The sequence below is a fragment of the Pseudomonas sp. GW704-F2 genome (assembly GCF_059423025.1).
In genome coordinates, this window is record NZ_JBWKXO010000001.1 from 284,993 (window position 1) to 339,041 (window position 54,049).

Consider the following 54,049-nt stretch of genomic DNA (forward strand, 5'->3'; position numbering starts at 1 on the left):
GCTCTGGCTTTCACTCAGGCGCGTTTCGGTGCCTTGCAGCGCTTGGCGCGTGTTATCCAAATCGCTCTGGGCATGATTAAGCCGCTCTTTGCAGAAGGTGTAATCCTGCTGGGTATGCTCGAGTTGCTGGCGGGTGCTTAACAGGTCGCGCTGGGTCTGGTTGACCAGGGCGCCAATGTCGTCCCCCAGCGCGGCAACGTCTTCGCAGAAGCTGACATAACGCGTACTGAGTTCGTCAATAAGCGCGTCGCTTTTCTCCGAGAACACCGCCTGGATATCACTGACGGTGGCCTGGTTTCTTTTGATCAGCGCCTGGCGTTTCTTTTCTTCAAACAGAATGCGCAGGCTTTCAATGATCGTGCTTTTCCCAGCGTTTGTTTCGCCGAAGAAGGCGATGGTGAAGTTGTCCCACTCGGCATGTTTCTCGAGATAGGTAATCTCGGAGTCGAACCGCAACTTCATTTCGCCGAGTTTTTCTTTAACGCTGGCGAGGTGGGCATTGCCCTTGTCGTTACTGACATCAAGCCTGGAAACGTCTTCCAGTGCAGTGGCGATATCACTCGCCACACGCGCATACAGCTTGGAGAAATCCTGAGCCTTACTCATATCGTCCCTTAATAATGTATCCAGGTGTACTACGCTTCAGGTGGACAAGTTGCATTTTGCCATCATCGGTGTCAAGTTGATCGGCAGTACACTGCAAGATCCAATTAGCGGCGGTCCGGCTAAGACGTTCCCAGGCTACTCTTCCTGCGCAATCACCCCCTGCAAAATCCCCACCTTCGTCTGCAACTGCTTGATATGCGCCTTCTCAGCGCGCAGCGCAGAACGCAACTCCCGGTTCTCAGCCTCATAGATCCGCCCCCAGCGCGCGTTCCGGCGGCAGGTAAGCGCCATTTTCCAGAGTTCACGCAGCCTCAAGTATTGCAGCAGGAGCACCAGCAGGATGCTCCCCAACACTACCAATGCCCCTGTCGACACTGCTTCTGCCATAGTCATGCGTACTTCCTTGCGTATACCCAATTTGTTTAAACGACAGCCACACGATATGTAGCAATAGACGACAGGTCTAGAATGTAGACTTATACAGGTAAAGTATTCGCACACGTCACGAGGGGATGGAACGCATGCATTGCATTGAACAGGTTTGCTGAGACCTGGCACTTCGCCACTGCTTGATCGAGATTGTCGCCCGGCAGGAGGGCCGGCAGACCACGGGGCACTTGATCCAGAGCGTTGGTAGCAAAAGCCGGCAGGCCGCCAACGACATCAATATGCACATCACCGAACATGCGCCTCAAAACCTTACACATGACAAAAAAATAACCGGCTACGTGCCAAGCAAAACGTTCCAGCCGCTGTTCATCGGTGACGAATCTCAAGCACTTGAGACCGGGGGTTTATGAGTAACGGGGCAAAACGTGGGGCAAGCCGCATCGTGCTATTGCCCTTGACTCTCCCCTATACGGCAGCCCCTACCCTGCAACCCCGTTTCAGGACTCATCCCCATGGCTCAGCGCATTCTGGTCATCCTCGGCCATCCCTCCAGCACCAGTTTCTGTTCGGCACTGGCGGACACCTACATCCAATCGGCCAAAAACGCCGACCATGAAGTACGCGTCCTACGGCTGGGCACGCTGGCTTTCGACCCGGTGCTGCATCACGGTTACACCGACATTCAAGCCCTGGAAGCCGATTTGCTCGGTGCCCAGGCAGATATCCTGTGGGCCACCCATTTGGCGTTTGTCTTGCCGATTTGGTGGGGTGGTATTCCGGCGTTGATGAAGGGCTTTATCGATAGAGTTTTCCTACCCGGCTTCGCCTTCAAGTACCGTGCAGGCAAGGCATTTCCTGACAAACTGCTGCATGGCCGAACCGCGCACTTGCTGGTGACGCTCGATACGCCGCCATGGTATTACCGCTGGTTCTACCGCATGCCGGGTATTCATCAGATGCGCAAGACGACGCTGGCGTTTTGCGGCATAACGGTGACCAAGACCTTGTTGCTCGGGCCGGTGCTGGGTTCCACGCCCGCGCAACGCGCTCGTTGGCTGACGCGGGCCGGCGGATTATTTGGAAAAGGGCGTTTTCATGTTCATCGGCAAAGCGGCGCAACTGTCGGGCACGACCATCAGGGCGATTCGTCACTATGAAGCGATCGGCCTGCTTCCCAGCCCGCAGAGAGCGGGGCGGTATCGGGTCTATTCGGCGCAGAGTGTCGAGCTGCTGATGTTGATCAAGTGTGCTCAGCAACTGGGTTTCAAGCTCAAGGAGTTACAGGCCATTTTGCACGGGCACCAGGGCGACGCGCTGCCCTGGGCGCGCGCGAGCCAGGCGATTGCCCGCAAGCAGGAGGAGCTGGCGCTGCAGATGGCGGCACTGCAGAAGATGCAGGCCGGGCTGGTCGAGTTTGACGCGATGCTTAAACACTCAAACCAGAATTGCACTATAAGTACAAATTAGACAATAAATACAAAACAGGTTAGTGTCGCGCTTTCGTCCCGTTGATATTCAGGAGCGCGCCATGACCACACTCTCGGACTTCAAGCTTAAAACCTGCGTTCCCCTGCAGGAGCGTGCGTGATGAGCGCGGTGCCACTGGCGGTTTACGAACTCAGTGCATTGCGCGCCACGCTGTCGCGCCAAGACATGCTGCACGCGGTGGAACAGGCATTGATCAGTCACGCCGACGGCCGCATCGTGGCCCCGCCGCCGGGGGTGTTGTTGTTTGAAAACCCGCCGGGGGACTGTCATATCAAGTCCGGCTACGCGAAAGACGGTTCGGTGTTTGTGGTCAAGCTGGCCATGGGCTTTTATGAGAATCCTTCCCGCGGCCTGGAGACCAATAATGGCCTGGTGCTGGTGTTCGATTCTCACACCGGCAAGACCCGCGCCATCCTCAACGACGAAGGCTGGCTGACCAGTTGCCGCACTGCCGCCGCCGGTGCCTTGGCCGCACGGGCCGGGGCGCCCGCACGGGTGAGCGCGTTAGGCATTCTCGGCAGCGGGCATCAGGCGCAACTGCAGGCGCGCTGGGCCTGCGAACTGCTCGGAATCGAGCGTGTGGTGATCTGGGGACGCGCTCCCGAGCGGGCACAACACCTCGCCAACGCGCTGCAGCAAGCTGGGTTGAAAGCCCAAGCAGCCGACAGCGTTGAGGCTGTTTTCGCACAGTGCAATCTGGTGATTACCTGCACGCCGTCGACCCAGGCAATCGTACCGGCCGACGTGGTGCGTAAAGGCACTCATATTGTCGCCCTGGGCGCAGACAGCCCAGGCAAACAGGAACTGGACCCGTTGCTGCTGCAGAGGGCACGGGTGCTCATGACCGATGACCGGGCCCAATGCCTGGACCATGGCGAAATGAGCCACGCAGTACGGGCCCATTTGATCAGCGACCAGGCCGACGTTTCCCTCGGCCATGTGCTGGCCGGTAAGGCACGCGGGCGTTTCCGCGACGATGACCTGACCATCGCCGACCTGACCGGCCTGGCCGCTCAGGACATCGCACTGGCGACCCTCGCGGTGCAGCGCATGCAGGCCGTGGACTGACAACTGTTCGGACGCCTGCGTACAATCACCGTTCCTTTTTCCAGTGCCCGGTTAACCCATGGTCGATATCGCATTCATCAAGGCAACCGCCGACGGCATCGCCGCCCTGCTCTATCCGGACCTGGAAGCCGTGGTACACGACCTGCACACCGGGCGTATTGCCCACATCGCCAATGGCTTTTCCCGACGTCAGGTCGGGGATGAATCGCTGATCACTGACCTGGCTGAGTTGGCTGCCGGACCCGACACCGTCGGGCCGTATGAAAAGACCGGGATCAACAGCCGTCAGTTGCGTTCGATCTCCCTCGTCGCCCGTGCCGCCAACGGTGAACCCTGCGCCTTGCTGTGCCTGAACTTCGATGTGACCGCCCTGGCCCAAGTGCAGAAACTGATCAGCGGCTTTGCCGTAGGCCAGCAGTCCCAGGGGCGCCCAGAATCGCTGTTCAGCGGCGATTGGCGGGAAAAACTCAATGAGATCATCGAAACCCTCGCCGCCGAAAATCATTTGAAACCCGCCGATTTCGGCCGTAGCGAAATCATCCAGGTGCTGGTGCAGGCGCGGGAACACGGCTTGCTGGATGTGCGTAACTTTGTCGACTACGTCGGCGACTACTTCAAGATTTCCCGGGCCAGTGTGTATAACTATTTGCGCGCCGCGGCGGCGCAGTAACAGGCGACCGCGCAATCGGCTCAGTCGCCCCGTTCATTTGCCCCCATCCCCCATGTCTGCTAGTGTCGCGCCGGTTTACCGTCTACCGGAATAGCCGCCATGGCCCGCAAAAAAGTTGCACTCGATTTCGAACAATCCCTCGCCGACCTGCAAACCCTGGTCGAGCGTCTGGAGAACGGCGAGTTGTCGCTGGAAGACTCGCTGACGGCGTTTGAACAAGGCATCGGCCTGACCCGCGACTGCCAGAGCGCGTTGGCGCAGGCGGAGCAGAAGGTCCAGGTGTTGCTCGAACGCGACGGGGAGTTGGCCGAAGAACCTTTCGATGCGGAACAGCCCGAATGATCGACGCGTATCAGGCCAGTAGCCAAGCCCGGGTCAATGCGGCGCTGGAGCCCTTGTTTGTTGCGCCAAGCCCGGAAATGAAACGGCTCTACGAGGCCATGCGCTACAGCGTGATGAATGGCGGCAAGCGGGTGCGCCCGTTGCTGGCCTATGCGGCATGCGAAGCCCTCGGCGCGCCTGCCGAACAGGCCAACGGCGCGGCCTGCGCGGTGGAGTTGATTCACGCCTATTCCCTGGTGCATGACGATTTGCCGGCGATGGACGACGATGACCTGCGTCGCGGCCAGCCGACCACCCATAAAGCCTTTGACGAAGCCTGCGCGATCCTCGCCGGCGATGGCCTGCAAAGCCTGGCGTTCAGCGCATTGCTCGACCCGAGTTTGAGCAGCGTGAATGCCGAGATCCGCTTGCGCATGGTCACCACCCTGGCGGTCGCCGCAGGCCCCGCCGGGATGGTCGGTGGCCAGGCCATCGATCTCGGCTCGGTGGGCCAGAAGCTCGATCAACAGGCCCTCGAACACATGCATCGGCACAAGACCGGCGCCCTGATCGAAGCCGCCGTCCACCTGGGCGCACTGGCCAGTGGGCGTGCCGAAGCCGCGCAATTGGCGGCTTTGCAGGTTTACTCCGGGGCCATCGGCCTGGCGTTCCAGGTGCAGGACGACATTCTCGACGTAGAAAGTGACACCGCCACCCTGGGCAAACGTCAGGGCGCCGATATCGCACGGGACAAACCGACTTATCCTGCGCTGCTCGGGCTGGATGCCGCCAAGGCCTATGCCCTGGAACTGCGCGACCAGGCCCTGGCCGCCCTGCGACCTTTCGACGCAGCAGCCGAGCCCCTGCGAGACCTGGCGCGGTACATCGTCGAACGTCGTCACTGATAACCGCGGCCATTACAGCCACATATCGGTCAAGTTCGGTGCTCTGCGTGGGCAGTTTGCGATGCTTGAGGTAAACTGCCGCCTCTTCTATACCTATAACGATTCGCCTGATGCCCACGACGTTTCAAGAGATTCCCCGCAAACGCCCGTCCACGCCTCTGCTCGACCGTGCTGTCACGCCGGACGGCCTGCGTCGTCTGGGTGAAGCCGAGCTGGTAACCCTGGCCGATGAATTGCGCCTGGAATTGCTCTACACGGTCGGCCAGACCGGTGGGCATTTCGGTGCCGGCCTGGGCGTCATCGAGCTGACCATCGCGCTGCATTACGTGTTCGACACCCCGGACGACCGGCTGGTGTGGGACGTGGGCCATCAGGCGTATCCGCATAAAATCCTCACCGGCCGTCGCGAGCGCATGAGCACCCTGCGCCAGAAGGACGGCATCGCCGCCTTCCCGCGTCGCTCGGAGAGCGAGTACGACACCTTTGGCGTCGGCCACTCCAGCACCTCGATCAGTGCCGCGCTGGGCATGGCGATTGCCTCGCGCCTGCAAGGCAGCGATCGCAAGGCGATTGCGGTGATCGGTGACGGCGCGCTGACCGCCGGCATGGCTTTCGAAGCGCTGAACCATGCGCCGGAAGTGGACGCCAACATGCTGGTGATCCTCAACGACAACGACATGTCGATCTCGCGCAATGTCGGCGGCCTGTCCAACTACCTGGCGAAGATCCTTTCCAGCCGGACCTACGCCAGCATGCGCGAAGGCAGTAAGAAAGTGCTGTCGCGCTTGCCCGGCGCGTGGGAAATCGCCCGCCGCACCGAAGAATATGCCAAAGGCATGCTGGTGCCCGGCACGCTGTTCGAAGAGCTGGGCTGGAACTACATCGGCCCCATCGACGGCCACGACCTGCCGACCCTGATCGCCACGCTGCGCAACATGCGTGACCTCAAAGGCCCGCAGTTCCTGCACATCGTCACCAAGAAAGGCAAAGGCTTCGCCCCGGCGGAAGTCGACCCGATCGGTTACCACGCGATCACCAAGCTCGACCCCCTGGACGCCCCCGCCGCCGCGCCGAAAAAAGCCAGCGGGCCAAAGTATTCCGGTGTGTTCGGCGAATGGCTGTGCGACATGGCCGCCGCCGACCCGCGCCTGGTGGGAATTACCCCGGCGATGAAGGAAGGTTCCGACCTGGTGGCGTTCAGCGAGCGTTTCCCGCTGCGCTACTTCGACGTCGCCATCGCTGAGCAGCACGCGGTGACATTCGCCGCAGGCATGGCCTGCGAAGGCGCCAAGCCGGTGGTGGCGATCTACTCCACCTTCTTGCAGCGCGCTTATGACCAGTTGGTGCACGACGTCGCGGTGCAGCACCTCGACGTGCTGTTCGCCATCGACCGCGCCGGCCTGGTCGGCGAAGACGGCCCGACCCACGCCGGCAGCTTCGACCTGTCCTACCTGCGTTGCATCCCCGGCATGCTGGTGATGACGCCGAGCGACGAAAACGAACTGCGCAAGATGCTCAGCACCGGCCACCTCTACAACGGCCCGGCCGCCGTGCGCTACCCGCGCGGCACCGGCCCGAACGCGGTGATCGAAAAAGACCTGGCGCCGATCGAAATCGGCAAGGGCGTTGTGCGACGTCAAGGCAGCAAGACCGCGTTCCTGGTGTTCGGCGTGCAACTGGCCGAAGCCCTGAAAGTCGCCGAGAAGATCGACGCCACCGTGGTCGACATGCGTTTCGTCAAACCGCTGGATGAAGCGCTGGTGCGCGAGATCGCCGCCGGCCACGAACTGCTGGTGACGGTCGAAGAAAACGCCATCATGGGCGGTGCCGGTGCGGCGGTCAGCGAGTTCCTGGCGCGCGAGAACATCCTCAAGTCGGTGCTGCACCTGGGCTTGCCGGATGTGTACGTCGAACACGCCAAGCCGGCGCAGATGCTCGCCGAGTGCGGGCTCGACGAGGCGGGTATCGAGGCGTCGGTCCGCGAACGCATGACACTCCTGGGTTTATAACCCCCCGAGACTTCTGTAGGAGCGAGCTTGCTCGCGAAAAACGTCAACGATGACGCATGTACTCTGTATGCACGCGGCGTCCTCAGGTTTTTCGCGAGCAAGCTCGCTCCTACAAAAAGCTATGGACCGCTCTATGAATCACCTGCGCCTTGCCCTGCCCTTGCTGCTTCTGCCAGCCCACGACCTGCTCGCCGACACCCGCGACGCCGCGCTGAAACTCCCCGACGTGGTCATCAGCGCCAACCGCCAGGTCCAGGCGCGCAACGACAGCAGTGCCGCCAACACCGTCTTCACCCGCGACGACATCGACCGCCTGCAACCCACCAGCCTGACCGACCTGCTCAGCCGCGTGCCCGGCGTGCAAGTGGCGCCCACCGGCGGCCGTGGCAGTTTGCCGGGCATCTACCTGCGCGGCACCAAGTCCGCGCAAAGCCTGGTGCTGGTGGACGGCCAGCGCATCGCCAACGCCACCTCCGGCGACAGCGGCCTGCAATACCTGAATGTGGACCAGATCGAGCGCGTCGAAGTGCTGCGCGGCTCGCGCTCGGTGATCTACGGCAGCGATGCGATTGGCGGGGTGATCCAGGTGTTTACCCGGCGCAACGCCGAACAGGGCCTGCAACCGCGCCTGCGGCTGGGCTTCGGCAGCCACCAGAGCTGGGAGCGCAGCTTCGGGCTGTCCGGCGGCGACGAACACACGCGCTTCAACCTGGGCGCGAGCCTGGATGAAAGCGCCGGCATCAACTCGACACACACCTCGTTTCCCAGCGATGGCGACCATGATGCCTACCGCAACCAGTCCGTCAGCCTGAACCTCAGCCACAGTTTCAGTGACGCGTTGGAAGCCGGTTTCAACCTGTTGGATAGCCGCGGCAAGTCGGAGTACGACAACAGCTTCGGCCGCTACGACGTCGCCACCGGGCAGAGCGTCGGCCAGAAACCCTACACCGACTACGCCGTGAGCAGCGCCAGCGGCTATGCCGACGCCCGCCTCAGCGAACGCTGGCAATCGCGCCTGGAACTGGGCCACAGCGAGAACCGCGACACCAAGCGCGACACCCTCAGCGATGACTTCAGCGTGTTCAACACCTACCGCGACTCTGTCAACTGGCAGAACGACCTGACCCTGAATGAGCGCAACAGCTTGATCCTCGGCGGCGACTGGTACGAAGACCGCTTCCACGGCTCCACCACGTTTACCGAAAACAGCCGCTGGAACCGTGCCGCCTTTGTCCAGCATCGTTTCCGTAGCGAGTGGTTTTCCACCGAACTGGGCCTGCGCCATGACCAGAACCAACAGTTTGGCAGCCAGAACAGCTGGAGCGGCACCCTCACCGTGCCGATCAACCCCGACAACGATGTGCTGCTCAGCTACAGCGAAGGCTTCCGTGCGCCGACCTTCAATGACCTCTATTACCCGGACACGCAGTACAGCAACCCGAATCTTCAGCCCGAGACCTCCAAGAGTTACGAGCTGCAATGGCGCAGCCAGCTCGGCGACCACACGCGCCTGGAAACCTCGCTGTACCGCACCGACTTGAGCGACGCGATCATTCTCGACGGCGGCAAACCGCAGAACGTCGCCTCGGCGCGGATCAATGGTTTTGAAGCCGCGCTCAAGCACGAGCTGTTCGGCTGGCAGGGCAACCTGGGCGTTTCGCTGATCGACCCGCGCGACCGCGACAGCGGCCACACCCTCGCCCGCCGTGCGCGGCGCACCCTGAACCTGGACCTGGATCGGCAATTCGATCAACTCGGCGTCGGTGCGAGCTGGCAGGCGATCAGCAGCAGCTACGACGACGAAGCCAATCGCAATCGCCTGAGCGGTTATGCCTTGCTCGGGCTGCGCAGCAGTTGGGCGCTCAGCCGGGAAGTGGCGTTGTCGCTGAAAGTCGATAACGTGCTGGACAAGACTTACGCTCGGGCACGTTACAGCTATGACGATCCGGCGTTCCTGAACAATCAGGACTATCGGGAAGAAGGTCGGGTGTGGAGGGTTGGCGTGACTTGGACGCCGACGCTCTGATAGAAACGTCGGCGTGCCTGCGATTGCGTCAGCGGTTCGGCGCAATCACCTGACACAACCGCGCCAAGGCTTCCAACATCTGCCCGCTCGGCCGTTCCAGGCCTTTGTCCGGCACCAACAGCAAACGCCCCTGCGCCACCGCCGCCAGCTGCGGCCAGGCTTTCCAGGCATCCAACTGCGGTTGATCCGCCGCCAGAATCACCTCGGGGTTGCGCTGCAGCACCGCCTCGACGCTGACCTGCGGCGCGGGCAGCGTGAGGTCGTCGAACACATTGCGCGCGCCGCACACACTCAGCGCATCGCTGATGATCTGCCCACCGCCCACGGTGTACAAAGGCGGGCTCCACACTTGGTAAAACACCCGCAAGGGTTCGGCACGCTGATAGCGCTGGCGCAACCCGGCCAGGCGCTGGCGCAACTGCGCAGACAATTGCCGGCCGGCGTCGGCGCGCCCCAGTTGCTCGGCGATGGCCTGGACCTGCTGGGTCAGTTGTTCGAGGTTATGGGGTTCGGCGACGTAGACCGGGATATTCAGGCGCTGCAACTGTTCACGCTGGGCCGGGCCGATGCTGCCGGGCCAGAGCAGGATCAGGTCGGGCTTGAGGCTGAGCAAGCGCTCGATGTTCAATTGCCCATAGCGCCCGACTGACGCGACCTTCGCCAGCGCCGCTGGCCGTTCGCCGCCGTCGAGCACGCCCACCAACAGGTCGGCAGCGCCCAGTTCAACCACGATTTCCGACAGCGACGGCGCCAGGCTGACCACCCGCTCGACCGCCAGGGCCTGGGCAGCGAACGCCAGCAGCAGGAGCGCCAGCCAGCGAGGCTTCATCCCAATTGACGCGGGATGCGGTAGAGGTAAAACAACACCAGGGTCGACAACGCCAGCAGGAACAACGGCACCGCTTCCAGGCCGACGAATACCGCCAGCGCACCGATCCAGGCGGGCACGGAGGCAATCAGCAACGCCGTGCGCCGACGGGCGGCGAGGGTGATCCAGGCCGCCGGCTCTTCTGCGGTGTCGAGGGCTTTAGAGGTGGCGATCAACGCATGTTTATAGCCATGAAAATAGCGCAGGCTGAGAAACATCGAGGCCACGCCGGCAATGAAGAACGGCATGGCCAGCACCGGCAACAGGGGTTCGGCCTGAGCGAACACCAGGTTGATCACGAACAATGGCAGCAACGCCAGCGCCAGGTACTGCCACCAATTGAAGGACAGTCGCCGTTTCACCTGGCCTCGAGTCACGCGCGGTCGACCTCGCCCTGGTGTTCGTTGCCCATCATGTGGTCGAGCTTGCTGGCTTTGGTCGCCAGGTAGAGCTTGTTGTGCGGGTTGTGCCCGGTGTGCAGCGGCACGCGCTCGGCGACGGTGATGCCCATCTCGGTCAAGGCTTTGACCTTGCGCGGGTTGTTGGTCATCAGGCGCAGGGATTTCACGCCCAGGTGCTCCAGCATCGGCAGGCAGATGCCGTAATCACGCTGGTCGGCGGCAAAGCCCAGGCGCTCGTTGGCTTCAACGGTGTCGGCGCCGCCGTCCTGCAACTCGTAGGCGCGGATTTTATTCAGCAGGCCAATGCCACGACCTTCCTGGCGCAAGTACAGCAAGATGCCGCGGCCTTCATGGGCAATGGCGCGCATCGCCGCTTCCAGTTGCGAACCACAGTCGCAGCGCTGGCTGAACAGCGCGTCGCCGGTCAGGCACTCGGAGTGGATGCGGCCCAGTACCGGCGCGCCATCGGCGATATCGCCCAGGCTGAGCACGACGTGCTCGCGCCCGTTGGCTTCTTCGAGGAAGCCATGCATGGTGAACATGGCAAAAGGGGTAGGCAGCTTGGAAGCAGCGACGAAAACGACGGGCACCGTGTGCTCCTGATTTCAGATTTCACAGAGGCGGGCATTGTAACAGCACGTTCCTACAGACGCTTAAGCTGAATTATCGTTGATAAAGATCAATCGGCTCGATTGGCCTTCGTCTCGGTTCTATGCAGGTCTGAATGCTGACTCAGGGCGTCTCGCGAAAATGTTGATAACCGCGAACGGCCGGGGTGATGTCGCGCCCGTTCGCGTCGAGCAGCGTCACCCCCTGCCCCGCCTCGACCCGGCCGATCACATGCACCGGCCAGCCGCCCGCCAGCAACGGTGCCAGCGCGGCCGGTGGCAGGGTGAACACCAACACATAGTCGTCGCCGCCACTCAAGGCCGCCACCCGCGCCGCGTCATCGCCGACAAATGCGAGCAAGGCTTTGGATAACGGCAGTCGCTGGCGCTCGACCAGCAGGCTGACAGCCGATGCCTTGGCGATATGCCCACAATCGGCCAGGAGCCCGTCGGAAATATCCATTGCAGACGTCGCCTTGCCCCGAAGGGCAACGCCCAGGGCCAACTGCGGTTGCGGCGACCAGTAATGCGCCAGCAGCGGGTCGGCGATGCTGGCCTCGGCGCTGCGCTGGCCCAGCACCAACGGCAGCGCTCCCGCCGCGTTGCCCAATTCCCCGCCCACACACAGCAAGTCACCCGGCCGCGCACCGCTGCGGGTCAACGCTTGCCCGGCCGGCACACGGCCGAACACGGTCATGGTCAGGCTCAGCGGCCCGCGCGTGGTGTCGCCGCCGACCAGGCCCACGCGGCAGCTCTGCGCCATGGCGTTCAAACCCTGGGCATAGCGTTGCAGCCAATCGGCATCGACGGTGGGGGTTGTGAGGGCCAGGGTAAACGCTATAGGGTCGGCGCCCATGGCGGCCAGATCGCTCACCGCCACGGCCAGCGAGCGCTGGCCGAGCAGGAACGGATCACAGGGGTCGGCGAAATGCACGCCGGCCACCAAGGTATCGGTGGAGATTGCCAACTGCTCCCCGGCGGGGAGCGCCAGCAAGGCGCAGTCATCGCCGATCCCCAGGGCAATGCCCTCGCCGCCCTGCGCACAAGGCGCGGCGGCGAAGTATTTGCGGATCAGCTCAAACTCGCCCATCGGGAACTCAAGCGCGGATCAGCGCTTGTGTTCCTTCACTTCGGCTTCGCGCAGGCGCGGGGCCAGCTTGTCGAGCACGCCGTTGACGAACTTGTGACCGTCGGTCGAACCGTAGACTTTCGCCAGTTCGATACCTTCGTTGATCACCACGCGGTACGGCACGTCGACGCGCTTGAGCAGTTCCCAGGTGGACAGGCGCAGTACGGCCAGTTCAACCGGGTCCAGCTCGTCGAGGGTCAGGTCCAGGCACGGTGCCAGCGCGATGTCGATCTCGGTCTTATTGGCCGGGACGCCGTGCAGGATGTCGTGGAAGTAGCTGGCATCGACGTCGCTGAAATCGTTGTCGACGCGAAATTGCGCTTCGATTTCGTTCAGCGAGGTTTTCGCCATGTGCCACTGATACAGCGCCTGGGTCGCAAGCTGACGCGCTTCGCGACGCTTGACGCTCTTGGACGGCTTGCCGGCGTCGGCTGGGCGTGGGTCGCGCGGGTTGAAACGATCGCTCTCGTCGGAAATCACTTGGCCTCCAACTGCGCCAGCAGGCTGACCATTTCCAGGGCGGACAGGGCAGCTTCAGCACCTTTGTTACCGGCCTTGGTGCCGGAACGTTCGATGGCTTGTTCGATCGAATCCACGGTCAGCACGCCGAATGCAACCGGTACGCCGAACTCCATGGACACCTGGGCCAGGCCCTTGGTGCATTCGCCAGCCACGTATTCGAAGTGCGGCGTACCGCCACGAATGACCGCGCCCAGGGCGACGATCGCCGCGTATTCACCCCGTTGCGCAACTTTTTGCGCAACCAGTGGAATTTCGAAGGCGCCAGGGGCACGGATGATGGTGATGTCGCTCTCGCTCACACCGTGGCGAACCAGGGCGTCCACGGCACCGCTTACCAGGCTTTCAACCACGAAGCTGTTGAAGCGGCCAACCACCAGGGCGTAGCGGCCTTTGGGGGCGATGAAGGTACCTTCGATGGTCTTCAGGGTCATTCGACAAATCTCTTAAAGAGCCGGGACGCGAAAAGTGCGTCCTTCAGTGATGATTTAACCGCGAACAAGGGGCGAAAATCGCCAGCCTTTATTCGGAGGGCACGTATTCTACAACTTCCAGGTCGAAACCGGATATCGCATTAAATTTCATCGGTGCGCTCATCAGGCGCATTTTGCGCACGCCAAGGTCGCGCAGGATCTGCGAACCGGCGCCGACGATGCTGTAGGTGGTCGGCGTTTTGACCTGGGTTTGCTCGGCGGACTCACGAATATGCGCGAGCAAGACGTCGCCATCCACCGGGTTGCCCAGCAGCAGCACCACCCCACTGCCGGCCTCGGACACCGCAGCCATCGCGGCGCGCAGGCTCCAGCGCCCGGGTTGCTTGACCATCAACAGGTCGCGCAGCGGGTCCATGTTATGCACGCGCACCAGGGTCGGTTCGTCGGCGCAGATGGTGCCCAGGGTCAGCGCCATGTGAACGTCGCCTTCCACCGAATCACGGTAGGTCACCAGGTTGAATTGGCCCAGTTCGCTGTCCAGCGGCTGCTCGGCAATCCGCTGAACGGTACGTTCGTGGATCATCCGGTAGTGAATCAGGTCGGCAATCGTGCCGATCTTGAGGTTGTGTTGGGCGGCAAAGGTTTCGAGTTCGCTACGACGGGCCATGGTGCCGTCGTCGTTCATCACTTCGCAGATCACCCCGCTCGGCTCGAAACCGGCCATGCGCGCCAGGTCGCAGGCGGCTTCGGTGTGGCCGGCGCGGGCCAGGGTGCCGCCCGGCTGGGCCATCAGCGGGAAGATGTGGCCCGGGCTGACGATGTCTTCGGCCTTGGCGTCTTTCGCGGCGGCCGCTTGCACGGTGCGCGCACGGTCGGCGGCGGAGATCCCGGTGGTCACGCCGGTGGTGGCCTCGATCGATACGGTGAACTTGGTGCCAAACCCGGAACCGTTGCGCGGCGCCATCAGCGGCAGCTTGAGCAACTCGCAGCGTTCGCGGCTCATGGGCATGCAGATCAACCCACGGGCGTGCTTGGCCATGAAGTTGATGTGCTCCGGCTTGCACGCCTCGGCGGCCATGATGATGTCGCCTTCGTTCTCACGGTCTTCGTCATCCATCAGGATGACCATCTTGCCTTGGCGGATATCTTCAACCAGTTCTTCGATGCTATTGAGCGCCACAGGGCACCCCCTTGGTCAGGATTTCAGGTAGCCGTTAGCGGCCAGAAAACTTTCGGTGATGTTGCTGGCAGGCTTTTGTCGAGAGTCAGACTCTGCGGCCTTATCGCCCATAAGCAGGCGCTCCAGGTAACGGGCAAGCAAGTCGACTTCCAGGTTCACCCGGCGACCTGGCTGGTACGACGCCATGATGGTTTCGCTCAGGGTGTGGGGAATGATGGTCAGTGCGAATTCGGCGCCATCCACGGCGTTCACGGTCAGGCTGGTGCCATCGACGGTGATCGAGCCTTTGTGGGCGATGTATTTGGCCAACTCCTTGGGCGCGCGGATGCGGAACTCCACGGCGCGGGCGTTTTCGCTGCGCGCCACTACTTCGCCGACGCCGTCGACATGGCCGCTGACCAGATGACCGCCCAGGCGCGTGGTTGGGGTCAGGGCTTTTTCCAGGTTGACCGGGCTGCCGGCCTTGAGGTCGCTCATCGCCGTGCAGTCCAGGGTTTCCCGGCTGACATCGGCGGCAAAGCCGTTGCCCGGCAAGTCGACGACGGTCAGGCACACGCCGCTGACGGCGATGCTGTCGCCCAGCTTGACGTCGCCCAGGTCGAGCTTGCCGGTGTCAACCAGCAGGCGCACGTCGCCGCCCTTGGGGGTCATGGCACGGATACTGCCGATGGATTCGATAATGCCGGTGAACATGGCCTTCTCCTGGAAAACGGTGCGGGCGTTTGATCGCCCGGTCAGAATTATACGCTCGCTGCTGGCACAGGGATGGCAGTGACTCGCCAGTCATCGCCCACAGCGCGCATTTCAGTGATCTTGAGTTGGGGCGCGTCGGCCAGTTTCTCAAGCGGCCAGTCCAGCAAAGGCCGGGCTGCGGAGCCGAGGAACTTGCCGGCGACGAAAATCACGTATTCGTCCACCAGGCCCTGCTGGGCGAACGCGCCCGCCAGGCTTGGCCCGGCTTCCACCAGCACGTCGTTGACGCCACGGGCCGCCAACGCCACCAGCGCCGAGCGCAGGTCGACCTGACCATCGACACCGGGCACCACCAGGCACTCGGGGCCACGGGGGAACTGGTTTTCCGCAGTGACACAGGTGATGACCAGCGCCGGGCCGGCCTTGAAGAACGGCGCATTGAGCGGCACCCGCAGGCGGCCGTCGATCAATACGCGCAGCGGCGGACGCGACATGGCCAGCGCGGTGGTTTCTGCGTCCAGGCCGAGTTCGGCGGCGCGCACGGTCAGGCGCGCACCATCGGCCAGCACGGTGTCGGCGCCGGTCAGCACTACGCTGGCCTCGGCGCGCAGGCGCTGCACGGCGGCGCGGGCGGCAGGGCCGGTGATCCATTGGCTCTCGCCGCTGGCCATCGCGGTGCGGCCGTCCAGGCTCATCGCCAGCTTGACCCGCACAAACGGCAGGCCGTGTTCCATGCGCTTGAGGAAACCTTTATTGAGCGCCCGCGCTTCCACTTCGAGCACACCGCTGCGCACTTCGATGCCGGCCTGGGCCAAGCGCTGCATACCGCGCCCGGCGACGTCCGGGTTGGGGTCCTGCATCGCCGCGACCACCCGCGCCACCCCGGCACTCACCAGCGCATCGGCGCACGGCGGGGTATGGCCGTAATGGCTGCAGGGTTCCAGGGTGACGTAGGCCGTGGCGCCACGGGCTTTGTCAGCGGCCGCGCGCAAGGCATGCACTTCCGCATGGGGCTCGCCGGTACGTACATGCCAACCTTCGCCGACGATCTGCCCATCGCGCACAATCACGCAACCCACACGCGGGTTGGGATGGGTGGTGTACAGGCCGTTGCGCGCCAGTTCGAGGGCGCGGGCCATGTAATGGGCGTCGAGGATGGCCTGTTCAGCAGACGGTGGGTTCATTTTTTGATCGGCTCACGGGCCAGGCGGTCGATCTCTTCGCGGAACTCATTGAGGTCCTGGAAACGTCGATACACCGAAGCGAAACGGATATAGGCGACTTCGTCGAGCTTTTGCAGCTCGCCCATCACCAGCTCTCCAACCACCAGGGACTTGACCTCGCGCTCGCCGGTCGCGCGCAACTTGTGCTTGATATGCGCCAGCGCCGCCTCCAGCCGCTCGACACTCACCGGGCGTTTTTCCAGGGCGCGCTGCATACCGGCGCGTAATTTGTCTTCGTCGAAAGGCTGGCGGCTGCCGTCGGATTTGATCAGGCGCGGCAATACCAGTTCGGCGGTTTCGAAGGTGGTGAAACGTTCACCGCAGGCCAGGCATTCGCGCCGGCGACGCACTTGATCGCCCTCGGCGACCAGACGCGAGTCAATGACCTTGGTGTCGTTGGCACCGCAGAAGGGACAGTGCATGGTGGCAGGCAACAAAAAAAGGGAGGGCCATGGTAGCGCATCCCCGTGGCAAGACAAGCCATAGCCTTTACGGTATATAGGCTGACGATTATGTTTCGTGTTTTTTAAGCCACGGATTTTGTCCTTTCTGGAGCCGTACATGCAGTTACGACCACTCGTTTTACTCACCTTGTTCGGTTTTCTGGTCGCCTGCAGCAGCGAAGCCCCAAAACCTTCGACGCCGCAGCCTCAGCCGGCGCAAGAGAAAAAAGTCCCCGGCATCGAAGACCTCGGCCCGCTGCCGGCCTACCAGCGTGAGATCAACGGCAGCCTGACCAACGTGCCCGCCGGCGCCGAAGTCGAAATGGCGCTGTTGGTGATCGACGACCGCAGCCGCCCGCAACAACTGCTCGCCAGCAGCGTGCTGAGCGGCAACGGCAAGCCCCTGGCCTTCCGCCTGCGCTTCAGCCCCGACGCGTTCCCGGCCGGTGCGCGGGTCGAACTGCGCGGGCGCGCCAGCCAGTCCGGCCAACTGATCCTGCACCTGCCCGCAGTACGCATCACCCAGGCGATCACCCAGACCACCGGCCCCCTGCAACTCGTCAAGGCACCATGACGCCACCGCTCGACCTGCAACGGGCGCTGAGCGCCCTGATCGGCGACGCACAGCTGGTGCCCTGCCCGTTGCCGGGCACCGACCTGGCGTTGTGGCTGCTCGACGCCGACAACATGGACCGCGCCTTCAGCCCCGAAGAAACCCGGCGCATCCTGCATGAGCCGCCCTACTGGAGTTTTTGCTGGGCCAGCGGCCTGGCACTCGCACGCTACCTGGCGGCGAACCCGGAATGGGTCGCGGGCAAGCGCGTGCTGGATTTCGGCGCCGGCTCCGGCGTCGCCGGGATTGCCGCCGCCAAAGCCGGCGCGCTGGAAGTGGTGGCCTGCGACCTGGACCCACTGGCATTGGCGTCCTGCCGTGCGAATGCCGAACTCAACGGGGTTGAACTGGGCTATTCGACGGACTTTTTCGCCGAGGCCGACCGCTTCGACCTGATCCTGGTGGCCGACGTGCTCTACGACCGCGCCAACCTGCCGCTGCTCGACCAGTTCCTCACGCGCGGGCGTGAAGCACTGGTGGCGGACTCGCGGGTGCGGGACTTTCAGCATCCGGATTATCAGCGCCTGGCGATACTCGATGCCCTGACATTGCCGGACTTGGCCGAGCCTTGGGAGTTTCGCAAGGTGAGCCTGTACCATTCGCGGCGTTAAACCTCTGCGTTACACATTTTCAGCAATGGATTGGTTGAGACAGCAAAAGGCGAGGCATGGAAAATGCCCTCCTTTCGCACGCGGCTTGGACAATCGACCTGCATGCTTTTCCAAACAATTCCATTCATTGCTGGCCATGCAAAAGTCTTGCAAAAAGTCGGGCGGCTACCTAACCTTCGCCGCAATACACCCGCCATGCCTCTGGTTGCGTCAGTAGCCAAGCACAAATTGTGCGGGTTTTTTATGACCGGTACTTTTTGGGCATGAGGCGGTTCAGCAAGCCCGCCATTGACGTTCCTGCCCAATTGGAACTACTCAAGCGCCGCGGGTTGACGATTCAGGATGAGGCTCGTGCCGAGCTTTTTTTGCGATCGGTCAGTTTCTTCCGATTAAGCCCTTATATGCGGCCCTTCCAGCAACCGGAAGATATCAACCATTGCTTTCGCACAGGTATCCAATTTCGCCAGTTAACCCGCCTCTACGACTTTGATCGACGGCTTCGTTTACTGACCATAGATGCCCTTGAGAGAGTCGAAATTGCATCACGCGCTGTCATCAGCAACCACATGGGCCCTACCCATGGCAGTCACTGGTATATCAACCCATTGATGTTCCACCAGGCGTTCGATCATCAGCGGCTGCTGACGACGCTGTCCATCAAACAGTCCGCCGCAATACGTGACTTCCAGCGCGAATGCGAGCGCATCGATAGATCGCGCGCAGACGCCCAGAGAAAGAGCCTCCTTAAACGCCAGAGGGCAAAGGAAAGTTATGCCCGTCACTACCCGACAACTTATGCCCATCCTGCTCTTATGCCGGGCTGGGCCATGCTGGAAGAGCTGACGTTGGGTGATTTATCCCATTTATATAAAGGGCTGGCCAAAGACATGGATAAAAAGGCCATCGCCAGGCGCCTTGGGCTGGCGGCACCACTGATGCAATCCTGGCTGCACACACTGACCACTATCCGAAACATCTGCGCCCATCATTCGCGAATGTGGAATCGAGAACTGGGGATTCGTCCCGAGCTGCCGAAGAAAGCCATTTTTCCGTGGCCCACACATCTGGTTCAACCAGGACCGCATGCCCGTATTTTTTCAGTACTGTGCATTCTTAATCATCTGATGCATCAGGTGAGCCCTCACACTCGTTGGGGAGAGCGCCTGTATCACTTGCTCAGAGAGTTTCCCGACGTCAGCTTGCAAGCGATGGGGTTTCCTCGCGACTGGTATCAGGACCCTTTTTGGCATATGTCTCGCGGCGAAGCGCCATGCGGCTTCCGATAGCCTGCGCCAGCCCTTATAGTTGCCCCATTCCCGCTTTATTCGAGACGCCCCATGAGTGAGCCCACGCCGTATATCTTCGACGCCACCACCGCTACGTTCGACCAGGCGGTGATCCAGAACTCCTTCGAAAAGCCCGTGCTCGTGGACTTCTGGGCCGAGTGGTGCGCGCCGTGCAAGGCGTTGATGCCGATGCTGGCGCAGATCGCCGAGAGTTATCAGGGCCAATTGCTGCTGGCCAAGGTCGATTGCGAGGCCGAGCAGGACATCGTTGCGCGCTTTGGTATTCGCAACCTGCCGACGGTGGTGCTGTTCAAGGACGGCCAACCGGTGGACGGGTTTGCCGGGGCGCAGCCGGAGTCGGCGGTGCGGGCGATGCTCGAACCTCACGTGCAGATGCCGCCGCCGGCTGCGGCGGACCCGCTGGAGCAGGCTCAGGCGCTGTTTGCCGAGGGCCGTATCAGTGAAGCCGAAGCCGTGCTGGTCACGCTGCTGGGCGAAGACAACAGCAACGCCGGCGCGCTGATTCTGTACGCGCGCTGCCTGGCCGAACGCGGTGAATTGGGCGAAGCCCAGGCCGTTCTAGACGCCGTCAAGAGCGACGAGCACAAGGCCGCCCTCGCCGGCGCCAAGGCGCAAATCACCTTCCTGCGCCAGGCCGCCGACCTGCCCGACCCCGCCGACCTGAAAAGCCGCCTGGCGCAAAACCCGCAGGACGACGAAGCGGCCTATCAGTTGGCCATTCAGCAACTGGCACGCCAGCAGTACGATGCCGCGCTGGAAGGCTTGCTCAAACTGTTCATCCGCAACCGCAGCTACAGCGAAGGCTTGCCGCACAAGACCTTGCTGCAGGTGTTCGAACTGCTGGGCAACGATCACCCGCTGGTGACCGCGTACCGCCGCAAGCTGTTCGCCGCGCTGTACTAATCGCCCTGTAGGAGCGAGCTTGCTCGCGAAACACTCAAGGACACCGCATTCATTCAGGATGGGCGCGTTGTGGTTGACGCTCTTCGCAAGCAAGCTCGCGCCTACAACGGGTCAATCCAGGTATAGAGCGGCGTATCACCGCCGCTGCTGACCTTGACCTGGCCGCTATGGCGCAGGCGCACCAGCAGGCGCTTGCCCGCTGCGGCGTCGCCAGCCAGTCCTTCCAGTTGATCGAGCAATTCCAGCCCGTTGAGCTGGCCGGCGGCGCGCAACAGGTCCTGGGCGTTCTGCCACAGGTCATCGTTCTGCTTGACCGCAACGGCCGGCGCAGCGGTGGCGCTGGCCACCGGCGTCGTCTGCAACTGCGCGCGCAGGCGTGCCCAATCAGCGTCATCCAGCTCCAGGGTCAAGTCCACCGGCAGGTCGCCGACAGTTCCACGAATCCGCAACATCGTCCCTACTCCTGCATTTTTTCCGACGGGCATGCTCCCATGCGGCTTGCGCAACGCCAAGCGGACGGTCAAACTCTCGACACTATTGTTATAAGATCACATAACATAAATTTCATGTTCTGGAGCTTCCCCATGCGCCGTCTGCTGCTTGCTTTGCCGTTTGCCCTGCTGCCACTGGCTATCGCCCACGCCGCTGACGAGCATGATCATGAGCATGCCAGCCTGGGAGCCCATGAACACGGGGTCGGCCGTCTCAACGCGGTGCTCGACGGCCAGGCCCTGGAGCTTGAGCTGGACAGCCCGGCGATGAACCTGGTGGGGTTCGAACACCCGGCCACCAGCGCCGCCGACAAAGCCAAGGTCGCCGCCGTGCGCAAACAGCTGGAAAACCCAGCCGTCCTGTTCAATCTGCCCAAGGCCGCCGGTTGCGTGGTCAGCACCCAGGAACTCAACAGCCCGCTGTTCGGCGACAAGCCCGAAGCCGAGCATGATGACGACGATGACGACCACGCCACCGACAGCAAAGGCGCGGCCGCCCACGAGCATCATCACGACCACAGCGAAATCCACGCCCACTACCAATTTACCTGCGCCACGCCGACGGCCTTGAGCAACCTCGACCTGAGCCAGGTGTTCAAGACCTTCCCCGCCACCCAGAAAATTCAGGTACAACTGATCGGCCCGAGCGGCCAGCAAGGTGTGGAAGCGACGGTCACAGCAGCCACCCTGAAGTTCTGAGTAGCCATGAGCCACGCATTGATCGAACTGTCCGACCTGGGCTTCAACTGGCCCGGACACCCGCCGTTGCTGGACATCCCCGCGTTCCGCCTGGAACCGGGGGAGACCCTGTTTCTCAAGGGCCCCAGCGGCAGTGGCAAGACCACCCTGCTCGGCCTGCTGGGCGGCGTGCAGACACCCGGCCGGGGCAGCATCCGTCTGCTCGGCCAGGAACTGACCGAACTCTCGGCCAGTGCCCGCGACCGTTTTCGCGTCGACCATACCGGCTACATCTTCCAGCAGTTCAACCTGCTGCCGTTCCTGTCGGTGCGCGAAAACGTCGAGTTGCCGTGCCACTTTTCCAAGCTGCGCGCGCAGCGGGCCAAACAGCGCCACGGCAGTGTCGACCAGGCCGCCGCGGCGTTGCTGGCGCACCTGGGGTTGAAGGACAGCGCCCTGCTGGAGCGCCGCGCCGACTCGCTGTCGATCGGCCAGCAACAACGGGTGGCCGCCGCCCGTGCGCTGATCGGCCAGCCGGAGCTGGTGATCGCCGACGAGCCCACCTCGGCGCTGGACTACGACGCCCGCGAAGCCTTCCTGCAACTGTTGTTCGCCGAATGCCGCGAGGCCGGCGCCAGCCTGTTGTTTGTCAGCCATGACCAGAGCCTGGCCCCGCTGTTCGACCGTCACCTGTCGCTGGCCGAACTCAATCGCGCCGCCACGCCCGCAGAGGTTTGAGATGTATCTGTTCCGTCTAGCCATGGCCAGCCTGGCTAACCGCCGCTTTACCGCGATCCTCACCGCCTTCGCCATCGCCCTCTCGGTGTGCCTGCTGCTGGCGGTGGAGCGGGTGCGCGTTGAAGCGCGCAACAGTTTCGCCAGCACCATCAGCGGCACCGACCTGATCGTCGGCGCGCGTTCCGGCTCAGTCAACCTGCTGCTGTATTCGGTGTTCCGTATCGGCAACGCCACCAACAATATCCGTTGGGACAGCTACGAACACTTCGCCGCCAACCCGCAGGTGAAATGGGCGATTCCGATCTCCCTCGGCGACTCCCATCGCGGCTACCGGGTGATGGGCACCAACGAATCCTATTTCGAGCACTACCAGTACGGCCGCAAGCAACACCTCGAACTGGCCAGCGGCCGCGCCTTCGCCACCGATCCGTTCGAAGTGGTACTCGGCGCCGAAGTGGCCGAAGCGCTGCACTACAAGCTCGGCGACCAGTTGGTGCTGGCCCATGGCGTGGCGGTGGTGAGCCTGGTCAAGCACGATGACAAACCGTTCACCGTGGTCGGCATCCTCAAGCGCACCGGCACCCCGGTGGACCGCACACTGCATATCAGCCTCGGCGGCATGGAGGCGATCCATATCGACTGGCACAACGGCGTGCCGGCCCAGGGCAAAGGTCGCATCAGTGCCGATCAGGCACGCAACATGGACCTGACCCCGCAGGCGATCACCGCCTTCATGCTCGGCTTGAACAACAAGATCTCCACCTTCGCCCTGCAACGCGAGATCAATGAATTCCGTGGCGAACCGATGCTGGCGATCCTGCCCGGCGTGGCGCTGCAAGAGCTGTGGAGCATGATGGGCACCGCGGAAAAAGCGCTGTTCGTGATCTCGCTGTTCGTGGTGCTGACCGGTTTGATCGGCATGCTCACCGCGATCCTCACCAGCCTCAACGAGCGCCGTCGCGAAATGGCGATCCTGCGTTCGGTGGGCGCGCGGCCGTGGCATATCGCGACGTTGCTGATCTTCGAAGCCTTTGCCCTGGCGCTGTCCGGTGTGATCGCCGGCGTGGGTCTGCTGTACGTGTGCATCGCCGCTTCACGCGGGTACCTGCAGGCCAACTACGGCCTGGACCTGCCGATGGCCTGGCCCAGCGAGTATGAATGGAGCTTGCTCGCCGGTATCCTCGCGGCGGCGCTGTTGATGGGCAGCGTGCCGGCGTGGCGGGCCTATCGACAATCCTTGGCCGATGGCCTGTCCATACGTTTATGAGGAAGGCTTCGATGCGTCGTGCCCTGTTTGCCCTGTTGTTGCTGCTGGCCGCGCCCGCCTGGGCGGAGGATCAGCCCAAGGATTTGTCCTGGCAGGAGATGATCCCGGCGGACGCGCCGCCGGAAATCCCCAATATGAAACCGCTGCACGACCTGTCGAAAATGGCCGATGCGTTGTCGGTGGAGGCCGCGCCAGCGGCCAAGCAGGACTTGCCCAACGCACCGGTGGTGCCAAGCCTCGATGGCCGGCATATCCGCCTGCCGGGCTACATCGTGCCGCTGGAAGTCAGTGAAGAAGGCCGTACCACCGAGTTCCTGTTGGTGCCGTATTTCGGCGCGTGCATTCACGTACCGCCGCCGCCGTCGAACCAGATCGTGCATGTGAAAAGCGAAGTCGGCGTGAAGCTCGACGAGCTGTATCAGCCGTATTGGATCGAGGGCGTGATGCAGGTCAAACCGTCCTCCAGTGAGTTGGCCGACGCCGGCTATCAGATGGATGCCGAGAAGATTTACGTCTACGAATTGCCGGAATAGCGCTTATCACCCATTCATTGAGCTGCGTCAAAAGACCGAACGGAACGATCTTTACCATTGGATGTACAACCTTTAAACGTCCTCTGGAGCTCCCATGAACAATAAGTCTCTGCTCGGCGCGTCACTCTTCGCGCTCGCCCTCGCCGCCCCCGTTGCCCACGCTCACGAGGCCGGTGACATTCTGGTTCGCGCAGGTGCAATCACCGTGAACCCGAATACCGACAGCGGCAGCGTCAAAGTTGACCAGGGCCCATTGGCCGGCACGAACCTGGGCGGCAAAGCGACCTTGAGCAGCGACACGCAACTGGGTTTGAACTTCGCCTACATGTTCACCAGCCACTGGGGTATCGAACTGCTGGCGGCCACACCGTTCTCGCATGACGTGAAGCTCAAGAATACCGGCTTGAGCCCAGCCAACGGTAAACTCGGCTCCCTGAAACAACTGCCGCCAACCCTGAGCGTCGTGTACTACCCGCTGGACAGCAAATCGGCGTTCCAACCGTATGTGGGTGCTGGTATCAACTACACCTGGATCTATGACGAGAGCGTCAGCGGCAGCGCGAAACAAAACGGTTTCAGCAACTTCAAGGCCGAAAACTCCTGGGGCTGGGCCGCGCAGATCGGCGCCGACTACATGATCAACGACAAGTGGATGATCAACGCCCAGGCGCGCTACATCGACATCAACACCAAGGCCACAGTGAACTACAACAACGTGCCTGGCACTCGCGCCAAGGTCAATGTTGACGTTGATCCATTCGTTTACATGGTTGGTATCGGCTACAAGTTCTAAGCGATATTTAACAAACACCGCAAAACCAATGTGGGAGGGGGCTTGCCCCCGATAGCGCGGCGTCAGTCAACAGATTCATTGACTGAGCCACCGCTATCGGGGGCAAGCACCCTCCCACATTTTGCTTTGGGGTGTTTCAGCTACGGCGGTAGAACCGATCCAGCAACGCCGGCAACCCCGCTCGCCACGCCCGCGGCTTGATGCCGAAGGTGTGGAGGATTTTCTTGCAGGCCAGCACCGCGTGTTGCGGTTCTTCACCGGCATCCGGCCGAGCCGCATGGGCCTGGGCGGTGGGGGCTTCGATCACCAGCGCACGGAAACTGCGCGCTTCGGTGAGGATCGCCTGGCCCAGCGCCAACGGCGTGGTCGCCTCGTGACCGGCGTAGTGATAAGTGCCCCACAGCGGTGCCGCGCAATCGAGTTGCTTGAGCACGGAGATGATCACCCGTGCCGCATCGTCCACCGGCGTCGGGTTGCCGCGACGGTCGTCCGCCATCAGCAGTTCTTCAGTCTGCTCGGCCCGCGCCAGGAAACGCCCGAGGGTGCCGTCGACACTGTCATCCAGCAGCCAGCCAAAGCGCAGCAACACATGCTGCGGGCAGGTGGCGCGCACGCTCTGTTCGATACGCCACAACGCCTGGCCGCGCAGGCCCAGGGGCACCGGCTCGTCCTTTTCGCTGTAGGCAGTGGCGCGGGAGCCATCGAACACGCGGTAGCTGGACGGTTGCAGCAAGGTGATGCTGTGGTGCTGACACAGTTCGGCCAGGCGTTCGATCGCCGACTCCTGGGCGGCCAGACGGCTTTCGCTGACCGTTTCGGCCTGGAACCAATCGAAATAGTAGGCGAGGTTGATCAACGCATCGGGACGGGTGTCGTCGAGCAATTGGGTAAGGCTCGCGGCATCCCAGCCGTCTTGGGGCGGTTTGGGGGCGAGGAAACCGATGTCTTCCTCTGCACCGAGGCGAATCAGCGCCTGCCCGAGGGCATTCCCGCCGCCCAACAACATAAGGCGCATTCGCATAGATTGAGCTGGCCCGGTCTGTTTGGAACGATGGTTAGTATCGACAGGCGTTTGAGCCTTGCCGTGGGTATTTGCCAGAATCGTTGCATTTTGCGGGTTTGTAGCGCAACCGTCACGGACAAAGTGCGGGCTTGCAACTTGGCCCGGGCGGTTGCATATAGGGATCATGAACCTTCCTGAAACAACCGATACGGTCTTGAACGGCTTTCACCCCGCCGTCAGCGCCTGGTTCCGCAGCACCTTCCCCTCGGTGACCCACGCCCAGGCCCAGGCGTGGCCGCTGATCCGCCAGCGCCGCTCGACGCTGATCGCCGCGCCCACCGGCTCCGGCAAGACGCTGACGGCCTTCCTCGCGGTGCTCGATGACCTGGTTCATCAAGGCCTGGCCAACGGCGGGCAACTGCCGGATGAAACCCAGGTGGTGTATGTGTCGCCGCTCAAGGCGCTGTCCAACGACATCCAGATCAACCTGCAAACCCCGCTGACCGGGATCACCGCGCATTTACAGCAGTTGGGCCTACCACCGCTGGCGATCCGCACCGCCGTGCGTACCGGCGACACGCCGCAAAAAGACCGCGTGCTGATGCGCAAGCGTGCGCCACATATCCTGGTGACCACGCCGGAATCGCTCTACGTGCTGCTGGGCTCGGACTCCGGCCGGCAGATGCTCGCCAGCACGCGCACGGTGATCGTCGATGAGATCCATGCGATCGCGGCGAGCAAACGCGGCAGTCACCTGGCCCTGAGCCTCGAACGCCTGCAAGGCTTGTGCGCCGAGCCGTTGATACGCATCGGTCTGTCGGCCACGCAAAAACCCATCGAGGCGGTGTCGCGTTTTCTGGTGGGCACGGCACGTCCGTGCGCGATCGTCGACATCGGCCATGCGCGCCCGCGTGACCTGGATATCGAAGTGCCGCCGGTGCCGCTGTCAGCGGTAATGGCCAACGACGTGTGGGAATTGGTCTACGACCGCCTCGCCGCCCTCGCCCGCGAACACCGCACCACGCTGATTTTCGTCAACACCCGGCGCCTGGCCGAACGCCTGGCGCGGCATTTGAGCGAGCGCCTGGGCAAGTCCGCCGTGGCCGCGCACCACGGCAGCCTGGCCAAGGAGTTGCGCCTGGACGCCGAACAACGGCTCAAGGCCGGCGCGCTGCAAGTGCTGATCGCCACCGCATCCCTGGAGTTGGGGATCGATATCGGCGAGGTCGACCTGGTGTGCCAGATCGGCTCGCCCGGGTCCATCAATGGGTTTCTGCAAAGAGTCGGCCGCTCCGGGCACCAGGTCGGCGGCACGCCCAAGGGGCGCCTGTTCGCTACCACCCGCGATGACCTGATCGAATGCGCCGCCCTGCTCGACTGCGTGCGCCGGGGCGAGTTGGACACCTTGCACATCCCGGTCGCGCCGCTGGACGTGCTGGCCCAGCAAATCGTCGCCGAAGTCAGCGCACGGGAATGGCCGGAGCAGGCGCTGCTCGAACTTATCCACCGCGCCGCGCCCTATGCCAAGCTGGATGAACGCCATTACCAGGCGCTGGTGCAGATGCTCTGCGACGGCTACAACGGCCGCCAGGGCATCCGCAGCGCCTACCTGCACCGCGACGCCGTGACCGGCACCCTGCGCGGCCGTCGGGGCGCCAGGCTGACCGCCGTGACCAGCGGCGGCACCATCCCCGACAACGCCGACTACAGCGTGTTGCTTGAGCCTCAGGGCCTGAACATCGGCAGCGTCAACGAAGACTTCGCGGTGGAAAGTATCGCCGGGGATGTCTTCCAGCTCGGTAATACGTCCTACCGGATCTTGCGGGTCGAAGCCGGCAAGGTGCGGGTCGAGGACGCCCATGGCCAGCCGCCGACCATCCCGTTCTGGCTCGGCGAAGCGCCGGGGCGCAGCCGCGAACTGTCGGCGGCGGTCGCGCGTTTGCAGGGCCAGTTGGACGAACTGCTCGGCGCTACGCCCGGCGATCTGCACCCCACCCTCGCCTGGCTCACCGACACCCTGGGCCTGAACCGCGCCAGCGCCGAGCAGATCGTGGATTACCTGGCCCGCGCGCGCCTGGCGCTCAGCGCGTTGCCGTCCCAGGACACGCTGATCATGGAGCGGTTTTTCGACGAATCCGGCGGCACCCAACTGATCATCCACACGCCGTTCGGCAGCCGCATCAACCGCGCCTGGGGCCTGGCGCTGCGCAAGCGTTTCTGCCGCACCTTCAACTTCGAACTGCAAGCGGCGGCCAGCGAGAATGCGATCGTGCTGTCGCTGTCCACCAGCCACAGTTTCGCGCTGGATGAGGTGTGGCGTTATCTCAACAGCCAGACCGCCGAGCACCTGCTGATCCAGGCCGTACTCGACGCGCCGTTGTTCGGCGTGCGCTGGCGCTGGAACGCCGGGGTGGCCCTGGCGTTGCCGCGTTTTACCGGCGGGCGCAAGGTGGCGCCGCAGATCCAGCGGATGAAAAGCGAAGACCTGATCGCCAGCGTGTTTCCCGACCAGATCGCGTGCCTGGAAAACCTCGCCGGCGAGCGCGAAGTACCCGACCACCCGCTGGTCGAACAAACCCTGGATGACTGCCTGCACGAAGCGATGGACAGCGACGGCTGGCTGGCCCTGTTGCGGCGCATCGAGCGCGGCGAGGTACGCCTGATCAGCCGCGACCTGCCGGCGCCCTCGCCCATGGCCGCGGAAATTCTCAGCGCGCGGCCCTACACCTTTCTCGACGACGCGCCGCTGGAAGAACGCCGCACCCAGGCCGTGCTCAACCGGCGCTGGAGCGACCCGCAGAGCACCGACGACCTTGGCGCGCTGGACGCCGACGCCATCGCCGGCGTGCGCGAAGAGGCCTGGCCGGCGCCCCATGGCCTGGATGAAATGCATGAAGCGTTGATGAGCCTGGCGTGCATCGTCGACAGCGAGGTTACGCCGCAATGGCGGCAGTGGTTGCAAACGCTGGCCAAGGGCGGACGCGCCTGTCATCTGCCCCAAGGCCAGTGGGTGGCGGTGGAACGCCTGAGTTGCTTGCGGGCGATTTACCCCAACGACCTGCCGCTGTTGCCCGGCTTCGATGAGCCCTGGACCTTCGATGACGCGCTGGTGGAAGTACTGCGCGCGCGCCTCGGGGGGTTCGGCCCGCTGAGCCTGATCGAAATCGCCGCGCCCCTTGGGCTGCCGGTGACCGACATCGCCCAGGCCCTGGCCCGCCTGGAGCAGGAAGGCTATGTGTTGCGCGGGCGTTTCAGCCCCGGCGCCCGCGAGGAGCAATGGTGCGAACGGCACCTGCTGGCGCGGATTCATCGCTACACGGTCAAGCGCCTGCGCCGGGAAATCGAGCCGGTGGCGTTGCAGGACTTCATGCGCTTTCTGTTCGATTGGCAGCACCTGTCCGACGGTACGCGTGGCCAGGGCAGCGCGATGTTGCCGCAGATCGTCGCCCAGTTCGAAGGCTACGCGGCGGCCACCTCGGCCTGGGACAGTGACTTGCTCAGCGCGCGGCTCAAGGATTACACATCAACCTGGCTCGACGACCTGTGCCGCAGCGGCAAGCTGGTGTGGACACGCCTGAGCAACAAGCCCGGCGCCACCGCCCTGCGCAGCACGCCCGTGGTGCTGCTGCCGCGCAGCCAGGTGCCGCTGTGGAGCGGGCTGACCGAACAAACCGACAGCACGACGTTGTCGCCCAAGGCGCAGAAAGTCCAGCAGACCCTGCGCGAACACGGCGCGTTGTTTTTCGATGAGCTGGCCCACGAAGCCCATCTGCTGCGCAGCGAGCTGGAAACGGCGCTGCAGGAACTGGTCGGCGCCGGCCTGGTGAACGCCGACAGCTTTGCCGGGCTGCGTGCGCTGACCACGCCCGCGAGTAAACGCCAGGCGCGCAGCAGCCGGCGCGGGCGCGGTGCATTTGTCGGCGGCATGGACGATGCCGGGCGCTGGGCGCTGATCCGGCGCCCGTCGACCGCCGCCGGCCCGCACTCGGCCGAAACCCTGGAGCATGTGGCGATGACCTTGCTGCGCCGCTACGGCGTGGTGTTCTGGCGACTGCTGGAGCGCGAGGCGGATTGGCTGCCAAGCTGGCGCGAATTGCTGCGCACCTTTCACCGCCTGGAGGCACGCGGGGAGATTCGCGGCGGGCGGTTCGTCAGCGGGTTGGCGGGCGAACAGTTCGCCTTGCCGGAAGCGATCCCGCTGCTGCGTGAGGTGCGGCGGCGGGCCCATGATGGAAGCCTGATCGCGGTGTGCGGGGCTGATCCGCTGAACCTGGTGGGCACGCTATTGCCGGGCAGCAAAGTGCCGGCGGTGAGTGGTAACCGGATTGTGTATCGCGATGGGTTGCCGGCGGCGGTGAGGGTGGCTGGCAAGCAACAGATACTGCTGGATGTGGATCAGCAGGCGGTGCAGGAGAGGCTGATCAGGCATTGAGTCAGGGTGACTTTGAAGGCCTCATCGGGGGCAAGCCCCCTCCCACACGTTGATCTGTGAACACAATCAAATGTGGGAGGGGGCTTGCCCCCGATGAGGCCAGAACATCATCAGGCCTATAGGAAGCTGACGAGGCGAGCGCGGGCGGTGACGACGAAACATTCTTCACACACCAAACCGGCTGCGATACTCGCTGGGGGCCAGGCCGGTGATTTTCTTGAAGGTGGCGCGAAACGCGCTGGGGTCCTGATAGCCCACGGTCCAGGCGATATGGTCGATGGTGCCGTTGGTGAACTCGAGCATTTGCCGGGCTTTGCCCACTCGCAGGTGCTGGCAGTATTCGGTGGGTTTCAAACCCGTCGCGCCGCGAAAGCGCCGCAGGAACGTGCGTTCTTCGAGGCCGGCCTCCTGCGCCATCGCCGCCACCGAGACATCCACCGCGCCACTGGCTTGCAACCAGTGCTGCACTTTCAGGATCGCGCCGTCGCCATGCCCGAGAATCGGCGCAAAGTTACTGCCGCACTGGCTGGCGCTGTCGCTGTGTTCGATCACCAGAAAGCGCGCCGTGTCCGCCGCAACGCTCGGCCCCATGAGGCGGTCGACCAGGCGCAGGCCCAGTTCGGACCACGCCATCAGCCCGGCGGTGGTGATCAGGTCGCCGTCATCGACGATCGGCTTATCCGCTTCCAGACGCACCGCGGGGTAATGCTCTGCGAACGTACTGGCGGAAGACCAATGGGTGGTGGCGCTGCGCCCGTCCAGCAAACCACTGCGCGCCAGCATGATCGAGCCGATGCACACGCCACCGAGCACGGTGCCCGCCGCGTGTTGTTGGCGTAGCCATTGCAACAACGCGGGTGGCGTCTGTTGCTCGGTGAATTCGCCAATCGACGGTGGCACCAGCACGGCCATCAGCGGTTGGCCGGGGCCGGGATGGCTGGCGAATACGCGCGCGGGCGTACCATCTGCCGCCACCTGCCAATGGCTGACCCGCAGCAGCGGCAATTGCGCGGATTGGTGCGCGGCGGCGATCCGGTTGGCCACCCCGAACAGATCGGTCAGGCCATGCACCGCCGCCAGTTGCGCGCCCTGATAGATCAACACACCCAACTCGATGATCGAGCGTTCCACGGCCATTGTCAGTTTTCCCCCTGCTATTGTCGGTGCAGCCAATCCCCGGTCGGTGCGCCAGCTAAGATACTGGCGCCCATCAACCCATCACGAGGCAACACACATGGCCAAGCAAGCGCTCATCCTAATCGATATCCAGAATGACTACTTCCCCCACGGCAAGTGGCCACTCGACGGCGTGGAAGCCGCGGCAGACAAGGCCGCGCAGGCGCTGCAGGCATTTCGCCAGGCGGGCGATGCGGTGATTCATGTGCGCCATGAGTTCACCTCGGAAGATGCACCGTTCTTCACCCCAGACTCCGAAGGCGCGCATCTGCACCCCAAGGTGCTGAACGAAGGCAGTGAGCCGGTGGTGCTTAAACATTTCGTAAATGCGTTTCGCGAAACCCAACTGCGCACGGTGCTGGAACAACGCAGCATCACTGACCTGGTGGTGGTCGGCAGCATGAGCCATATGTGCATCGACGCCGTGGTACGGGCGGCGGCGGACCTCGGTTACAAGGTCACCGTGCTCCATGACGCCTGCGCCACGCGGGATCAGGAGTTCAACGGGCAAGTGATTCCGGCGGCGCAGGTGCATGGGGCGTATATGGCATCGTTGGCATTTGGGTATGCGAGCGTGGTGTCGACGCAGGAATACTTGCAGGCGCAAGCGGCGGCGGCCTGACCGCCACATGCGGGCGTGGGGCTAGCGGGTTGCGATAATGAACAGGCGCGGGAAAGGCAGCAGCACGGTGCCATCAGCCAGGGCCGGATAAGCCTGGGTAATTCGCGCCTGATAGTCCTGCAGGAAAGCGGCTTTTTCGTCGTCACTCAACGGTGCGAGGAACGGCCGCAATGCCGAGGCCTTGAACCACTCCACCACAGCCGCGTGATCCGCCAGCGGGTGCAGGTAGGTGGTGCGCCACACATCGACGGCGCTGCAGTGTTTGCTCAGCAGTTCGTAGTAATAGCTCGCCGTGTGCCGTTCATTGTGTTTGACCGCGCCGATCCTGGCGGACCATGGGCCATCGGCGGCGACTTCACGCGCCAGCCGATGGGCGGGCTCGTCGAGGTTGTCCGGGGTTTGCACCGCCAGGGTTCCGCCGAGGGTCAACTGGCTGACCAGATGCGGGTAGAGCGTGGCGTGGTCCGGCAGCCATTGCAGGGAAGCATTCGCCAGGATCACATCGAACGGTTGCGCCGGGCTCCAGGCGCCGATATCCGCCCGTTCGAAGTTCAGCGTCGGCAGGCGCTTGCGGGCGTCGGCCAGCATGTCGTCGGAGCTGTCCATGCCGGTGACGCGAGCCTGCGGAAAACGCTCGGCCAACACTTGCGTGGAATTACCGGGGCCGCAGCCCAGGTCGACGGCGGTTTGCACCGCGGTATTGGGAATGGCCGCGACCAGATCACGGACGGGGCGTGTGCGCTGTTGTTCGAACAGCGTGTATTGCTTGGCGGACCAGGTCATCGCGGCGTTCCTTGTGTTTAAAGGTTGGCCACAGCCTAAATCGTGTGAGCCATGAGAACAAACGCCAGGGATCACCTCACCATCGGAAGATGCCTGCACACCCTGCGCAGCGTGCGCAAACCCGAACTAAGATTAGGTTAGACCTGCACGAGCCAAATCCTCTGCGAATCGTTAATACCAATGCCAGCGTAGTGTCCACGGACGGCTTTCTGGTCTCCACCGCCAAGTCTGTTCACGTCAATGGAGCTACGCCATGACTTATCTGACAACTCGCGAAGGCAACGAGCTTTATTATAAAGACTGGGGCAGCGGCCAGCCTGTTATGTTCTGCCACGGCTGGCCACTGAACAGCGACAGCTGGGAATCGCAAATGCTGCATTTCGCCAACAACGGTTTTCGCGCCATCGCGCATGACCGCCGCGGGCATGGCCGCTCAAGCCAGCCGTGGGGCGGCAATGACATGGACCACTACGCGGACGACCTGGCGGAACTGATCGAGCACCTGGATCTGACCAACGTGATCCTCTTCGGTTTCTCCACCGGAGGCGGTGAAGTTGCACGCTATATCGCTCGCCATGGCACTTCGCGCGTGGCCAAGGCCGGCTTGATCTGCGCGGTAACGCCGCTGATGCTGAGAACCCCCAGCAACCCCCAAGGGACACCGATCGAAGTTTTTGACGGGATGCGTGCCGACTCCATCGCCAACCGTTCGCAGCTCTACCTCGATCTGGCCAGCGGCCCTTTCTATGGATTCAACCGGGTAGGCGTCGAACCCTCGCAAGGCTTGATCAATTCATTCTGGATGCAGGGTGTAATGGGAGGGCACAAAAATACTTTTGACAGCATCAAGGCATTTTCGGAGACAGACTTTCGAGCGGACTTGAGGCGTTTCAGTATTCCCACCCTCATCATTCATGGTGATGACGATCAAATCGTGCCGATCCAATCTTCGGCACTGGAAAGCAAGCGCCTAATCCCGCATGCCCAGTTGCTGGTCTATACGGGCGCTCCGCATGGGTTGACCGACACGCACAAGCAACGAGCCAATGAAGATATGTTGCGTTTCGCAATGCTCTAGGCTGGGTACTGTACATAAACCGCACGACCTTCAAGGTCGTGCGGTTCTTTTAGTATGTAACTGTTTTGCTGCGGTATGCGCTAGAACGGAATATCGTCATCAAAGCTATCAAAATCTGCAGCCGGTTGCGGAGCGGCCTGCTGTGGCGCTGGGCGCGACTCACGCTGTGGTTGCTGGCTTGGCTGCGGACGCGACTGCTGTGGACGCGGTGCCGAGTTGGACATGCCGCCCTGGCCCTGTTGGTCGCCCTGTGGACGGCCGCCGAGCAGTTGCATGGTGCCTTGCATGTCGACCACGATTTCAGTGGTGTAACGCTTGATGCCGTCTTTTTCCCACTCGCGGGTCTGCAGTTTGCCTTCGATGTAGACCTGCGAACCTTTGCGCAGGTATTCACCGGCGATCTCTGCCACTTTGCCGAACATCGACACACGGTGCCATTCGGTTTTCTCGACCTTCTGGCCGGTCTGCTTGTCGGTCCACTGTTCGCTGGTCGCCAGACTCAGGTTGGTCACGGCGTTACCGTTAGGCAAGTAGCGAACTTCGGGATCCTGGCCGCATGTACCGACCAATATGACTTTGTTAACCCCACGGGCCATAACGTTCTCCTAAGCTGGGCGCGCTGTCGGCACTGGGTTGACCAGTTGCTCGAGCGTCGCGCGATCCAATAATTCGGTGTCCAATTTGATGTAGATGGCGGCTTCTTCAGCAATAACCACAGCATCGGTAACCCCTGTAACGGCCTTAAGACGCTCGGCCAAGCCAGCTTCGCGTATCGCTTCAGGCGATAACGGCAAGCGCAGACTCGTCACATAGGGAGGTTCGCGCATGGTAACAGCAAAGGCTAGCCAGAGGGCAGCCAGACCTGCGCATCCGAGGAACACAACCGACAAACCGCCGTGCTGGAACATCCAGCCACCCATGATGCCGCCCAGTGCAGAGCCCAGGAACTGGCTGGTGGAATACACCCCCATCGCCGTGCCCTTGCCGCCGGCCGGTGAAACTTTACTGATCAGCGAAGGCAGCGAAGCCTCCAGCAGGTTGAACGCGGTGAAGAACACCACCGTACCGATTACCAGCGCCCGCAGGCTGTCGCCGAACTGCCAGAAGAATAGCTCAGTGAGCATCAGCGTCACGACGGCGCCGAGTAAAACTCGTTTCATTTTGCGTTTCTTCTCGCCATAGATGATGAACGGGATCATGGCGAAGAATGAAATCAGCAGCGCGGTCAGATAGACCCACCAGTGCTGTTCCTTGGGCAGCCCGGCTTTTTCCACCAGGGCCAGGGGCAAGGCAACGAAGCTGCTCATCAGCATCGCGTGCAATACAAAGATACCTAAATCCAGGCGCAGCAGGTCCGGGTGTTTGAGGGTCGGCAGCAGCGCCTGGCGCGCGACGCCGGATTCACGGTGCTGCAGAGTGCCGGTGGAACGCGGCACCATGAAGGCCACGATCACGATACCGAACAACGCCATGCCGCCGGTGGCCAGGAACAGCCCGTGCAAACCGAAGGCGCGGGTCAGCAACGGGCCGACCACCATCGCGACGGCGAACGACAGGCCGATGGTCATGCCGATCATGGCCATGGCCTTGGTGCGGTGTTGTTCGCGGGTCAGGTCCGACAGCAAGGCCATGACCGCTGCGGAAATCGCGCCAGCGCCCTGTAGGACACGCCCGGCGATCACGCCCCAGATCGAATCGGACTGGGCCGCGAGTACGCTGCCGAGGGCAAACACGATCAACCCGAGGTAGATCACCGGGCGGCGGCCAATGCGGTCGGAAATGATCCCGAACGGAATCTGGAAAATCGCCTGGGTCAGGCCATAAGCGCCAATGGCCAGGCCGATCAGGGCGGGGGTCGCGCCTGCGAGATCCATCCCGTAGGTCGCCAGCACCGGCAACACCATGAACATGCCAAGCATACGGAAGGCGAACACCAGGGCCAGACCGCTTGCTGCTCGGGTCTCGCCGCTACTCATGCGTTCGCTGTGGGGATCGTGCATGGAAAAACCTCGTGTGAACCGGCGGCGATTCTACCAGTCCCATCGATTGAGAGGGTATATGCGGCGGTTTGCCGCGCAGGTTTCATGTAAGGCTGCACCTGGCACCTTGACAGTGTATATTCATCCAGTCTTTAGCCGTATACTCCGGCATTATTTACGCCCGCCGTGCGAGGCCATCTTGGACAAGATCCTGATTCGTGGGGCTAGAACCCACAACCTGAAGAACATCGACCTGACCCTGCCCCGGGACAAACTGATCGTCATCACCGGTTTGTCCGGGTCCGGCAAATCGTCGCTGGCGTTCGACACGCTGTACGCCGAAGGCCAGCGGCGCTATGTCGAGTCGCTGTCGGCCTATGCCCGCCAGTTTCTGTCGATGATGGAAAAACCCGACGTCGACACCATCGAAGGCCTGTCGCCGGCAATTTCCATCGAGCAGAAGTCGACTTCCCACAACCCGCGCTCCACCGTGGGCACCATCACCGAGATCTACGACTACCTGCGCCTGCTGTATGCGCGCGTCGGTATCCCGCGCTGCCCGGACCACGACATCCCGCTGGAAGCCCAGACCGTCAGCCAGATGGTCGACCTGGTGCTGGCCCAGCCGGAAGGCGCCAAGCTGATGCTGCTGGCGCCGGTGATTCGCGAGCGCAAGGGTGAACACCTTTCAGTGTTTGAAGAACTGCGTGCGCAAGGTTTCGTGCGTGCGCGGATCAACGGCAAGCTGTACGAGCTGGACGAAGCGCCGAAGCTCGACAAGCAGAAGAAGCACTCGATCGATGTCGTGGTCGACCGCTTCAAAGTCCGCGCCGACTTGCAGCAGCGCCTGGCGGAGTCCTTCGAGACAGCCCTGAAGCTGGCGGACGGTATCGCCCTGGTCGCGCCGATGGACGACGAACCGGGCGAAGAGATCATCTTCTCCGCACGCTTTGCCTGCCCGATCTGTGGCCACGCCATCAGCGAGCTGGAACCCAAGCTGTTTTCCTTCAACAACCCGGCCGGCGCGTGCCCGACCTGCGATGGCCTGGGCGTGAAGCAGTTCTTCGACATCAAGCGCCTGGTCAATGGCGAGCTGACGCTGGCGGAAGGCGCGATACGCGGCTGGGACAGGCGTAACGTCTATTACTTCCAGATGCTCGGCTCATTGGCCTCGCACTATAAGTTCAGCCTGGAAGTACCGTTCAACCAACTGCCGGCGGATCAGCAGAAGGTCATTCTCAACGGCAGCGGCTCGCAGAACGTCGACTTCAAATACCTCAACGACCGTGGCGATATCGTCAAACGCTCGCATCCGTTCGAAGGCATCGTGCCCAACCTCGAACGCCGCTACCGCGAGACCGAGTCGGCGAGCGTGCGGGAAGAACTGGCCAAGTTCCTCAGCACCCAGCCCTGCCCGGATTGCCGAGGCACCCGCCTGCGCCGTGAGGCGCGGCACGTATGGGTTGGCGAGAAGACCCTGCCGGCGGTGACCAACCTGCCGATTGGCGACGCCTGTGAATATTTCGGCGTACTCAAGCTGACCGGACGCCGTGGGGAGATTGCCGACAAGATCCTCAAGGAGATTCGCGAGCGCCTGCAGTTCCTGGTCAACGTCGGCCTGGATTACCTGTCGCTGGACCGTAGCGCCGATACCTTGTCGGGCGGTGAAGCCCAGCGCATCCGCCTGGCCAGCCAGATCGGCGCCGGCCTGGTGGGCGTGTTGTATATCCTTGATGAGCCGTCGATTGGCTTGCACCAGCGCGATAACGATCGCCTCCTGGGCACGCTGAAACACCTGCGGGACATCGGCAACACGGTGATCGTGGTCGAGCACGACGAAGACGCGATTCGCCTGGCCGATTATGTGGTCGATATCGGCCCGGGGGCCGGCGTGCATGGTGGGCATATCGTCGCCCAAGGCACGCCTGCCGAGGTGATGGCTCATCCAGACTCGCTGACCGGCAAGTACCTGTCCGGGCGCGTGAGGATTGAAGTGCCGTCCAAGCGCACGCCACGCAACAAGAAGATGGCGTTGCACCTCAAGGGCGCGCGCGGCAACAACCTGCGCAATGTCGACCTGGAAATTCCGCTGGGTCTGTTGACCTGCGTGACGGGTGTTTCCGGCTCGGGCAAGTCGACGCTGATCAACAACACGCTGTTCCCCTTGAGCGCCACCGCCCTGAACGGCGCGACCACGCTGGAAGCGGCTGCGCATGACAGCATCAAGGGCCTGGAGCTCCTCGACAAAGTGGTCGATATCGACCAGAGCCCGATTGGCCGTACTCCCCGCTCCAACCCGGCGACCTATACCGGGCTGTTCACGCCCATTCGCGAGTTGTTCGCCGGCGTGCCGGAATCCCGCTCGCGGGGCTACGGGCCGGGCCGGTTCTCGTTCAACGTCAAGGGAGGGCGCTGCGAAGCGTGCCAGGGCGATGGCTTGATCAAGGTGGAGATGCACTTCCTGCCGGACATCTACGTGCCGTGCGATGTGTGCAAGAGCAAGCGCTACAACCGCGAAACCCTTGAGATCAAATACAAGGGCAAGAACATCCACGAAACCCTGGAGATGACCATCGAGGAAGCGCGGGTGTTCTTCGACGCGGTTCCGGCGTTGGCGCGCAAGCTGCAGACGCTGATGGATGTGGGCTTGTCGTACATCAAGCTGGGGCAATCGGCGACCACGCTGTCCGGTGGTGAAGCGCAACGGGTCAAGCTGTCTCGCGAGCTGTCCAAGCGCGACACCGGTAAAACCCTGTATATCCTCGATGAGCCGACCACGGGCCTGCACTTCGCGGACATTCAGCAATTGCTGGATGTGTTGCACCGTCTGCGTGACCACGGCAACACCGTGGTGGTGATCGAGCACAACCTGGATGTGATCAAGACCGCCGACTGGCTGGTCGACCTCGGGCCGGAAGGCGGTTCCAAGGGCGGTCAGATCATCGCGGTAGGTACGCCGGAGCAGGTCTCCGAGATGCCGCAATCGCACACGGGTTACTACTTGAAACCGTTGCTCGCGCGCGACCGGGCCTGATTTATCCGGCCCAATAAAAAGCCCCTGTCACTTCAACGGTGACAGGGGCTTTTTTACAGCCGGGAATCAGAACTGCGATTGCAGGTAATTCTCCAGGCCGACCAGCTTGATCAGGCCCAGCTGCTTTTCCAGCCAGTAGGTGTGATCTTCTTCGGTGTCGGCCAACTGCACGCGCAGAATTTCACGGGTGACATAGTCGTTGTGCTGCTCGCACAGCTCGATGCCCTTGCACAGCGCGGCACGGACCTTGTTCTCGAGGCGCAGGTCAGCGGCGAGCATCTCAGGCACCGTTGTGCCTACGTCCAAGTCGTCGGGACGCATGCGTGGCGTGCCTTCGAGCATCAGGATACGGCGCATCAGTGCGTCGGCGTGCTGGGTCTCTTCTTCCATCTCGTGGTTGATACGCTCGTAGAGCTCGGTAAAGCCCCAGTCTTCGTACATACGCGAATGGATGAAATATTGGTCACGAGCCGCGAGTTCGCCCGTCAGCAACGTGTTGAGGTAATCGATTACGTCGGGGTGACCTTGCATCGCCCTACATCTCCCTGCTTGAAAGTCTTTAGTTTGAACCATGCTGACCCATAGGTCACGGAGCCAACGGCTGAAAAGTGAAGATTTCCTGAGAAAAGCAGCTGAATTAACGCAAAAACCGCCCAAATGAGGGCGGTTCTGCTTATCGTTTAGAGTCAGTTAATCGATACACCCAGCGCCTTTGCGATTGCTTCTCCATAAGCCGGATCGGCTTTGAAGAAGTGCTGCAACTGACGCTGGACCACATCACTGGAAACCCCCGCCATGGCGCCTGCGATGTTGCCGGTGAGCAAGGCTTTCTGCTCATCGTTCATCAGGCGGAACAGCGCACCGGCGTGGCTGTAATAGTCGGTGTCTTCGCGGTGATCGTAACGATCCGCGGCACCGCTCAGGGCCAATGCGGGCTCGGCGTACTGTGGCGCTTGTTTCGGCGCGTCGGCGTAGCTGTTTGGCTCATAGTTGGGCGCCGCACCACCGTTGCTGCCGAAGGCCATCGAGCCATCACGCTGGTAGCTGTTGACCGGGCTACGCGGGGCATTCACCGGCAGTTGCTGGTGGTTGGTGCCGATACGGTAGCGGTGGGCATCTGCGTAAGCGAAGACGCGACCTTGCAGCATGCGGTCCGGCGACAGGCCAACACCCGGGACCATGTTGCTCGGGCCGAACGCCGCTTGTTCCACTTCGGCGAAGTAGTTCTGCGGATTACGGTTGAGCTCCAGTTCACCGACTTCGATCAGCGGGAACTCCTTCTGCGACCAGGTTTTGGTCACGTCAAAGGGGTTCTCGTAATGTGCGTTGGCCTGGGCCTCGGTCATGATCTGAATGCAGACGCGCCATTTCGGGAAATCCCCGCGCTCGATCGCACCAAACAGATCGCGCTGTGCGTAATCAGGGTCGGTACCGGCCAAACGTGCCGCCTCGGCCGGTGCCAGGTTCTTGATGCCTTGCTTGGTCTTGTAGTGCCACTTCACCCAGTGCCGCTCGCCCTTGGCGTTGATCAAGCTGTAGGTGTGGCTACCGAAGCCGTGCATGTGGCGGTAACCGTCAGGGATACCACGGTCCGAAAACAGGATGGTGACCTGGTGCAGCGCCTCCGGGGAGTGCGACCAGAAATCCCACATCATCTGCGCGCTTTTCAGATTGCTTTGCGGCAGGCGTTTTTGAGTGTGGATGAAATCAGGGAACTTGAGTGGGTCGCGGATGAAGAACACCGGGGTGTTGTTACCGACGATGTCCCAGTTGCCTTCTTCGGTGTAGAACTTCAAGGCAAAGCCACGAGGGTCGCGCTCGGTATCCGCCGAACCACGTTCGCCACCAACCGTGGAGAAACGCAGAAAGGTCGGCGTTTGTTTACCAACGGCCTCGAACAGCTTGGCGCTGGTGTACTGAGTAATGTCCCGGGTGACGGTGAACGTGCCGTAAGCACCCGAACCTTTGGCGTGTACGCGACGCTCAGGGATGTTTTCGCGGTTGAAGTGAGCGAGCTTCTCGATCAGGTGAAAATCATCGAGCAACAACGGGCCACGCGGGCCGGCGGAACGGGAGTTCTGGTTATCCGCCACGGGAGCGCCGCTGGCGGTGGTAAGAATTTTGTTCTGGCTCATGTTCAATCTTCCTCAGGTCGGACTTGGAACTGCCGGCTAATCGGCTTGCAGTGAGTATTGATCATCAACATGACGTCTACAAATTCATTAAATTGTGGACATCAATAGAAAATTACTACCAATACACCCGACGCCCATAATGCCGCGGCCAGATCGATGCACGCTTGTATCCATGGCGCTTTTCTTACGCGCACAAAAAACCGGGCGCTAGGCCCGGTTCTTCGTTACAGACTGTCGTCTTACTCGGCGCTTACAGCTTCGCCGGCAGTAGCACGATCAACCAACTCGACATACGCCATAGGCGCGTTGTCGCCAGCGCGGAAACCGCACTTGAGGATGCGCAGGTAGCCACCCTCACGGGTAGCGTAACGCTTGCCCAGGTCGTTGAAGAGCTTACCAACGATAGCTTTCGAACGAGTACGGTCGAAGGCCAGACGGCGGTTAGCCAGGCTGTCTGTCTTAGCCAAAGTGATCAGCGGCTCAGCAACGCGACGCAGTTCTTTAGCTTTCGGCAGTGTAGTTTTGATCAGCTCGTGCTCGAACAGCGACACCGCCATGTTTTGGAACATGGCCTTACGGTGCGAGCTGGTACGGCTCAGGTGACGTCCACTTTTACGATGACGCATGGTTCATTCCTTACCAAACTCACGTTCGGTGATTACGACGATCAGGCAGTCGCCTTGTCGTCCTTCTTAAGACTTGCAGGCGGCCAGTTGTCGAGGCGCATGCCGAGGGACAGACCGCGGGAGGCCAGAACGTCCTTGATTTCAGTCAAGGATTTCTTGCCCAGGTTCGGAGTCTTCAACAGTTCTACTTCGGTACGCTGAATCAGGTCGCCGATGTAGTAAATGTTTTCCGCCTTAAGGCAGTTAGCCGAACGTACAGTCAGTTCCAGATCGTCAACCGGGCGAAGCAGGATCGGATCGATCTCGTCTTCCTGCTCGATTACCACTGGTTCGCTGTCGCCTTTGAGGTCGACGAACGCAGCCAACTGCTGTTGCAGAATGGTTGCAGCACGACGGATAGCCTCTTCAGGGTCCAGAGTACCGTTGGTTTCCAGATCAATAACCAGCTTGTCCAGGTTAGTACGCTGCTCGACACGGGCGTTTTCCACCACGTATGCGATGCGGCGAACCGGGCTGAACGAAGAGTCAAGCTGCAAGCGACCAATGCTGCGGCTTTCATCTTCATCGCTCTGACGCGAGTCGGCCGGTTCATAACCACGACCACGAGCTACAGTGAGCTTCATGTTCAGGGCGCCGTTAGACGCCAGGTTAGCGATTACGTGATCGGGGTTAACGATCTCGACATCATGATCCAGCTGAATATCGGCAGCGGTAACCACCCCCGAACCCTTCTTCGACAAGGTCAGCGTAACTTCGTCACGGCCGTGCAGCTTGATAGCCAGACCTTTAAGGTTCAACAGGATTTCAATTACGTCTTCCTGTACACCTTCGATGGCGCTGTACTCGTGGAGCACACCGTCAATCTCGGCCTCGACTACTGCACAGCCGGGCATTGAGGACAACAGGATGCGGCGCAGCGCGTTGCCCAGGGTGTGGCCAAAACCACGCTCGAGAGGCTCGAGTGTGATTTTGGCGCGGGTTGGACTGACAACCTGCACATCAATGTGGCGGGGTGTCAGGAACTCATTTACCGAAATCTGCATGGATGCACCTATTTTCTAGCCCTTACTTGGAGTAGAGCTCGACAATCAGGCTTTCGTTGATGTCGGCGGACAGATCACTGCGAGCTGGAACGTTCTTGAAAACGCCCGACTTCTTCTCAGTGTCTACTTCTACCCATTCTACGCGGCCACGTTGGGCACACAGATCGAGAGCTTGGACAATGCGAAGTTGGTTTTTTGCTTTCTCGCGAACAGCGACCACGTCACCAGCACGAACCTGGTAGGACGGAACGTTTACGGTCTGGCCGTTAACGCTGATCGACTTGTGCGATACCAGCTGACGGGATTCGGCACGAGTAGAACCAAAGCCCATACGGTATACAACGTTGTCCAGACGGCATTCGAGCAGTTGCAGCAGGTTTTCACCGGTTGCACCTTTCTTGCCAGCAGCTTCTTTGTAGTAGCCGCTGAACTGACGCTCGAGAACGCCGTAGATACGACGGACCTTCTGCTTTTCACGCAGTTGGGTGCCGTAATCGGACTGGCGACCGCGGCGTTGGCCGTGGATACCAGGTGCTGCTTCAATGTTGCACTTCGATTCGATCGCGCGCACGCCGCTCTTCAGGAAGAGATCGGTGCCTTCGCGACGAGCGAGTTTGCATTTTGGACCAATGTAACGAGCCATTCTTTACAATCTCCTGGATTACACGCGGCGCTTCTTCGGCGGACGGCACCCGTTGTGCGGGATTGGCGTCACGTCGGTGATGCTGGCGATCTTATAGCCACAGCCGTTCAAAGCACGGACAGCGGACTCACGACCTGGACCTGGACCTTTGACGTTAACGTCGAGGTTTTTCAGGCCGTATTCCAGCGCAGCTTGACCAGCACGTTCAGCAGCTACTTGAGCAGCGAACGGGGTGGACTTGCGGGAACCGCGGAAACCCGAACCACCGGAGGTAGCCCAAGAAAGCGCGTTACCTTGACGGTCGGTGATGGTCACGATGGTGTTGTTAAAAGAAGCATGGATGTGGGCGATGCCATCAACCACTGTCTTTTTAACTTTTTTACGAGGACGAGCAGCAGGTTTTGCCATGATAATTTTCCTGTCGATTCGCGGGGGCGATTACTTGCGGATCGGCTTACGCGGACCTTTACGGGTACGCGCGTTAGTCTTGGTACGCTGACCGCGTACTGGAAGACCACGACGATGACGCAGACCGCGATAGCAACCGAGGTCCATCAAACGCTTGATTTTCATGTTGATTTCGCGACGCAGGTCACCTTCAGTGGTGAACTTCGCCACTTCGCCACGCAGCAATTCAACCTGCTCGTCGCTCAGATCCTTGATCTTAGCGGCTGGGTTTACCCCAGCGACCGCGCAAATTTTCTGCGCAGTAGTGCGACCAACACCATAGATGTAGGTCAGCGAGATAACAGTGTGCTTGTTATCTGGAATGTTAACGCCTGCAATACGGGCCATTCAGTGGGACTCCAATTGACAGCTACCTACGCCCCGGAAGCCAAGAAATAGGGCGCGAGATAATATCGCTGTAATAACAAATAATCAACCCGGCAGCGCACTAGCTGCCGGGCTTCAAGCGGATCACACTCAGCCTTGGCGCTGTTTGTGACGCGGTTCCGCGCTGCAAATTACTCGAACAACACCTTCGCGGCGAATAATCTTGCAGTTACGGCACAGCTTTTTCACCGATGCACGAACTTTCATCACCAACTCCTCGAACCTTATGGGTACTCAGCGCAACATGCCGCTGCCGTAACCCTTCAGGTTGGCTTTCTTCATCAGGGATTCGTACTGGTGCGAAACGAGGTGCGATTGTACTTGGGACATGAAGTCCATCACAACCACGACCACGATCAGCAACGAGGTCCCGCCAAGGTAGAACGGAACGTTTGCTGCAACCACCAGGAACTGGGGCAACAAGCACACGGCCGTCATATAAAGAGCACCGAACAGGGTCAAACGAGTCAGAACGCCATCAATGTAGCGTGCAGACTGCTCACCTGGACGGATGCCCGGAATAAAGGCACCGGACTTCTTCAGGTTTTCCGCTACGTCTTTCGGATTGAACATCAACGCCGTATAGAAGAAGCAGAAGAAAATAATCCCTGCACTAAACAGCAGAATATTCAACGGCTGACCAGGAGCGATCGACTGAGAGAGGTCCTGCAGCCAGCCCATGTTTTCAGACTGACCAAACCAGGTACCCAACGAAGCCGGAAACAGCAAGATGCTGCTCGCGAAAATCGCCGGAATAACACCGGCCATATTCACTTTCAGCGGCAAGTGGCTGGTCTGCGCGGCAAAGACCTTGCGGCCCTGCTGACGCTTGGCGTAGTGAACAGCAATACGACGCTGGCCACGCTCAATGAACACCACAAAACCGATAATCGCTACTGCCAGCAAACCGATGGCAACCAGGGCGAAAATGTTGATATCACCCTGACGTGCAGACTCGAAAGACTGCCCGATCGCTCTCGGAAGACCGGCGACGATACCTGCGAAAATCAACATCGAGATACCGTTACCAACACCACGCTCAGTAATCTGCTCACCCAGCCACATCATGAACATCGCACCAGCCACAAACGTGGATACCGCGACGAAATGGAAGCCAAAGTCACCAGTGAACGCAACACCCTGCCCCGCCAGGCCAACGGACATGCCGATAGCTTGAACCAGGGCGAGGATGACAGTGCCGTAGCGGGTGTACTGGCTAATCTTGCGACGGCCAGCTTCACCTTCCTTCTTCAACTGCTCCAGCTGCGGGCTGACGGCGGTCATCAGTTGCATGATGATCGATGCCGAAATGTACGGCATGATCCCCAGTGCAAAGATGCTCATCCGTTCCAGCGCGCCGCCGGAAAACATGTTGAACAAGCTAAGAATGGTCCCCTCATTCTGTCGAAACAGGTCTGCGAGTCGGTCCGGGTTGATACCTGGAACCGGGATGTGTGCGCCTATTCGGTAGACGATAATCGCCAGGAACAGAAAACGCAGACGAGCCCAAAGTTCAGACATACCGCCTTTGCCGAGCGCTGAGAGAGCACCTTGCTTAGCCATTTATTCCTCGAACTTGCCGCCAGCTGCTTCGATAGCCGAACGCGCACCTTTGGTGGCGCCGATTCCCTTGCCGATAGTGACAGCGCGAGTCACTTCACCGGACAGCATGATTTTCACACGCTGTACGTTGACGTTGATCACGTTGGCATCTTTCAGGGTCTGCACAGTAACGATGTCGCCTTCCACTTTAGCCAGCTCGGACAGACGCACTTCTGCGCGGTCCATGGCTTTCAGGGATACGAAACCGAACTTAGGCAGGCGACGATGCAGCGGCTGTTGACCGCCTTCAAAGCCTGGAGCAATGGTGCCACCGGAGCGGGAGGTTTGACCTTTGTGGCCACGGCCACCAGTCTTACCCAAACCGCTACCGATACCACGGCCCGGACGATGCTTTTCGCGACGGGAACCCGGCGCTGGACTCAGATCATTGAGTTTCATCGATTAACCCTCGACACGCAGCATGTAGTAAGCCTTGTTGATCATCCCGCGATTCTCGGGAGTATCCTGGACTTCTACAGTGTGACCGATGCGACGCAGACCCAAACCCTTAACGCACAATTTGTGGTTAGGGATGCGGCCGGTCATGCTTTTGATCAGCGTTACTTTAACGGTAGCCATGATCAGAAGATCTCCTTGACGCTTTTGCCACGCTTGGCGGCAATGGATTCAGGAGACTGCATTGCTTTCAAACCCTTGAAAGTGGCGTGAACCACGTTTACTGGGTTAGTCGAGCCGTAGCACTTGGCCAGAACGTTCTGAACGCCAGCAACTTCGAGGACAGCACGCATAGCGCCGCCAGCGATGATACCGGTACCTTCAGAAGCAGGCTGCATGTACACCTTCGAAGCGCCATGGGCGGACTTCATTGCGTACTGCAGAGTGGTGCCGTTCAGATCAACTTGGATCATGTTGCGACGAGCAGCTTCCATTGCCTTCTGGATCGCAGCAGGCACTTCACGTGACTTGCCACGGCCGAAGCCAACGCGCCCTTTACCATCACCCACCACGGTCAACGCGGTGAAAGTGAAGATACGGCCGCCTTTAACGGTTTTGGCTACGCGGTTAACTTGAACCAGCTTCTCAATGTAGCCTTCGTCGCGCTTTTGGTCGTTATTTGACATAACTTAGAACTCCAGCCCAGCTTCACGAGCAGCATCAGCCAGCGCCTTGACGCGACCGTGATACTTGAAGCCAGAGCGGTCGAAAGCCACCTGCGAGACGCCAGCGGCTTTAGCACGCGTAGCGACCAGCTGGCCAACCTTAGTGGCCGCGTCGATGTTGCCGGTGGCACCATCACGCAGTTCTTTATCCAAAGTCGAGGCGCTTGCCAGGACTTTGTTGCCGTCGGCCGAGATGACCTGGGCGTAGATGTGCTGCGACGAGCGGAACACGCAGAGACGCACGACTTCGAGTTCGTGCATTTTCAGGCGTGCTTTGCGAGCGCGACGCAGTCGAGTAACTTTTTTGTCGGTCATTTGCTATGCCCTACTTCTTCTTGGCTTCTTTACGACGGACGACTTCGTCCGCGTAGCGCACACCTTTGCCTTTGTACGGCTCTGGTGGACGGAAGTCGCGGATCTCAGCGGCCACCTGACCTACCAGCTGCTTATCGATGCCCTTGATCAGGATATCGGTTTGGCTAGGGGTCTCAGCGGTGATGCCTTCCGGCAGTTCGTAATCCACTGGGTGCGAGAAGCCAAGGGCCAGGTTCAAAACCGTGCCTTTTGCTTGCGCTTTGTAACCAACACCGACCAGCTGGAGCTTACGCTCGAAGCCTTGGCTTACGCCTTGGACCATGTTGTTTACCAACGCACGCGTGGTACCGGCCATTGCGCGAGTTTGTTGATCGCCATTGCGAGCAGCGAAACGCAGCTCACCAGCTTCTTCAACGATCTCAACGGACGAATGGATGTTCAGTTCAAGAGTACCCTTGGCACCCTTCACCGAAAGCTGTTGGCCTGCGAATTTTACTTCGACACCGGCTGGCAGCTTAACGGGGTTCTTAGCGACGCGAGACATGCTTATCCCCCCTTAGAACACAGTGCAAAGAACTTCGCCGCCGACACCGGCAGCGCGCGCAGCACGATCCGTCATCACACCTTTGTTGGTGGAGACGATAGACACGCCAAGACCGCCACGAACTTTCGGCAGATCTTCAACGGACTTGTACTGACGCAGGCCTGGACGGCTAACGCGCTTCACTTCCTCGATGACCGGACGGCCTTCGAAGTACTTCAGCTCGATGGACAGCAGTGGTTTGATTTCGCTGCTGATCTGATAACCCGCAATGTAGCCTTCGTCTTTCAGGACTTTGGCAACAGCTACCTTCAACGTGGAAGATGGCATGCTTACGACGGACTTTTCAGCCATCTGGGCATTACGGATACGAGTTAGCATGTCCGCTAACGGGTCCTGCATACTCATGGGCTAGACGCTCCTAATACAAAAAAATTAGCCTTGCGGCTACATATGTCGCTGAGTATCTCCGGGCATAGAAAACACGGGCTCAGGCGAGCCGGGTATTCTAGACACACTCCGGAAATGAAACAAGCCCCAAAAGGGGCTTGTTCCAGATTCAAGGTACCGGCGGTCAGTATCTTGCGATTCAGACCGTCCGGACTTTGAAAGTACTTACCAGCTGGCTTTAACCAGACCTGGTACGTCACCACGCATTGCCGCTTCACGCAGTTTGTTACGGCCGAGGCCGAACTTGCGGTAAACGCCGTGTGGACGACCGGTCAGGCGGCAGCGGTTACGCATGCGCGAGGCGCTTGCGTCACGTGGCTGCTTCTGCAGAGCTACTGTGGCTTCCCAACGTGCTTCTGGACTTGCGTTCAGATCAACGATGATTGCTTTCAGTGCTGCACGCTTCTTGGCGTACTTGGCAACCGTGAGCTGACGTTTCAGCTCGCGGTTTTTCATGCTCATCTTGGCCATGGTCCTACTCCAATCAGTTGCGGAACGGGAATTTGAAAGCACGCAACAGGGCGCGACCTTCATCATCGTTCTTGGCAGTGGTGGTCAGGGTGATGTCCAGACCGCGGAGAGCATCGATCTTGTCGTAGTCGATTTCCGGGAAGATGATCTGCTCTTTCACGCCCATGCTGTAGTTACCACGACCATCGAAGGACTTGGCATTCAGGCCGCGGAAGTCGCGGACCCGAGGCAGGGAGATCGACAGCAGACGATCCAGGAATTCATACATACGCTCACGGCGCAGAGTCACTTTGACGCCGATCGGCCAACCTTCACGGACTTTAAAGCCAGCGATGGATTTCCGAGCGTAAGTCACAACGACTTTTTGACCGGTGATCTTTTCCAGGTCAGCAACAGCGTGCTCGATGACTTTTTTGTCGCCGATCGCTTCGCCCAGACCCATGTTCAGGGTGATTTTGGTAACGCGCGGAACTTCCATCACGTTCCCGAGCTTAAGTTCTTCCTTAAGCTTGGGGGCGATTTCCTTCCGGTAAATCTCTTGTAGTCGTGCCATGGTCTTATCTACCTAGCAGTGTTCAAGCATCAACCGCTTTTTGGGTCGACTTGAAGACACGAATTTTCTTACCGTCTTCTACTTTGAAACCAACGCGGTCAGCCTTGTTGGTTTCGCCGTTGAAGATGGCGACGTTAGAAGCGTGCAGTGGCGCTTCTTTCTCGACGATACCGCCTTGTACGCCCGACATAGGGTTAGGCTTGGTATGACGCTTGACCAGGTTCAGACCACCGACGACCAGACGGTCGTCAGCGAGAACCTTCAGCACCTTACCGCGCTTACCTTTGTCTTTGCCGGCGATCACGATGATCTCGTCGTCACGACGAATCTTTTGCATGTCGGATCTCCTTACAGCACTTCTGGGGCGAGCGAGACGATCTTCATGAACTTCTCAGTACGAAGTTCACGGGTCACTGGCCCAAAGATACGGGTGCCGATCGGCTCTTGCTTGTTGTTCAGAAGAACAGCAGCGTTGCCATCAAAGCGGATAATGGAGCCATCTGCACGGCGAACGCCGTGACGAGTGCGGACTACAACAGCAGTCATCACTTGGCCTTTTTTCACTTTACCGCGAGGAATTGCTTCCTTCACGGTAACTTTGATGATGTCACCGATACCAGCGTAACGACGATGGGAGCCACCCAGCACCTTGATGCACATAACACGGCGAGCGCCGCTGTTATCGGCCACATCGAGCATGGATTGAGTCTGAATCATATAATTTCTCCGACCCCTAGTCCTTAGACTTCCACAGCGCGTTCGAGAACATCAACCAGTGCCCAAGACTTGGTCTTGGCCAGCGGACGAGTTTCACGAATAGTGACTTTGTCGCCGATGTGGCACTGGTTGGTTTCGTCGTGCGCGTGCAGCTTAGTCGAACGCTTAACATATTTACCGTAGATCGGGTGCTTAACGCGACGCTCGATCAAAACGGTGATGGTTTTGTCCATCTTGTCGCTGACAACACGGCCAGTCAGCGTACGGACAGTCTTTTCGGCTTCAGCCATGATCACTTACCTGCCTGCTGGTTGAGCACAGTCTTCACGCGAGCGATGTCACGCTTAACTTGCGAGAGCAGATGAGACTGCCCCAACTGGCCAGTTGCTTTCTGCATGCGCAGATTGAACTGGTCGCGCAGCAGGCCGAGCAGTTGCTCGTTCAGCTGCTGTGCGGATTTTTCACGAAGTTCATTCGCTTTCATCACATCACCGTCCGTTTAACAAAGGCGGTGGCGAGCGGCAGCTTTGCAGCAGCCAGGGCAAAAGCCTCACGCGCCAGCTCTTCAGTTACACCCTCGATTTCATACAGGACTTTGCCTGGCTGAATCTGGGCTACCCAGTATTCCACGTTACCCTTACCTTTACCCATCCGAACTTCGAGGGGCTTTTTGGAGATCGGCTTGTCCGGGAATACACGGATCCAGATCTTGCCGCCACGTTTTACGTGACGGGTCAGAGCACGACGCGCTGACTCGATCTGACGAGCGGTGAGACGACCACGAGCTACAGACTTCAGCGCGAATTCGCCGAAGCTGACTTTGCTACCGCGCTGAGCCAGACCACGGTTGTGGCCTGTCATCTGCTTGCGGAACTTCGTACGCTTTGGTTGCAACATTTGGCGTACCCCTTACTTAGCAGCTTTTTTACGAGGCGCTGGTGCTTGTGGTTTCAGTTCTTCTTGGCGACCACCAATTACTTCGCCTTTGAAGATCCAAACCTTTACACCGATCACACCATAAGTGGTGTGAGCTTCGTAGTTGGCATAGTCGATGTCGGCACGCAGGGTGTGCAGTGGCACACGACCTTCGCGATACCATTCAGTACGTGCGATTTCAGCACCGCCGAGACGACCGCTCACTTGGATTTTGATGCCTTTGGCACCAATACGCATGGCGTTCTGTACGGCGCGCTTCATAGCGCGACGGAACATGACGCGACGCTCCAGCTGCTGAGCTACGCTCTGCGCAACCAGCATACCGTCGAGCTCCGGCTTGCGGATCTCTTCGATATTGATGTGCACAGGCACACCCATTTGCTTGGTCAGGTCCTGACGCAGTTTCTCAACATCTTCACCTTTCTTCCCGATAACGATACCTGGACGAGCGGTGTGGATGGTGATACGTGCAGTTTGTGCCGGACGATGGATATCGATACGGCTTACGGACGCGCTTTTTAGTTTGTCTTGGAGATACTCACGCACCTTCAGATCAGCGAACAAATAGTCCGCATAAGTCCGACCGTCTGCGTACCAGACGGAGGTGTGCTCCTTGACGATTCCCAGGCGAATGCCAATGGGATGTACTTTCTGACCCATCTCTTCGACTCCGTTACTTGTCAGCAACCTTGACAGTGATATGGCAAGACCGCTTGACGATGCGATCAGCACGGCCTTTGGCACGCGGCATGATACGCTTCAGCGAACGCCCTTCGTTGACGAAAACGGTGCTGACCTTCAGGTCATCAACGTCTGCGCCTTCGTTATGCTCGGCGTTGGCTACGGCCGACTCCAGCACTTTCTTCATGATCTCGGCGGCTTTCTTACTGCTGAAAGCCAACAGGTTGAGCGCTTCGCCCACCTTCTTCCCGCGGATCTGGTCGGCGACCAAGCGGGCTTTCTGGGCGGAGATTCGAGCGCCCGACAACTTAGCGGCTACTTCCATTTCCTTACCCCTTAACGCTTGGCTTTCTTGTCTGCCACGTGCCCACGATAAGTGCGGGTACCGGCAAACTCGCCTAGTTTGTGGCCGACCATGTCTTCGTTAACGAGAACTGGGACGTGTTGACGACCGTTGTGTACTGCGATGGTCAGACCGACCATTTGTGGCAGGATCATCGAACGACGCGACCAGGTCTTAACTGGTTTGCGATCGTTCTTTTCCGCCGCCACTTCGATCTTCTTCAGTAGGTGAAGATCAATAAAAGGACCTTTTTTCAGAGAACGTGGCACTGTCGTATCCCTCTATTTACTTGCGACGACGGACGATCATTTTGTCGGTACGCTTATTACCACGAGTCTTCGCGCCCTTAGTCGGGAAGCCCCATGGCGATACCGGATGACGACCACCAGAGGTACGACCTTCACCACCACCGTGTGGGTGGTCAACCGGGTTCATGGCAACACCACGAACGGTTGGGCGAACGCCACGCCAGCGTTTGGCACCAGCTTTACCCAGCGAACGCAGGCTGTGCTCGGAGTTCGAGACTTCACCCAGGGTCGCGCGGCATTCAGCCAGCACTTTACGCATCTCACCAGAACGCAGACGCAGGGTCACGTAGACACCTTCACGAGCGATCAGCTGAGCCGAAGCACCAGCGGAACGAGCGATTTGCGCGCCTTTACCTGGCTTCAATTCGATGCCGTGTACGGTGCTACCAACTGGAATGTTACGCAGTTGCAGAGCGTTGCCCGGCTTGATCGGTGCCAGAGCACCTGCGATCAGCTGGTCACCAGCACTCACGCCTTTAGGGGCGATGATGTAGCGACGCTCGCCATCTGCGTACAGCAGCAGAGCGATGTGAGCAGTACGGTTTGGATCGTATTCGATACGCTCGACAGTGGCAGCGATGCCATCTTTGTCGTTGCGACGGAAATCGACCAGACGATAATGCTGTTTATGGCCACCACCGATGTGACGAGTGGTAATGCGACCATTGTTGTTACGACCACCAGTCTTCGATTTCTTCTCGAGCAGCGGTGCGTGAGGAGCGCCTTTATGCAGCTCCTGGTTGACCACCTTGACCACAAAACGGCGGCCAGGGGAAGTCGGTTTGCATTTAACGATTGCCATGATGCACCCCTTCCTTACTCAGCACTGCTGCTGAAATCGAGATCTTGGCCTGGCTGAAGGGAGATAACTGCCTTCTTCCAGTCATTACGCTTGCCCAGACCGCGAGCAGTGCGCTTGCTCTTACCCAGAACATTCAGGGTAGTAACACGCTCTACTTTCACGCTGAACAGGCTTTCGACGGCCTTCTTGATTTCCAGCTTGGTTGCGTCAGTTGCAACCTTGAAAACGAACTGGCCTTTCTTGTCAGCCAGAACCGTAGCCTTTTCGGAAACGTGCGGGCCAAGCAGAACTTTAAATACGCGTTCCTGGTTCATCCCAGCAGCTCCTCGAATTTCTTCACGGCCGACACGGTGATCAACACCTTGTCGTATGCGATCAGACTAACTGGATCGGAACCTTGCACGTCACGTACATCAACGTGTGGCAGGTTGCGAGCAGCCAGGTACAGGTTCTGATCAACAGCTTCAGACACGATCAAGACGTCAGTCAGGCCCATGCCGTTCAGCTTGTTCAGCAGATCTTTGGTTTTCGGTGCTTCAACAGCGAAGTCCTGAACCACGACCAGACGATCAGTACGCACGAGTTCAGCAAGGATGGAGCGCAGTGCTGCGCGGTACATCTTCTTGTTGAGCTTCTGAGTGTGATCCTGCGGACGAGCTGCGAAAGTGGTACCGCCGCCGCGCCAGATTGGGCTACGGATAGTACCGGCACGAGCACGGCCAGTACCTTTCTGACGCCAAGGGCGCTTACCGCCACCACGAACGTCGGAACGGGTCTTTTGCTGCTTGCTACCTTGACGGCCGCCGGCCATGTAGGCCACGACTGCTTGGTGAACGAGCGTCTCGTTGAATTCGCCGCCAAATGTCAGTTCGGAAACTTCGATCGCTTGAGCGTCATTTACATTTA

The 54,049-nt window shown here is 60.6% G+C and carries 67 protein-coding genes and 1 pseudogene (2 of these 68 cut by a window edge); 22 read left to right on the top strand and 46 right to left on the bottom strand.

From position 1 onward, the window contains the following. Together AC07W0_RS01325 and AC07W0_RS01330 are read right to left on the bottom strand one after the other, a co-directional pair. Positions 1 to 606, bottom strand: the 5' portion of a protein-coding gene (locus AC07W0_RS01325) for a P-loop NTPase family protein (protein WP_102616994.1). The gene continues 270 nt to the left of window position 1, outside the view; 606 of the gene's 876 nt are visible here — the first part of the coding sequence; the start codon lies at positions 604 to 606; its stop codon lies off the left edge, out of view. A 135-nt stretch (positions 607 to 741) separates the two neighbouring features. Further along, the gene (locus AC07W0_RS01330; RefSeq protein ID WP_017849563.1) at positions 742 to 999 is read right to left on the bottom strand and encodes a hypothetical protein; all 258 of its coding nucleotides are present in this window, start codon (positions 997 to 999) and stop codon (positions 742 to 744) included. Between the two features lie 158 nt (positions 1,000 to 1,157). Here AC07W0_RS01330 and AC07W0_RS01335 point away from each other — a divergent pair. From AC07W0_RS01335 to AC07W0_RS01375, 9 genes and pseudogenes are all read left to right on the top strand, one after another. Further along, positions 1,158 to 1,385: pseudogene (locus tag AC07W0_RS01335) on the top strand (BrxR family helix-turn-helix transcriptional regulator); the annotation flags it as partial. A gap of 123 nt (positions 1,386 to 1,508) precedes the next feature. Then, complete coding sequence (locus tag AC07W0_RS01340; protein WP_046381898.1) at positions 1,509 to 2,153, top strand: NAD(P)H-dependent oxidoreductase; 645 nt, start codon at positions 1,509 to 1,511, stop codon at positions 2,151 to 2,153. Further along, the gene (locus tag AC07W0_RS01345) at positions 2,092 to 2,463 is read left to right on the top strand and encodes a MerR family transcriptional regulator (protein WP_102616996.1); all 372 of its coding nucleotides are present in this window, start codon (positions 2,092 to 2,094) and stop codon (positions 2,461 to 2,463) included. Before AC07W0_RS01340 ends, AC07W0_RS01345 begins: the two co-directional genes overlap by 62 nt. 120 nt (positions 2,464 to 2,583) lie before the next feature. Then, entirely contained in the window at positions 2,584 to 3,552 is a 969-nt protein-coding gene (locus tag AC07W0_RS01350; protein WP_102616997.1) for a Rossmann-fold NAD(P)-binding domain-containing protein, read from the top strand. A 58-nt stretch (positions 3,553 to 3,610) separates the two neighbouring features. Next, positions 3,611 to 4,222, top strand: coding sequence for a helix-turn-helix transcriptional regulator (locus AC07W0_RS01355; protein WP_017849568.1), 612 nt, complete (start codon positions 3,611 to 3,613; stop codon positions 4,220 to 4,222). A 99-nt stretch (positions 4,223 to 4,321) separates the two neighbouring features. Continuing rightward, on the top strand, positions 4,322 to 4,564 hold the full coding sequence (locus AC07W0_RS01360; RefSeq protein ID WP_003176346.1) for an exodeoxyribonuclease VII small subunit: 243 nt from the start codon (positions 4,322 to 4,324) through the stop codon (positions 4,562 to 4,564). After that, positions 4,561 to 5,448, top strand: coding sequence for a (2E,6E)-farnesyl diphosphate synthase (gene ispA, locus AC07W0_RS01365; RefSeq protein WP_017849569.1), 888 nt, complete (start codon positions 4,561 to 4,563; stop codon positions 5,446 to 5,448). The genes AC07W0_RS01360 and ispA overlap by 4 nt, the downstream gene beginning before the upstream one ends. A 110-nt stretch (positions 5,449 to 5,558) precedes the next feature. Continuing rightward, positions 5,559 to 7,457, top strand: coding sequence for a 1-deoxy-D-xylulose-5-phosphate synthase (gene dxs / locus AC07W0_RS01370; protein WP_017849570.1), 1,899 nt, complete (start codon positions 5,559 to 5,561; stop codon positions 7,455 to 7,457). 133 nt (positions 7,458 to 7,590) lie between these two features. After that, positions 7,591 to 9,483 (top strand): TonB-dependent receptor domain-containing protein, encoded by a 1,893-nt coding sequence (locus AC07W0_RS01375; RefSeq protein ID WP_102616998.1) that lies wholly within the window; start codon positions 7,591 to 7,593, stop codon positions 9,481 to 9,483. A gap of 28 nt (positions 9,484 to 9,511) precedes the next feature. Here AC07W0_RS01375 and AC07W0_RS01380 read toward each other — a convergent pair whose 3' ends face one another. The 10 genes from AC07W0_RS01380 to nrdR form a co-directional block, all read right to left on the bottom strand. After that, a complete protein-coding gene (locus tag AC07W0_RS01380) occupies positions 9,512 to 10,312 on the bottom strand; it encodes a cobalamin-binding protein (protein WP_102616999.1) in 801 nt (266 codons plus the stop codon). Beyond that, positions 10,309 to 10,728 (bottom strand): nuclear fragile X mental retardation-interacting protein 1, encoded by a 420-nt coding sequence (locus AC07W0_RS01385; RefSeq protein ID WP_026140360.1) that lies wholly within the window; start codon positions 10,726 to 10,728, stop codon positions 10,309 to 10,311. Before AC07W0_RS01385 ends, AC07W0_RS01380 begins: the two co-directional genes overlap by 4 nt. Next, entirely contained in the window at positions 10,725 to 11,342 is a 618-nt protein-coding gene (ribA, locus tag AC07W0_RS01390) for a GTP cyclohydrolase II (protein WP_017849574.1), read from the bottom strand. The genes AC07W0_RS01385 and ribA overlap by 4 nt, the downstream gene beginning before the upstream one ends. A gap of 142 nt (positions 11,343 to 11,484) precedes the next feature. Further along, positions 11,485 to 12,450, bottom strand: a complete 966-nt coding sequence (gene thiL / locus AC07W0_RS01395; protein ID WP_046381893.1) for a thiamine-phosphate kinase — start codon at positions 12,448 to 12,450, stop codon at positions 11,485 to 11,487. An 18-nt stretch (positions 12,451 to 12,468) separates the two neighbouring features. Continuing rightward, positions 12,469 to 12,969, bottom strand: a complete 501-nt coding sequence (gene nusB / locus AC07W0_RS01400; protein ID WP_017849576.1) for a transcription antitermination factor NusB — start codon at positions 12,967 to 12,969, stop codon at positions 12,469 to 12,471. Further along, complete coding sequence (gene ribH / locus AC07W0_RS01405) at positions 12,966 to 13,442, bottom strand: 6,7-dimethyl-8-ribityllumazine synthase (protein WP_017849577.1); 477 nt, start codon at positions 13,440 to 13,442, stop codon at positions 12,966 to 12,968. Before ribH ends, nusB begins: the two co-directional genes overlap by 4 nt. An 88-nt stretch (positions 13,443 to 13,530) precedes the next feature. Next, positions 13,531 to 14,622, bottom strand: coding sequence for a bifunctional 3,4-dihydroxy-2-butanone-4-phosphate synthase/GTP cyclohydrolase II (ribBA, locus tag AC07W0_RS01410; RefSeq protein WP_046381892.1), 1,092 nt, complete (start codon positions 14,620 to 14,622; stop codon positions 13,531 to 13,533). A 15-nt stretch (positions 14,623 to 14,637) separates the two neighbouring features. Continuing rightward, positions 14,638 to 15,315 (bottom strand): riboflavin synthase, encoded by a 678-nt coding sequence (locus AC07W0_RS01415; RefSeq protein WP_017849579.1) that lies wholly within the window; start codon positions 15,313 to 15,315, stop codon positions 14,638 to 14,640. A gap of 47 nt (positions 15,316 to 15,362) precedes the next feature. After that, entirely contained in the window at positions 15,363 to 16,499 is a 1,137-nt protein-coding gene (ribD, locus tag AC07W0_RS01420) for a bifunctional diaminohydroxyphosphoribosylaminopyrimidine deaminase/5-amino-6-(5-phosphoribosylamino)uracil reductase RibD (RefSeq protein ID WP_046381891.1), read from the bottom strand. After that, complete coding sequence (gene nrdR, locus AC07W0_RS01425; protein ID WP_026140361.1) at positions 16,496 to 16,960, bottom strand: transcriptional regulator NrdR; 465 nt, start codon at positions 16,958 to 16,960, stop codon at positions 16,496 to 16,498. The genes ribD and nrdR overlap by 4 nt, the downstream gene beginning before the upstream one ends. A gap of 139 nt (positions 16,961 to 17,099) precedes the next feature. On the opposite strand from nrdR, the gene AC07W0_RS01430 reads away from it, so the two are divergent. The 4 genes from AC07W0_RS01430 (at position 17,100) to trxA (ending at position 20,415) form a co-directional block, all read left to right on the top strand. Next, on the top strand, positions 17,100 to 17,555 hold the full coding sequence (locus AC07W0_RS01430) for a YbaY family lipoprotein (protein ID WP_017849582.1): 456 nt from the start codon (positions 17,100 to 17,102) through the stop codon (positions 17,553 to 17,555). Continuing rightward, positions 17,552 to 18,205 carry a class I SAM-dependent methyltransferase gene (locus AC07W0_RS01435; RefSeq protein WP_046482545.1) on the top strand — a complete coding sequence of 218 codons (654 nt, stop codon included), beginning with the start codon at positions 17,552 to 17,554 and terminating at the stop codon, positions 18,203 to 18,205. Before AC07W0_RS01430 ends, AC07W0_RS01435 begins: the two co-directional genes overlap by 4 nt. Before the next feature lie 263 nt (positions 18,206 to 18,468). After that, complete coding sequence (locus AC07W0_RS01440) at positions 18,469 to 19,491, top strand: Abi family protein (protein WP_102617000.1); 1,023 nt, start codon at positions 18,469 to 18,471, stop codon at positions 19,489 to 19,491. Between the two features lie 51 nt (positions 19,492 to 19,542). Then, complete coding sequence (gene trxA, locus AC07W0_RS01445; RefSeq protein ID WP_102617001.1) at positions 19,543 to 20,415, top strand: thioredoxin; 873 nt, start codon at positions 19,543 to 19,545, stop codon at positions 20,413 to 20,415. 101 nt (positions 20,416 to 20,516) lie between these two features. On the opposite strand, the gene AC07W0_RS01450 is transcribed toward trxA, so the two are convergent. Next, positions 20,517 to 20,867, bottom strand: a complete 351-nt coding sequence (locus AC07W0_RS01450) for a hypothetical protein (protein ID WP_017849585.1) — start codon at positions 20,865 to 20,867, stop codon at positions 20,517 to 20,519. A gap of 132 nt (positions 20,868 to 20,999) precedes the next feature. Between AC07W0_RS01450 and AC07W0_RS01455 the strand changes: the two genes are divergently transcribed. The 5 genes from AC07W0_RS01455 (at position 21,000) to AC07W0_RS01475 (ending at position 24,915) form a co-directional block, all read left to right on the top strand. Continuing rightward, positions 21,000 to 21,605 (top strand): DUF2796 domain-containing protein, encoded by a 606-nt coding sequence (locus tag AC07W0_RS01455; protein ID WP_102617002.1) that lies wholly within the window; start codon positions 21,000 to 21,002, stop codon positions 21,603 to 21,605. 6 nt (positions 21,606 to 21,611) lie between these two features. Then, positions 21,612 to 22,322, top strand: a complete 711-nt coding sequence (locus tag AC07W0_RS01460; RefSeq protein ID WP_046381886.1) for an ABC transporter ATP-binding protein — start codon at positions 21,612 to 21,614, stop codon at positions 22,320 to 22,322. A 1-nt stretch (position 22,323) separates the two neighbouring features. Next, positions 22,324 to 23,589: an ABC transporter permease gene (locus AC07W0_RS01465; protein WP_026140362.1), complete on the top strand. Its 1,266-nt coding sequence runs from the start codon at positions 22,324 to 22,326 to the stop codon at positions 23,587 to 23,589. Between the two features lie 11 nt (positions 23,590 to 23,600). Beyond that, entirely contained in the window at positions 23,601 to 24,122 is a 522-nt protein-coding gene (locus AC07W0_RS01470) for a DUF3299 domain-containing protein (protein ID WP_046482555.1), read from the top strand. Between the two features lie 94 nt (positions 24,123 to 24,216). Beyond that, positions 24,217 to 24,915 carry an OmpW/AlkL family protein gene (locus tag AC07W0_RS01475; RefSeq protein WP_046482557.1) on the top strand — a complete coding sequence of 233 codons (699 nt, stop codon included), beginning with the start codon at positions 24,217 to 24,219 and terminating at the stop codon, positions 24,913 to 24,915. Between the two features lie 136 nt (positions 24,916 to 25,051). Here the strand turns inward: AC07W0_RS01475 and AC07W0_RS01480 are convergent, their stop codons facing one another. Further along, the gene (locus AC07W0_RS01480; protein ID WP_026140363.1) at positions 25,052 to 25,936 is read right to left on the bottom strand and encodes a sugar nucleotide-binding protein; all 885 of its coding nucleotides are present in this window, start codon (positions 25,934 to 25,936) and stop codon (positions 25,052 to 25,054) included. A 166-nt stretch (positions 25,937 to 26,102) separates the two neighbouring features. Between AC07W0_RS01480 and AC07W0_RS01485 the strand changes: the two genes are divergently transcribed. Then, positions 26,103 to 30,350 carry a DEAD/DEAH box helicase gene (locus AC07W0_RS01485; RefSeq protein WP_102617003.1) on the top strand — a complete coding sequence of 1,416 codons (4,248 nt, stop codon included), beginning with the start codon at positions 26,103 to 26,105 and terminating at the stop codon, positions 30,348 to 30,350. Positions 30,351 to 30,515: 165 nt separating this feature from the next. Here the strand turns inward: AC07W0_RS01485 and AC07W0_RS01490 are convergent, their stop codons facing one another. After that, positions 30,516 to 31,487 (bottom strand): GlxA family transcriptional regulator, encoded by a 972-nt coding sequence (locus AC07W0_RS01490; RefSeq protein WP_046482562.1) that lies wholly within the window; start codon positions 31,485 to 31,487, stop codon positions 30,516 to 30,518. 97 nt (positions 31,488 to 31,584) lie between these two features. Here AC07W0_RS01490 and AC07W0_RS01495 point away from each other — a divergent pair, with 97 nt between their 5' ends. Then, complete coding sequence (locus AC07W0_RS01495) at positions 31,585 to 32,148, top strand: cysteine hydrolase family protein (RefSeq protein ID WP_102617004.1); 564 nt, start codon at positions 31,585 to 31,587, stop codon at positions 32,146 to 32,148. 21 nt (positions 32,149 to 32,169) lie between these two features. Here the strand turns inward: AC07W0_RS01495 and tam are convergent, their stop codons facing one another. Next, positions 32,170 to 32,931, bottom strand: a complete 762-nt coding sequence (gene tam / locus AC07W0_RS01500; RefSeq protein WP_102617005.1) for a trans-aconitate 2-methyltransferase — start codon at positions 32,929 to 32,931, stop codon at positions 32,170 to 32,172. 253 nt (positions 32,932 to 33,184) lie between these two features. On the opposite strand from tam, the gene AC07W0_RS01505 reads away from it, so the two are divergent. Further along, entirely contained in the window at positions 33,185 to 34,009 is an 825-nt protein-coding gene (locus AC07W0_RS01505) for an alpha/beta fold hydrolase (protein ID WP_017849596.1), read from the top strand. Positions 34,010 to 34,089: 80 nt separating this feature from the next. Here AC07W0_RS01505 and AC07W0_RS01510 read toward each other — a convergent pair whose 3' ends face one another. Both AC07W0_RS01510 and AC07W0_RS01515 read right to left on the bottom strand, forming a co-directional pair. Continuing rightward, positions 34,090 to 34,605, bottom strand: a complete 516-nt coding sequence (locus AC07W0_RS01510; RefSeq protein ID WP_017849542.1) for a single-stranded DNA-binding protein — start codon at positions 34,603 to 34,605, stop codon at positions 34,090 to 34,092. Positions 34,606 to 34,614: 9 nt separating this feature from the next. After that, positions 34,615 to 36,009, bottom strand: coding sequence for an MFS transporter (locus AC07W0_RS01515; protein WP_017849543.1), 1,395 nt, complete (start codon positions 36,007 to 36,009; stop codon positions 34,615 to 34,617). Between the two features lie 178 nt (positions 36,010 to 36,187). Between AC07W0_RS01515 and uvrA the strand changes: the two genes are divergently transcribed. Next, complete coding sequence (uvrA, locus tag AC07W0_RS01520; protein ID WP_017849544.1) at positions 36,188 to 39,022, top strand: excinuclease ABC subunit UvrA; 2,835 nt, start codon at positions 36,188 to 36,190, stop codon at positions 39,020 to 39,022. Positions 39,023 to 39,088: 66 nt separating this feature from the next. Here uvrA and bfr read toward each other — a convergent pair whose 3' ends face one another. The 28 genes from bfr to rplD all read right to left on the bottom strand — a co-directional run. Further along, positions 39,089 to 39,553: a bacterioferritin gene (gene bfr / locus AC07W0_RS01525; protein ID WP_017848805.1), complete on the bottom strand. Its 465-nt coding sequence runs from the start codon at positions 39,551 to 39,553 to the stop codon at positions 39,089 to 39,091. A gap of 155 nt (positions 39,554 to 39,708) precedes the next feature. Beyond that, positions 39,709 to 41,157: a catalase gene (locus AC07W0_RS01530; protein ID WP_079444808.1), complete on the bottom strand. Its 1,449-nt coding sequence runs from the start codon at positions 41,155 to 41,157 to the stop codon at positions 39,709 to 39,711. A gap of 239 nt (positions 41,158 to 41,396) precedes the next feature. After that, positions 41,397 to 41,783, bottom strand: a complete 387-nt coding sequence (rplQ, locus tag AC07W0_RS01535) for a 50S ribosomal protein L17 (protein WP_003176402.1) — start codon at positions 41,781 to 41,783, stop codon at positions 41,397 to 41,399. A gap of 41 nt (positions 41,784 to 41,824) precedes the next feature. Further along, complete coding sequence (locus AC07W0_RS01540) at positions 41,825 to 42,826, bottom strand: DNA-directed RNA polymerase subunit alpha (protein ID WP_003176403.1); 1,002 nt, start codon at positions 42,824 to 42,826, stop codon at positions 41,825 to 41,827. Between the two features lie 22 nt (positions 42,827 to 42,848). Beyond that, complete coding sequence (gene rpsD, locus AC07W0_RS01545) at positions 42,849 to 43,469, bottom strand: 30S ribosomal protein S4 (protein WP_003176404.1); 621 nt, start codon at positions 43,467 to 43,469, stop codon at positions 42,849 to 42,851. Between the two features lie 18 nt (positions 43,470 to 43,487). Next, the gene (rpsK, locus tag AC07W0_RS01550; protein WP_002555466.1) at positions 43,488 to 43,877 is read right to left on the bottom strand and encodes a 30S ribosomal protein S11; all 390 of its coding nucleotides are present in this window, start codon (positions 43,875 to 43,877) and stop codon (positions 43,488 to 43,490) included. Between the two features lie 30 nt (positions 43,878 to 43,907). Beyond that, the gene (gene rpsM, locus AC07W0_RS01555) at positions 43,908 to 44,264 is read right to left on the bottom strand and encodes a 30S ribosomal protein S13 (RefSeq protein WP_017848803.1); all 357 of its coding nucleotides are present in this window, start codon (positions 44,262 to 44,264) and stop codon (positions 43,908 to 43,910) included. A gap of 129 nt (positions 44,265 to 44,393) precedes the next feature. Continuing rightward, positions 44,394 to 44,510 carry a 50S ribosomal protein L36 gene (gene rpmJ, locus AC07W0_RS01560; RefSeq protein WP_002555468.1) on the bottom strand — a complete coding sequence of 39 codons (117 nt, stop codon included), beginning with the start codon at positions 44,508 to 44,510 and terminating at the stop codon, positions 44,394 to 44,396. A 27-nt stretch (positions 44,511 to 44,537) separates the two neighbouring features. After that, complete coding sequence (gene secY / locus AC07W0_RS01565) at positions 44,538 to 45,866, bottom strand: preprotein translocase subunit SecY (protein WP_003176406.1); 1,329 nt, start codon at positions 45,864 to 45,866, stop codon at positions 44,538 to 44,540. Next, the gene (gene rplO / locus AC07W0_RS01570) at positions 45,867 to 46,304 is read right to left on the bottom strand and encodes a 50S ribosomal protein L15 (RefSeq protein ID WP_003176407.1); all 438 of its coding nucleotides are present in this window, start codon (positions 46,302 to 46,304) and stop codon (positions 45,867 to 45,869) included. 3 nt (positions 46,305 to 46,307) lie between these two features. Further along, positions 46,308 to 46,484: a 50S ribosomal protein L30 gene (gene rpmD, locus AC07W0_RS01575; RefSeq protein WP_003176408.1), complete on the bottom strand. Its 177-nt coding sequence runs from the start codon at positions 46,482 to 46,484 to the stop codon at positions 46,308 to 46,310. Between the two features lie 2 nt (positions 46,485 to 46,486). Continuing rightward, on the bottom strand, positions 46,487 to 46,987 hold the full coding sequence (gene rpsE, locus AC07W0_RS01580; protein WP_003186035.1) for a 30S ribosomal protein S5: 501 nt from the start codon (positions 46,985 to 46,987) through the stop codon (positions 46,487 to 46,489). 3 nt (positions 46,988 to 46,990) lie between these two features. After that, entirely contained in the window at positions 46,991 to 47,341 is a 351-nt protein-coding gene (gene rplR, locus AC07W0_RS01585) for a 50S ribosomal protein L18 (RefSeq protein WP_003186037.1), read from the bottom strand. 10 nt (positions 47,342 to 47,351) lie between these two features. After that, a complete protein-coding gene (gene rplF, locus AC07W0_RS01590) occupies positions 47,352 to 47,885 on the bottom strand; it encodes a 50S ribosomal protein L6 (protein ID WP_003176412.1) in 534 nt (177 codons plus the stop codon). Between the two features lie 12 nt (positions 47,886 to 47,897). Continuing rightward, positions 47,898 to 48,290: a 30S ribosomal protein S8 gene (gene rpsH / locus AC07W0_RS01595; RefSeq protein ID WP_017848802.1), complete on the bottom strand. Its 393-nt coding sequence runs from the start codon at positions 48,288 to 48,290 to the stop codon at positions 47,898 to 47,900. Positions 48,291 to 48,497: 207 nt separating this feature from the next. Further along, positions 48,498 to 48,803, bottom strand: coding sequence for a 30S ribosomal protein S14 (rpsN, locus tag AC07W0_RS01600; protein WP_003176414.1), 306 nt, complete (start codon positions 48,801 to 48,803; stop codon positions 48,498 to 48,500). A 13-nt stretch (positions 48,804 to 48,816) separates the two neighbouring features. Continuing rightward, positions 48,817 to 49,356, bottom strand: a complete 540-nt coding sequence (gene rplE / locus AC07W0_RS01605) for a 50S ribosomal protein L5 (protein ID WP_003194642.1) — start codon at positions 49,354 to 49,356, stop codon at positions 48,817 to 48,819. Between the two features lie 22 nt (positions 49,357 to 49,378). Beyond that, positions 49,379 to 49,693, bottom strand: a complete 315-nt coding sequence (rplX, locus tag AC07W0_RS01610) for a 50S ribosomal protein L24 (RefSeq protein WP_007896770.1) — start codon at positions 49,691 to 49,693, stop codon at positions 49,379 to 49,381. Between the two features lie 11 nt (positions 49,694 to 49,704). Next, the gene (gene rplN / locus AC07W0_RS01615) at positions 49,705 to 50,073 is read right to left on the bottom strand and encodes a 50S ribosomal protein L14 (protein ID WP_002555479.1); all 369 of its coding nucleotides are present in this window, start codon (positions 50,071 to 50,073) and stop codon (positions 49,705 to 49,707) included. A 23-nt stretch (positions 50,074 to 50,096) separates the two neighbouring features. Continuing rightward, positions 50,097 to 50,363 carry a 30S ribosomal protein S17 gene (rpsQ, locus tag AC07W0_RS01620; protein ID WP_003176419.1) on the bottom strand — a complete coding sequence of 89 codons (267 nt, stop codon included), beginning with the start codon at positions 50,361 to 50,363 and terminating at the stop codon, positions 50,097 to 50,099. Between the two features lie 2 nt (positions 50,364 to 50,365). Further along, positions 50,366 to 50,557 carry a 50S ribosomal protein L29 gene (gene rpmC / locus AC07W0_RS01625; protein ID WP_002555481.1) on the bottom strand — a complete coding sequence of 64 codons (192 nt, stop codon included), beginning with the start codon at positions 50,555 to 50,557 and terminating at the stop codon, positions 50,366 to 50,368. Next, a complete protein-coding gene (gene rplP, locus AC07W0_RS01630) occupies positions 50,557 to 50,970 on the bottom strand; it encodes a 50S ribosomal protein L16 (protein ID WP_003232424.1) in 414 nt (137 codons plus the stop codon). Before rplP ends, rpmC begins: the two co-directional genes overlap by 1 nt. Positions 50,971 to 50,982: 12 nt before the next feature. Next, positions 50,983 to 51,669, bottom strand: a complete 687-nt coding sequence (rpsC, locus tag AC07W0_RS01635; RefSeq protein ID WP_003176422.1) for a 30S ribosomal protein S3 — start codon at positions 51,667 to 51,669, stop codon at positions 50,983 to 50,985. 13 nt (positions 51,670 to 51,682) lie between these two features. Continuing rightward, a complete protein-coding gene (rplV, locus tag AC07W0_RS01640) occupies positions 51,683 to 52,015 on the bottom strand; it encodes a 50S ribosomal protein L22 (RefSeq protein ID WP_003103908.1) in 333 nt (110 codons plus the stop codon). An 11-nt stretch (positions 52,016 to 52,026) separates the two neighbouring features. Then, a complete protein-coding gene (gene rpsS, locus AC07W0_RS01645) occupies positions 52,027 to 52,302 on the bottom strand; it encodes a 30S ribosomal protein S19 (RefSeq protein WP_002555486.1) in 276 nt (91 codons plus the stop codon). A 16-nt stretch (positions 52,303 to 52,318) separates the two neighbouring features. Beyond that, positions 52,319 to 53,143, bottom strand: a complete 825-nt coding sequence (rplB, locus tag AC07W0_RS01650) for a 50S ribosomal protein L2 (protein ID WP_003210080.1) — start codon at positions 53,141 to 53,143, stop codon at positions 52,319 to 52,321. A 14-nt stretch (positions 53,144 to 53,157) separates the two neighbouring features. After that, positions 53,158 to 53,457, bottom strand: a complete 300-nt coding sequence (gene rplW, locus AC07W0_RS01655) for a 50S ribosomal protein L23 (protein WP_002555488.1) — start codon at positions 53,455 to 53,457, stop codon at positions 53,158 to 53,160. Then, positions 53,454 to 54,049, bottom strand: partial view of a 50S ribosomal protein L4 gene (gene rplD / locus AC07W0_RS01660; RefSeq protein ID WP_003210082.1) — the 3' portion only. The gene runs 7 nt beyond the window's last position; only the last 596 of its 603 coding nucleotides appear in the window; the start codon falls outside the window, past its right edge; it ends in the stop codon at positions 53,454 to 53,456. The genes rplW and rplD overlap by 4 nt, the downstream gene beginning before the upstream one ends.

Coding starts and splice junctions, on each gene's coding strand:
- AC07W0_RS01330 (WP_017849563.1), bottom strand. CDS start 999: ATGACTATGGCAGAAGCAGTGTCGACAGGGGCATTGGTAGTGTTGGGG.
- AC07W0_RS01340 (WP_046381898.1), top strand. CDS start 1,509: ATGGCTCAGCGCATTCTGGTCATCCTCGGCCATCCCTCCAGCACCAGT.
- AC07W0_RS01345 (WP_102616996.1), top strand. CDS start 2,092: ATGTTCATCGGCAAAGCGGCGCAACTGTCGGGCACGACCATCAGGGCG.
- AC07W0_RS01350 (WP_102616997.1), top strand. CDS start 2,584: ATGAGCGCGGTGCCACTGGCGGTTTACGAACTCAGTGCATTGCGCGCC.
- AC07W0_RS01355 (WP_017849568.1), top strand. CDS start 3,611: ATGGTCGATATCGCATTCATCAAGGCAACCGCCGACGGCATCGCCGCC.
- AC07W0_RS01360 (WP_003176346.1), top strand. CDS start 4,322: ATGGCCCGCAAAAAAGTTGCACTCGATTTCGAACAATCCCTCGCCGAC.
- ispA (WP_017849569.1), top strand. CDS start 4,561: ATGATCGACGCGTATCAGGCCAGTAGCCAAGCCCGGGTCAATGCGGCG.
- dxs (WP_017849570.1), top strand. CDS start 5,559: ATGCCCACGACGTTTCAAGAGATTCCCCGCAAACGCCCGTCCACGCCT.
- AC07W0_RS01375 (WP_102616998.1), top strand. CDS start 7,591: ATGAATCACCTGCGCCTTGCCCTGCCCTTGCTGCTTCTGCCAGCCCAC.
- AC07W0_RS01380 (WP_102616999.1), bottom strand. CDS start 10,312: ATGAAGCCTCGCTGGCTGGCGCTCCTGCTGCTGGCGTTCGCTGCCCAG.
- thiL (WP_046381893.1), bottom strand. CDS start 12,450: ATGGGCGAGTTTGAGCTGATCCGCAAATACTTCGCCGCCGCGCCTTGT.
- ribH (WP_017849577.1), bottom strand. CDS start 13,442: ATGACCCTGAAGACCATCGAAGGTACCTTCATCGCCCCCAAAGGCCGC.
- AC07W0_RS01415 (WP_017849579.1), bottom strand. CDS start 15,315: ATGTTCACCGGCATTATCGAATCCATCGGCAGTATCCGTGCCATGACC.
- ribD (WP_046381891.1), bottom strand. CDS start 16,499: ATGAACCCACCGTCTGCTGAACAGGCCATCCTCGACGCCCATTACATG.
- nrdR (WP_026140361.1), bottom strand. CDS start 16,960: ATGCACTGTCCCTTCTGCGGTGCCAACGACACCAAGGTCATTGACTCG.
- AC07W0_RS01430 (WP_017849582.1), top strand. CDS start 17,100: ATGCAGTTACGACCACTCGTTTTACTCACCTTGTTCGGTTTTCTGGTC.
- AC07W0_RS01435 (WP_046482545.1), top strand. CDS start 17,552: ATGACGCCACCGCTCGACCTGCAACGGGCGCTGAGCGCCCTGATCGGC.
- AC07W0_RS01440 (WP_102617000.1), top strand. CDS start 18,469: ATGAGGCGGTTCAGCAAGCCCGCCATTGACGTTCCTGCCCAATTGGAA.
- trxA (WP_102617001.1), top strand. CDS start 19,543: ATGAGTGAGCCCACGCCGTATATCTTCGACGCCACCACCGCTACGTTC.
- AC07W0_RS01450 (WP_017849585.1), bottom strand. CDS start 20,867: ATGTTGCGGATTCGTGGAACTGTCGGCGACCTGCCGGTGGACTTGACC.
- AC07W0_RS01455 (WP_102617002.1), top strand. CDS start 21,000: ATGCGCCGTCTGCTGCTTGCTTTGCCGTTTGCCCTGCTGCCACTGGCT.
- AC07W0_RS01460 (WP_046381886.1), top strand. CDS start 21,612: ATGAGCCACGCATTGATCGAACTGTCCGACCTGGGCTTCAACTGGCCC.
- AC07W0_RS01465 (WP_026140362.1), top strand. CDS start 22,324: ATGTATCTGTTCCGTCTAGCCATGGCCAGCCTGGCTAACCGCCGCTTT.
- AC07W0_RS01470 (WP_046482555.1), top strand. CDS start 23,601: ATGCGTCGTGCCCTGTTTGCCCTGTTGTTGCTGCTGGCCGCGCCCGCC.
- AC07W0_RS01475 (WP_046482557.1), top strand. CDS start 24,217: ATGAACAATAAGTCTCTGCTCGGCGCGTCACTCTTCGCGCTCGCCCTC.
- AC07W0_RS01480 (WP_026140363.1), bottom strand. CDS start 25,936: ATGCGAATGCGCCTTATGTTGTTGGGCGGCGGGAATGCCCTCGGGCAG.
- AC07W0_RS01485 (WP_102617003.1), top strand. CDS start 26,103: ATGAACCTTCCTGAAACAACCGATACGGTCTTGAACGGCTTTCACCCC.
- AC07W0_RS01490 (WP_046482562.1), bottom strand. CDS start 31,487: ATGGCCGTGGAACGCTCGATCATCGAGTTGGGTGTGTTGATCTATCAG.
- AC07W0_RS01495 (WP_102617004.1), top strand. CDS start 31,585: ATGGCCAAGCAAGCGCTCATCCTAATCGATATCCAGAATGACTACTTC.
- tam (WP_102617005.1), bottom strand. CDS start 32,931: ATGACCTGGTCCGCCAAGCAATACACGCTGTTCGAACAACAGCGCACA.
- AC07W0_RS01505 (WP_017849596.1), top strand. CDS start 33,185: ATGACTTATCTGACAACTCGCGAAGGCAACGAGCTTTATTATAAAGAC.
- AC07W0_RS01510 (WP_017849542.1), bottom strand. CDS start 34,605: ATGGCCCGTGGGGTTAACAAAGTCATATTGGTCGGTACATGCGGCCAG.
- AC07W0_RS01515 (WP_017849543.1), bottom strand. CDS start 36,009: ATGCACGATCCCCACAGCGAACGCATGAGTAGCGGCGAGACCCGAGCA.
- bfr (WP_017848805.1), bottom strand. CDS start 39,553: ATGCAAGGTCACCCCGACGTAATCGATTACCTCAACACGTTGCTGACG.
- AC07W0_RS01530 (WP_079444808.1), bottom strand. CDS start 41,157: ATGAGCCAGAACAAAATTCTTACCACCGCCAGCGGCGCTCCCGTGGCG.
- rplQ (WP_003176402.1), bottom strand. CDS start 41,783: ATGCGTCATCGTAAAAGTGGACGTCACCTGAGCCGTACCAGCTCGCAC.
- AC07W0_RS01540 (WP_003176403.1), bottom strand. CDS start 42,826: ATGCAGATTTCGGTAAATGAGTTCCTGACACCCCGCCACATTGATGTG.
- rpsD (WP_003176404.1), bottom strand. CDS start 43,469: ATGGCTCGTTACATTGGTCCAAAATGCAAACTCGCTCGTCGCGAAGGC.
- rpsK (WP_002555466.1), bottom strand. CDS start 43,877: ATGGCAAAACCTGCTGCTCGTCCTCGTAAAAAAGTTAAAAAGACAGTG.
- rpsM (WP_017848803.1), bottom strand. CDS start 44,264: ATGGCCCGTATTGCAGGCGTTAACATTCCAGATAACAAGCACACTGTT.
- rpmJ (WP_002555468.1), bottom strand. CDS start 44,510: ATGAAAGTTCGTGCATCGGTGAAAAAGCTGTGCCGTAACTGCAAGATT.
- secY (WP_003176406.1), bottom strand. CDS start 45,866: ATGGCTAAGCAAGGTGCTCTCTCAGCGCTCGGCAAAGGCGGTATGTCT.
- rplO (WP_003176407.1), bottom strand. CDS start 46,304: ATGAAACTCAATGATCTGAGTCCAGCGCCGGGTTCCCGTCGCGAAAAG.
- rpmD (WP_003176408.1), bottom strand. CDS start 46,484: ATGGCTACCGTTAAAGTAACGCTGATCAAAAGCATGACCGGCCGCATC.
- rpsE (WP_003186035.1), bottom strand. CDS start 46,987: ATGTCAAATAACGACCAAAAGCGCGACGAAGGCTACATTGAGAAGCTG.
- rplR (WP_003186037.1), bottom strand. CDS start 47,341: ATGACCGACAAAAAAGTTACTCGACTGCGTCGCGCTCGCAAAGCACGC.
- rplF (WP_003176412.1), bottom strand. CDS start 47,885: ATGTCTCGCGTCGCTAAGAACCCCGTTAAGCTGCCAGCCGGTGTCGAA.
- rpsH (WP_017848802.1), bottom strand. CDS start 48,290: ATGAGTATGCAGGACCCGTTAGCGGACATGCTAACTCGTATCCGTAAT.
- rpsN (WP_003176414.1), bottom strand. CDS start 48,803: ATGGCCAAGATGAGCATGAAAAACCGCGAGCTGAAACGTCAGCTCACG.
- rplE (WP_003194642.1), bottom strand. CDS start 49,356: ATGGCACGACTACAAGAGATTTACCGGAAGGAAATCGCCCCCAAGCTT.
- rplX (WP_007896770.1), bottom strand. CDS start 49,693: ATGCAAAAGATTCGTCGTGACGACGAGATCATCGTGATCGCCGGCAAA.
- rplN (WP_002555479.1), bottom strand. CDS start 50,073: ATGATTCAGACTCAATCCATGCTCGATGTGGCCGATAACAGCGGCGCT.
- rpsQ (WP_003176419.1), bottom strand. CDS start 50,363: ATGGCTGAAGCCGAAAAGACTGTCCGTACGCTGACTGGCCGTGTTGTC.
- rpmC (WP_002555481.1), bottom strand. CDS start 50,557: ATGAAAGCGAATGAACTTCGTGAAAAATCCGCACAGCAGCTGAACGAG.
- rplP (WP_003232424.1), bottom strand. CDS start 50,970: ATGTTGCAACCAAAGCGTACGAAGTTCCGCAAGCAGATGACAGGCCAC.
- rpsC (WP_003176422.1), bottom strand. CDS start 51,669: ATGGGTCAGAAAGTACATCCCATTGGCATTCGCCTGGGAATCGTCAAG.
- rplV (WP_003103908.1), bottom strand. CDS start 52,015: ATGGAAGTAGCCGCTAAGTTGTCGGGCGCTCGAATCTCCGCCCAGAAA.
- rplB (WP_003210080.1), bottom strand. CDS start 53,143: ATGGCAATCGTTAAATGCAAACCGACTTCCCCTGGCCGCCGTTTTGTG.
- rplW (WP_002555488.1), bottom strand. CDS start 53,457: ATGAACCAGGAACGCGTATTTAAAGTTCTGCTTGGCCCGCACGTTTCC.